The organism is Paenibacillus sp. FW126-R14, from assembly GCF_058789495.1.
Window position 1 is genome coordinate 1 of sequence record NZ_JBYTBS010000026.1, and the last position, 57,671, is coordinate 57,671.

At 47.4% G+C, this 57,671-nt stretch carries 60 protein-coding genes and 1 other annotated feature (1 of these 61 running past the window's edge); of the genes, 14 read left to right on the forward strand and 46 right to left on the reverse strand.

Annotated elements, in window-relative coordinates:
- Positions 1–128 precede the first annotated feature (128 nt).
- Both dprA and AC3WRW_RS17335 read left to right on the forward strand, forming a co-directional pair.
- Entirely contained in the window at positions 129–1,313 is a 1,185-nt protein-coding gene (gene dprA / locus AC3WRW_RS17330; RefSeq protein ID WP_492547557.1) for a DNA-processing protein DprA, read from the forward strand.
- Between the two features lie 2 nt (positions 1,314–1,315).
- Positions 1,316–1,834 carry an HAD family hydrolase gene (locus AC3WRW_RS17335; protein WP_492547558.1) on the forward strand — a complete coding sequence of 173 codons (519 nt, stop codon included), beginning with the start codon at positions 1,316–1,318 and terminating at the stop codon, positions 1,832–1,834.
- 392 nt (positions 1,835–2,226) lie between these two features.
- On the opposite strand, the gene AC3WRW_RS17340 is transcribed toward AC3WRW_RS17335, so the two are convergent.
- The 3 genes from AC3WRW_RS17340 to AC3WRW_RS17350 all read right to left on the reverse strand — a co-directional run bounded on the left by AC3WRW_RS17340 (position 2,227) and on the right by AC3WRW_RS17350 (position 4,384).
- Complete coding sequence (locus AC3WRW_RS17340) at positions 2,227–2,802, reverse strand: phosphoribosyltransferase (protein WP_492547559.1); 576 nt, start codon at positions 2,800–2,802, stop codon at positions 2,227–2,229.
- Positions 2,803–3,434: 632 nt separating this feature from the next.
- Positions 3,435–3,992 (reverse strand): ImmA/IrrE family metallo-endopeptidase, encoded by a 558-nt coding sequence (locus tag AC3WRW_RS17345; protein ID WP_492547560.1) that lies wholly within the window; start codon positions 3,990–3,992, stop codon positions 3,435–3,437.
- Complete coding sequence (locus tag AC3WRW_RS17350; RefSeq protein ID WP_492547561.1) at positions 3,989–4,384, reverse strand: helix-turn-helix domain-containing protein; 396 nt, start codon at positions 4,382–4,384, stop codon at positions 3,989–3,991. Before AC3WRW_RS17350 ends, AC3WRW_RS17345 begins: the two co-directional genes overlap by 4 nt.
- 146 nt (positions 4,385–4,530) lie before the next feature.
- Here AC3WRW_RS17350 and AC3WRW_RS17355 point away from each other — a divergent pair, with 146 nt between their 5' ends.
- The 3 genes from AC3WRW_RS17355 (at position 4,531) to AC3WRW_RS17365 (ending at position 5,996) form a co-directional block, all read left to right on the forward strand.
- Entirely contained in the window at positions 4,531–4,701 is a 171-nt protein-coding gene (locus AC3WRW_RS17355) for a hypothetical protein (RefSeq protein ID WP_492547562.1), read from the forward strand.
- A gap of 22 nt (positions 4,702–4,723) precedes the next feature.
- Positions 4,724–5,383: a hypothetical protein gene (locus tag AC3WRW_RS17360; RefSeq protein ID WP_492547563.1), complete on the forward strand. Its 660-nt coding sequence runs from the start codon at positions 4,724–4,726 to the stop codon at positions 5,381–5,383.
- A gap of 169 nt (positions 5,384–5,552) precedes the next feature.
- Positions 5,553–5,996, forward strand: coding sequence for a hypothetical protein (locus AC3WRW_RS17365; RefSeq protein WP_492547564.1), 444 nt, complete (start codon positions 5,553–5,555; stop codon positions 5,994–5,996).
- 50 nt (positions 5,997–6,046) lie between these two features.
- Here the strand turns inward: AC3WRW_RS17365 and AC3WRW_RS17370 are convergent, their stop codons facing one another.
- Entirely contained in the window at positions 6,047–6,670 is a 624-nt protein-coding gene (locus tag AC3WRW_RS17370) for a hypothetical protein (protein ID WP_492547565.1), read from the reverse strand.
- A gap of 395 nt (positions 6,671–7,065) precedes the next feature.
- Positions 7,066–7,860 carry a DUF3800 domain-containing protein gene (locus AC3WRW_RS17375; RefSeq protein WP_492547566.1) on the reverse strand — a complete coding sequence of 265 codons (795 nt, stop codon included), beginning with the start codon at positions 7,858–7,860 and terminating at the stop codon, positions 7,066–7,068.
- Between the two features lie 141 nt (positions 7,861–8,001).
- On the opposite strand from AC3WRW_RS17375, the gene AC3WRW_RS17380 reads away from it, so the two are divergent.
- A complete protein-coding gene (locus AC3WRW_RS17380) occupies positions 8,002–8,202 on the forward strand; it encodes a hypothetical protein (protein ID WP_492547567.1) in 201 nt (66 codons plus the stop codon).
- A 246-nt stretch (positions 8,203–8,448) separates the two neighbouring features.
- On the opposite strand, the gene AC3WRW_RS17385 is transcribed toward AC3WRW_RS17380, so the two are convergent.
- Together AC3WRW_RS17385 and AC3WRW_RS17390 are read right to left on the reverse strand one after the other, a co-directional pair.
- A complete protein-coding gene (locus AC3WRW_RS17385) occupies positions 8,449–8,643 on the reverse strand; it encodes a hypothetical protein (protein WP_492547568.1) in 195 nt (64 codons plus the stop codon).
- A gap of 92 nt (positions 8,644–8,735) precedes the next feature.
- Entirely contained in the window at positions 8,736–9,692 is a 957-nt protein-coding gene (locus tag AC3WRW_RS17390; protein ID WP_492547569.1) for a DUF4365 domain-containing protein, read from the reverse strand.
- A gap of 568 nt (positions 9,693–10,260) precedes the next feature.
- On the opposite strand from AC3WRW_RS17390, the gene AC3WRW_RS17395 reads away from it, so the two are divergent.
- Both AC3WRW_RS17395 and AC3WRW_RS17400 read left to right on the forward strand, forming a co-directional pair.
- A complete protein-coding gene (locus AC3WRW_RS17395; protein ID WP_492547570.1) occupies positions 10,261–11,517 on the forward strand; it encodes a hypothetical protein in 1,257 nt (418 codons plus the stop codon).
- A gap of 115 nt (positions 11,518–11,632) precedes the next feature.
- The gene (locus tag AC3WRW_RS17400) at positions 11,633–11,980 is read left to right on the forward strand and encodes a hypothetical protein (protein WP_492547571.1); all 348 of its coding nucleotides are present in this window, start codon (positions 11,633–11,635) and stop codon (positions 11,978–11,980) included.
- Positions 11,981–12,418: 438 nt separating this feature from the next.
- On the opposite strand, the gene AC3WRW_RS17405 is transcribed toward AC3WRW_RS17400, so the two are convergent.
- The 3 genes from AC3WRW_RS17405 to AC3WRW_RS17415 all read right to left on the reverse strand — a co-directional run bounded on the left by AC3WRW_RS17405 (position 12,419) and on the right by AC3WRW_RS17415 (position 14,625).
- A complete protein-coding gene (locus AC3WRW_RS17405) occupies positions 12,419–13,348 on the reverse strand; it encodes a ComEC/Rec2 family competence protein (protein WP_492547572.1) in 930 nt (309 codons plus the stop codon).
- A 99-nt stretch (positions 13,349–13,447) separates the two neighbouring features.
- Entirely contained in the window at positions 13,448–13,960 is a 513-nt protein-coding gene (locus tag AC3WRW_RS17410) for a deoxycytidylate deaminase (protein WP_492547573.1), read from the reverse strand.
- Between the two features lie 83 nt (positions 13,961–14,043).
- The gene (locus tag AC3WRW_RS17415; protein ID WP_492547574.1) at positions 14,044–14,625 is read right to left on the reverse strand and encodes a helix-hairpin-helix domain-containing protein; all 582 of its coding nucleotides are present in this window, start codon (positions 14,623–14,625) and stop codon (positions 14,044–14,046) included.
- A 651-nt stretch (positions 14,626–15,276) separates the two neighbouring features.
- Here AC3WRW_RS17415 and comER point away from each other — a divergent pair.
- A complete protein-coding gene (gene comER, locus AC3WRW_RS17420; protein ID WP_492547575.1) occupies positions 15,277–16,098 on the forward strand; it encodes a late competence protein ComER in 822 nt (273 codons plus the stop codon).
- Between the two features lie 31 nt (positions 16,099–16,129).
- Here the strand turns inward: comER and leuS are convergent, their stop codons facing one another.
- The 18 genes from leuS to AC3WRW_RS17510 form a co-directional block, all read right to left on the reverse strand.
- Entirely contained in the window at positions 16,130–18,589 is a 2,460-nt protein-coding gene (leuS, locus tag AC3WRW_RS17425; RefSeq protein ID WP_492547576.1) for a leucine--tRNA ligase, read from the reverse strand.
- A gap of 63 nt (positions 18,590–18,652) precedes the next feature.
- Positions 18,653–18,891, reverse strand: a binding site (T-box leader).
- 69 nt (positions 18,892–18,960) lie between these two features.
- Positions 18,961–19,722, reverse strand: a complete 762-nt coding sequence (locus AC3WRW_RS17430; protein ID WP_492547577.1) for a class I SAM-dependent DNA methyltransferase — start codon at positions 19,720–19,722, stop codon at positions 18,961–18,963.
- A gap of 1 nt (position 19,723) precedes the next feature.
- Positions 19,724–20,617 (reverse strand): CvfB family protein, encoded by an 894-nt coding sequence (locus AC3WRW_RS17435; protein WP_492547578.1) that lies wholly within the window; start codon positions 20,615–20,617, stop codon positions 19,724–19,726.
- The gene (gene rsfS, locus AC3WRW_RS17440) at positions 20,614–20,961 is read right to left on the reverse strand and encodes a ribosome silencing factor (RefSeq protein WP_167063435.1); all 348 of its coding nucleotides are present in this window, start codon (positions 20,959–20,961) and stop codon (positions 20,614–20,616) included. The genes AC3WRW_RS17435 and rsfS overlap by 4 nt, the downstream gene beginning before the upstream one ends.
- On the reverse strand, positions 20,962–21,546 hold the full coding sequence (gene yqeK, locus AC3WRW_RS17445) for a bis(5'-nucleosyl)-tetraphosphatase (symmetrical) YqeK (RefSeq protein ID WP_492547579.1): 585 nt from the start codon (positions 21,544–21,546) through the stop codon (positions 20,962–20,964).
- Positions 21,536–22,123 carry a nicotinate-nucleotide adenylyltransferase gene (locus tag AC3WRW_RS17450; RefSeq protein ID WP_492547580.1) on the reverse strand — a complete coding sequence of 196 codons (588 nt, stop codon included), beginning with the start codon at positions 22,121–22,123 and terminating at the stop codon, positions 21,536–21,538. The genes yqeK and AC3WRW_RS17450 overlap by 11 nt, the downstream gene beginning before the upstream one ends.
- A 12-nt stretch (positions 22,124–22,135) precedes the next feature.
- Complete coding sequence (yhbY, locus tag AC3WRW_RS17455) at positions 22,136–22,429, reverse strand: ribosome assembly RNA-binding protein YhbY (protein ID WP_492547581.1); 294 nt, start codon at positions 22,427–22,429, stop codon at positions 22,136–22,138.
- A gap of 20 nt (positions 22,430–22,449) precedes the next feature.
- The gene (gene aroE / locus AC3WRW_RS17460; protein ID WP_492547582.1) at positions 22,450–23,310 is read right to left on the reverse strand and encodes a shikimate dehydrogenase; all 861 of its coding nucleotides are present in this window, start codon (positions 23,308–23,310) and stop codon (positions 22,450–22,452) included.
- 17 nt (positions 23,311–23,327) lie between these two features.
- A complete protein-coding gene (gene yqeH, locus AC3WRW_RS17465; RefSeq protein WP_492547583.1) occupies positions 23,328–24,443 on the reverse strand; it encodes a ribosome biogenesis GTPase YqeH in 1,116 nt (371 codons plus the stop codon).
- An 8-nt stretch (positions 24,444–24,451) separates the two neighbouring features.
- Complete coding sequence (locus tag AC3WRW_RS17470; RefSeq protein WP_492547584.1) at positions 24,452–24,946, reverse strand: YqeG family HAD IIIA-type phosphatase; 495 nt, start codon at positions 24,944–24,946, stop codon at positions 24,452–24,454.
- A gap of 91 nt (positions 24,947–25,037) precedes the next feature.
- Complete coding sequence (locus AC3WRW_RS17475) at positions 25,038–25,814, reverse strand: alpha/beta hydrolase (RefSeq protein WP_492547585.1); 777 nt, start codon at positions 25,812–25,814, stop codon at positions 25,038–25,040.
- A 61-nt stretch (positions 25,815–25,875) separates the two neighbouring features.
- A complete protein-coding gene (locus tag AC3WRW_RS17480; RefSeq protein WP_492547586.1) occupies positions 25,876–28,107 on the reverse strand; it encodes a transglutaminase domain-containing protein in 2,232 nt (743 codons plus the stop codon).
- Entirely contained in the window at positions 28,100–29,386 is a 1,287-nt protein-coding gene (locus AC3WRW_RS17485) for a DUF58 domain-containing protein (protein WP_492547587.1), read from the reverse strand. The genes AC3WRW_RS17480 and AC3WRW_RS17485 overlap by 8 nt, the downstream gene beginning before the upstream one ends.
- A 4-nt stretch (positions 29,387–29,390) precedes the next feature.
- A complete protein-coding gene (locus tag AC3WRW_RS17490) occupies positions 29,391–30,350 on the reverse strand; it encodes an AAA family ATPase (protein WP_492547588.1) in 960 nt (319 codons plus the stop codon).
- A gap of 244 nt (positions 30,351–30,594) precedes the next feature.
- Positions 30,595–30,945 (reverse strand): stage V sporulation protein AE, encoded by a 351-nt coding sequence (gene spoVAE / locus AC3WRW_RS17495; protein WP_127449933.1) that lies wholly within the window; start codon positions 30,943–30,945, stop codon positions 30,595–30,597.
- Positions 30,942–31,961: a stage V sporulation protein AD gene (gene spoVAD, locus AC3WRW_RS17500; RefSeq protein ID WP_492547589.1), complete on the reverse strand. Its 1,020-nt coding sequence runs from the start codon at positions 31,959–31,961 to the stop codon at positions 30,942–30,944. Before spoVAD ends, spoVAE begins: the two co-directional genes overlap by 4 nt.
- 4 nt (positions 31,962–31,965) lie before the next feature.
- Complete coding sequence (spoVAC, locus tag AC3WRW_RS17505) at positions 31,966–32,439, reverse strand: stage V sporulation protein AC (RefSeq protein WP_171686335.1); 474 nt, start codon at positions 32,437–32,439, stop codon at positions 31,966–31,968.
- 18 nt (positions 32,440–32,457) lie between these two features.
- Complete coding sequence (locus tag AC3WRW_RS17510) at positions 32,458–33,297, reverse strand: DUF421 domain-containing protein (RefSeq protein ID WP_492547641.1); 840 nt, start codon at positions 33,295–33,297, stop codon at positions 32,458–32,460.
- Between the two features lie 211 nt (positions 33,298–33,508).
- Between AC3WRW_RS17510 and AC3WRW_RS17515 the strand changes: the two genes are divergently transcribed.
- Positions 33,509–33,715 carry a DUF1657 domain-containing protein gene (locus AC3WRW_RS17515; RefSeq protein ID WP_492547590.1) on the forward strand — a complete coding sequence of 69 codons (207 nt, stop codon included), beginning with the start codon at positions 33,509–33,511 and terminating at the stop codon, positions 33,713–33,715.
- Between the two features lie 172 nt (positions 33,716–33,887).
- Here the strand turns inward: AC3WRW_RS17515 and AC3WRW_RS17520 are convergent, their stop codons facing one another.
- From AC3WRW_RS17520 to AC3WRW_RS17585, 14 genes are all read right to left on the reverse strand, one after another.
- Positions 33,888–34,028, reverse strand: a complete 141-nt coding sequence (locus tag AC3WRW_RS17520; protein WP_492547591.1) for an N-acetylmuramoyl-L-alanine amidase — start codon at positions 34,026–34,028, stop codon at positions 33,888–33,890.
- Between the two features lie 26 nt (positions 34,029–34,054).
- A complete protein-coding gene (locus tag AC3WRW_RS17525) occupies positions 34,055–34,816 on the reverse strand; it encodes a C1 family peptidase (RefSeq protein WP_492547592.1) in 762 nt (253 codons plus the stop codon).
- A gap of 1,313 nt (positions 34,817–36,129) precedes the next feature.
- Positions 36,130–37,242 (reverse strand): rhamnogalacturonan acetylesterase, encoded by a 1,113-nt coding sequence (locus AC3WRW_RS17530; RefSeq protein ID WP_492547593.1) that lies wholly within the window; start codon positions 37,240–37,242, stop codon positions 36,130–36,132.
- Between the two features lie 11 nt (positions 37,243–37,253).
- The gene (locus AC3WRW_RS17535) at positions 37,254–38,279 is read right to left on the reverse strand and encodes a glycoside hydrolase family 88/105 protein (protein WP_492547642.1); all 1,026 of its coding nucleotides are present in this window, start codon (positions 38,277–38,279) and stop codon (positions 37,254–37,256) included.
- Positions 38,280–38,332: 53 nt separating this feature from the next.
- Positions 38,333–39,157: a carbohydrate ABC transporter permease gene (locus AC3WRW_RS17540; protein WP_492547643.1), complete on the reverse strand. Its 825-nt coding sequence runs from the start codon at positions 39,155–39,157 to the stop codon at positions 38,333–38,335.
- Between the two features lie 33 nt (positions 39,158–39,190).
- On the reverse strand, positions 39,191–40,078 hold the full coding sequence (locus AC3WRW_RS17545; protein ID WP_492547594.1) for a carbohydrate ABC transporter permease: 888 nt from the start codon (positions 40,076–40,078) through the stop codon (positions 39,191–39,193).
- 100 nt (positions 40,079–40,178) lie between these two features.
- Positions 40,179–41,498, reverse strand: coding sequence for an ABC transporter substrate-binding protein (locus AC3WRW_RS17550; protein WP_492547595.1), 1,320 nt, complete (start codon positions 41,496–41,498; stop codon positions 40,179–40,181).
- A gap of 114 nt (positions 41,499–41,612) precedes the next feature.
- On the reverse strand, positions 41,613–43,166 hold the full coding sequence (locus AC3WRW_RS17555) for a response regulator (RefSeq protein WP_492547596.1): 1,554 nt from the start codon (positions 43,164–43,166) through the stop codon (positions 41,613–41,615).
- Between the two features lie 6 nt (positions 43,167–43,172).
- The gene (locus AC3WRW_RS17560; protein ID WP_492547597.1) at positions 43,173–44,942 is read right to left on the reverse strand and encodes a sensor histidine kinase; all 1,770 of its coding nucleotides are present in this window, start codon (positions 44,940–44,942) and stop codon (positions 43,173–43,175) included.
- Between the two features lie 138 nt (positions 44,943–45,080).
- The gene (locus AC3WRW_RS17565) at positions 45,081–45,407 is read right to left on the reverse strand and encodes an L-rhamnose mutarotase (protein WP_492547598.1); all 327 of its coding nucleotides are present in this window, start codon (positions 45,405–45,407) and stop codon (positions 45,081–45,083) included.
- Between the two features lie 138 nt (positions 45,408–45,545).
- Positions 45,546–46,736: an MFS transporter gene (locus AC3WRW_RS17570; RefSeq protein ID WP_492547599.1), complete on the reverse strand. Its 1,191-nt coding sequence runs from the start codon at positions 46,734–46,736 to the stop codon at positions 45,546–45,548.
- Positions 46,737–46,889: 153 nt separating this feature from the next.
- Positions 46,890–47,363, reverse strand: a complete 474-nt coding sequence (locus AC3WRW_RS17575) for a DinB family protein (protein WP_492547600.1) — start codon at positions 47,361–47,363, stop codon at positions 46,890–46,892.
- Between the two features lie 23 nt (positions 47,364–47,386).
- On the reverse strand, positions 47,387–48,094 hold the full coding sequence (rpiA, locus tag AC3WRW_RS17580; protein ID WP_492547601.1) for a ribose-5-phosphate isomerase RpiA: 708 nt from the start codon (positions 48,092–48,094) through the stop codon (positions 47,387–47,389).
- A 21-nt stretch (positions 48,095–48,115) separates the two neighbouring features.
- On the reverse strand, positions 48,116–49,561 hold the full coding sequence (locus AC3WRW_RS17585; protein ID WP_492547602.1) for an aminotransferase-like domain-containing protein: 1,446 nt from the start codon (positions 49,559–49,561) through the stop codon (positions 48,116–48,118).
- Positions 49,562–49,691: 130 nt separating this feature from the next.
- Here AC3WRW_RS17585 and AC3WRW_RS17590 point away from each other — a divergent pair, with 130 nt between their 5' ends.
- From AC3WRW_RS17590 to AC3WRW_RS17605, 4 genes are all read left to right on the forward strand, one after another.
- On the forward strand, positions 49,692–50,300 hold the full coding sequence (locus AC3WRW_RS17590; RefSeq protein ID WP_492547603.1) for a LysE/ArgO family amino acid transporter: 609 nt from the start codon (positions 49,692–49,694) through the stop codon (positions 50,298–50,300).
- A gap of 149 nt (positions 50,301–50,449) precedes the next feature.
- Positions 50,450–50,953, forward strand: a complete 504-nt coding sequence (locus tag AC3WRW_RS17595) for a TRAP transporter small permease (protein ID WP_492547604.1) — start codon at positions 50,450–50,452, stop codon at positions 50,951–50,953.
- The gene (locus AC3WRW_RS17600) at positions 50,953–52,245 is read left to right on the forward strand and encodes a TRAP transporter large permease (RefSeq protein ID WP_492547605.1); all 1,293 of its coding nucleotides are present in this window, start codon (positions 50,953–50,955) and stop codon (positions 52,243–52,245) included. Before AC3WRW_RS17595 ends, AC3WRW_RS17600 begins: the two co-directional genes overlap by 1 nt.
- Before the next feature lie 33 nt (positions 52,246–52,278).
- On the forward strand, positions 52,279–53,340 hold the full coding sequence (locus AC3WRW_RS17605; RefSeq protein WP_492547606.1) for a TRAP transporter substrate-binding protein: 1,062 nt from the start codon (positions 52,279–52,281) through the stop codon (positions 53,338–53,340).
- Positions 53,341–53,386: 46 nt separating this feature from the next.
- Here the strand turns inward: AC3WRW_RS17605 and AC3WRW_RS17610 are convergent, their stop codons facing one another.
- From AC3WRW_RS17610 to AC3WRW_RS17625, 4 genes are all read right to left on the reverse strand, one after another.
- Entirely contained in the window at positions 53,387–54,127 is a 741-nt protein-coding gene (locus tag AC3WRW_RS17610) for a response regulator transcription factor (RefSeq protein ID WP_492547607.1), read from the reverse strand.
- A 5-nt stretch (positions 54,128–54,132) separates the two neighbouring features.
- Complete coding sequence (locus tag AC3WRW_RS17615) at positions 54,133–55,977, reverse strand: sensor histidine kinase (RefSeq protein ID WP_492547608.1); 1,845 nt, start codon at positions 55,975–55,977, stop codon at positions 54,133–54,135.
- An 85-nt stretch (positions 55,978–56,062) separates the two neighbouring features.
- A complete protein-coding gene (locus AC3WRW_RS17620) occupies positions 56,063–56,380 on the reverse strand; it encodes a cupin domain-containing protein (RefSeq protein WP_145657127.1) in 318 nt (105 codons plus the stop codon).
- 138 nt (positions 56,381–56,518) lie between these two features.
- Positions 56,519–57,671 carry the 3' portion of an alpha-glucosidase/alpha-galactosidase gene (locus AC3WRW_RS17625; protein ID WP_492547609.1) on the reverse strand. It continues 353 nt past the right edge of the window, so the window shows 1,153 of its 1,506 coding nt (coding positions 354–1,506); the start codon falls outside the window, past its right edge; its stop codon occupies positions 56,519–56,521.

Sequence of the window (57,671 nt, forward strand, 5' to 3'; positions counted from 1 at the left end):
ACATACTTTCTTTTCCATACAATAAAATTAATTTGAAATAAGAACAAACGTTTGATAGTATTGAACTAGATTTATTTTTAGTAAAAATGGTGTATACTGGATATCAATTAATAAAAGAGGTGTTAATAATGAACGATGCGTTATGGTTAGCGTTATCTAAAATTAGCGGTCTAGGAATAAAAAGACTTATAAGTTTGTACGAATATAACCACCAGCTCTCACTTTTCGACCTAGCTTCAAAATCGTTTTACAGTGAATTAAAGAATATCGTTAAAAGCAGTGAAATAGTTGATACTCTTCAAGACATTTCCTATATGCAGGGTCTTGTCCAGTCTGCAGAACAATTAATTGAATCACATAAGAAAAAAGGAATCCAAGTCATTCCTTATATTAATGAGCAATATCCGACACTTCTCAGACTTATACCCGACCCTCCTATAGCCCTATATTGTAAAGGAAACGTCAAGGCTTTAAGTACCACAGAAAACATTGCCATAATAGGAACACGTAATCCGACTGATGTTGGTCTAAAAGTTGCAAAAAAAGTATCCTATATGTTTGCCAAACGAGGTTTTACTATAGTCAGCGGTCTTGCTCTTGGTATCGATGCAGCTGGTCATCAAGGAGCTTTAGATGCAAATGGAATTACTATTGCGGTTATGGCTGGGGGATTAGATAAGATTTACCCCAAAGAAAATAAAAACTTAGCAGATGACATTGTTTCAAAAAATGGTTTACTGATATCTGAGTATGCTCTGGGCACTCCTATGCAAAGAAGTTCCTTTGTGAAGCGAGATCGTATCCAAAGTGGTCTTTCTCTTGGAGTTTGTCCCGTGCAAACCGATATTGATGGCGGCTCTATGCATACTGTTCGTTATGCAGATGATCAAAACAGGATTCTTTTCTGCCCTAAAATACTTGAAGATGAGAATTTACCTGTCTATAGAGGCATTACTAAAGTAATAAAAGATTACAGTGCACCGATAATTGAAAATGAGCACGATTATGTAAAAATAATAGATATACTAAAAAATAACATTAATAATAAATTTCCCGACCTCATTAACAAAAAAAATCTACAAAAATCTACAAAGAGTACAAAGAAAATTCCGAACCATTTAGAAGCTCCAGAACAAGTGAGTTTTGATGTTCTTACGGTTAACTCCAATCAAAACCAACCTAATTTACACAGTAAAGAAAATGACAAATACAATTTTTTCATTATTGAAGTAAAAAAGTTAGCAGAAAGAAATGGCTTGAACAAAGAAGAATTTATAAGAAAAATTGAAGAGTTGTGGAATGAGGCGAAATAAAAGTGCAGATAAAAGGTGTCATTTTTGATTTAGACGAAACTGTAATGAACACGAGATTTTTAAAACCATTTCGTGACGAACGTAACTGGCAAGCTTGTTATGATAGGTTTACGCAATGTACCTTTTACGACGGAATAAAAAATATTTTAGAAGAACTACATGCAAAAGACATTCCGATAGGTTTTGTTACAAATTCACAGGATACGTATGCAAAACGACTATTGGATACTCATAAAATTAAATACAATTCATTAGTTGGATACTTTGGAGCTGATAGAAGGAAAAAACCAGATCCACATGGTATGTTAAAATGTTCCTCTGCACTTGGCATTGCTCCTTCAAATATCGCATCAATAGGAGATGATGCTAATGATATCATTGCAGCTAACAAAGCTGGCATGATTTCTGTCGCGGTTACATGGGGAGTTTCTAACATAAATGAACTGAGGTCCGCAAATCCAGCCATCACATGTTCTACTTCAAACGAACTAATTAATTTCTTATTTAATAATAATGCGTAACACAAAAGAGTACATCCATTCGGATGTACTCTTTTGTGTTACTAGCAATTTATTTATTGCCTATTCAATATTTCCCGAAAGAGCTTTCAAAACCTTAAATACCATAAAGATAATCAGAGCAGAACTCATTACATTCTAAATGGTATCCCACTAAATTTTAAAAAATAGAACAAACTTGATTTCTTAATTATCAGGATAAGCGTTTCTTGTGTCTTCAAAAACACCTTTTGATTTAAACTCATAGACTAACTTTAAGATCTACTCAGAGTTAGTCTCATAAATGTCAATTCCATACCACACTTATTCAATACCGATATGTATTCCTGAAGGAACTAGTTTAATATTTATTTTACAATAAAATTACCAATGAAAGGTAGATCCAAAATTTTATATCAATTTAAATTTAGCTCTTCTTTTGATAAATCCCACTGATTAAAATCACGCTCTGTTTTACCGATACATAGCACCTTTATTTCATCCAAGCTTAATTCGTAGCCCCCAAGCAAACAATTAATTGCGTTTTCAATCGCTTCTCCACTCGTTGTTACATCATCAACCAGTAAAATATTACCTTCAGGAAGATGTACACCTTCCTTTAGTTTGTAGGTAGATTCACCGATGCGCTCTAAACAATCTATTACTCGACACCCAACGTGCTCCTTCATCCGCTCTGCGAACTTGTAGACTAACTCTTTAGAGGAAGCAATTGGCACAACACATGAGACGTCAATATATCGAGCGTACTCCTTTAAAGCGCCGTTTAAATCCCGTAACAGATAATACCATGCTCCAGTTCCCCTGTATTTCGTACTATATATCGATTTACCATTCTCAATGTACTTTAAATGATCCCGGTCGTCTTCATCCCAATCACGATCACCTTCGGCTGGCATGTAAGGAATAACATAATGTACCGTTACTCTTTTAAATCTAGATTGAATCGATAATACCCAGTCATGTGTATACATACTTTAGTCTCACTCTCCGTGTATTCAATAGGTTAGTAGATGTCATTATACAAGAACTAAATGAACATTACTGTCGAAATATGTCACAAGAAAATATAAAATTTCTTAACAAAAAAACATGACCGAATCACTAAAGATTACGGTCATGTTTTTTTGTTAAGAAATCTTTTTGTATTGTCCCATTATCTCGTTACAACGTTATATTACTAGGCATCGTTGTAATTTAATATTGACTCGAGATTGAGATTGTTTGACTATGTTTTCTACATTCTTGCCCTTTTTAAAAGTGCGCACAAGTGCAATCCTCAATAAAGTAATCTAGTAGAGGCGGAGTCAATGAGGTATATGTTGAATCGATGACATTTAATATCGATAAAAAGCAAATTACTAGTGAGCAGGTCAATCTCTTTAATTGGCTCGCCTGTGTGGCGCTCGGCACTTATCCTACGGTGACTATAGATCCGCTTATCAGAACTGCGTTAACAAATACGCCAAATTCAACCTCGCTCCAGTAATGATAGAAAAACTCTAATATAAGTAACGTCGTTACTGACAAGCCTGGCAAATGTAATAGGTGTTCCAACCTATATGACCAGTAAGTAACCATTGTAACTAATCATAAGGCTTTCTTATTACCATCTTTTCGCGGCATAAACTTGTTTTAAAACACCAGTCATATTGATTCGGTACTGCAGTAGCTCTGTGCTAACCTGGAACTGGTCTGCGATATTTTCTTTTTTCATTCCTCTTTTAAGCAAATGAAATAAAGCAGCTCGTGGCAATAACAAGCTCCCCGCTAACCAATCCGCTTCATCTTCATGATCAGAGTCGTAAGTTCGAACAGGGAAAGCAAGGTTCACGATTCGTGATGGAACGTGATTACAAATCAAGTGAGCAAGTTCGTGCATAATGGTATTCGTATTCCGTCTAACAGGTTGATTCGAATTATAAAAAACCATATGTTTCCCTTCCCCTACAGGTAGGGTAAAGGCGTCCCAGCAGCTCGGATCGTTTCTATATAGCTGCTGTCGGTCTTCGTCTGAAATGTTAAGAATTGAAGCATCAACGACTGGTACTTCTAAATGATTGGATAGCGCCTCCCAGGTAAGAGCCTCATATTCTTTTAATCCAAGAATTTTACGAAACCGACTAGCTTCTTCTTCACACCACGTTTTAAATCCTTTTCTCATTGTACCTCGTCTTTGCCAGGTTTTTTCGCAAATGTGTCGTACGCCACTTGAATCATCCGCGATAAGGCTTCTGCGCTTTCTGGGCTGAGCGCTTTATCCGCGCGCAAATGCGCAGATATAATTGCTGGCGTATCCATTCCCTGCAAATTCAGTCCTGCAATGACATTTGAATCATCTTGTTCTGTTTCATTCATGAAACGACTTAGCGGCACCTGCAACCACTCGCATAACTTTTGCAGCGTTTCTAAATCCGGTATCTTTCCCTGCTCGACACGCGAGAGCGTGGAGGGGCTTACTCCGGCTTGTTTCGCCGTTTCTCGGAGTCCTGTCTTTCCGCGCTTCGCTTTAACTAAAGCACTTAGTTCCTCCATTTTCATGTTTTGCTTAGACATAAAAACCTCACCTTCGTTTCTTTTGTGAGACACCGTTTGACAACTGAAACGATGTATGTTTATAATACTCGTATCAGGTGTGTTTCAGATATAAGACAGTGTATCACACATGATGATATGCCACAAGTGGAGAGGAGGAAGTAACAATGGCTACTAACGGAAAACCAGGTAATGGGCGTCATGGAGCAGTCACTGGAAGAAGCCAGTTTCAAGCACCTAACGGTAATTGGGTAAAACGTGATACGGCAACTGGTCGTTTTATGGACCAAAAAACGAGCAGCGCCTCCCCATTTAAAGGCGTAAGAAAAGAAAAATAAACGAGAAGGATTGGTGACGAAGATGAAACAAATCATACTGCAAGACCTCACAGCCGTTGTTCATGGTACTTCCCGTTATAATGGCGGGAAATGGGATACAGTCAGCGTACAGACGCTGCTAGTGCTGGACGAGCCTCTTCCAGCTGACGTGAGCTGGTACGTTCCATCAGGCGTATCTGTGCCGCCGGAAGTTCTCGCCATCTTCAATGCAACAGGGCTTAAAATGTTCCCAACGCTGGAGTCGAATATCCTTGCCGGCACAGAGGACATTGGAAATCAAGCTCAGGAAGGAAATCTTGCAGAGGTAGAAATTGACGCCGCGCGGTTTATGCTTCGTGCCATTATGAAGAAAACGCCCCTGATTCCGATTCCAGATGCGCCGAACACGTACCTTCTGAGCTATGATTATAAGTTATATCCGGTACACGATGTTCCGAACGCATTTGAATTTGCAGTACGCCTCCCATTCGACGGATTAACATTTTTTCCGCAAGGCGGACGTGTACAAGTATCGTTCCTTGCACCAGTGGGTGCCCAAATCGATGATGCCGCAACGTACGGGCGCGATGAGAATGGTGTAGAAATCGCCGAGCAAAAAGTTCACTTGGCAAATGCAAATCGGTTTGCAGTTAACTTCGGCTATCAAATCGACCCTGATTTCATCATCCGTTATGTGTACTAAAAAGAAAAACCCTTAACGATTACGTTAAGAGGTTTCCGCAGGAATTTGGGGCTATACATAGATTGTTTTATCAACGACTTTGGCGAGGGTTAATAAAACAGAACAGTTAACAGTCAATTCTCTGTGTAAGTCCAAATTCCTGCTCACTTTTTATAAAGGAGTAAAATTTATGGGCGGGATCTTAGAAATGATTGACGAACACCGCAATAAATGGCTTTTTCTATCGGTGTTTGTTGTAACATGCTTGCTTTCATACTACGCAATTGAATTGATAGGAACACTTCCGAAACCAGAAACGTTTATGGAATTAATCAAATTCTATTTCAAATCACCATTTGATTACTTAGAAGTCACGTTTATATCCATGTTTGCTTTTTTGCTTTGCGCCCTTACATCAGCAGTATCTATTCGTTCTGCTTACATAGATGAGCATCTTTCTATCTGGGGCAAACTTATGCTTACAGCTATTGGCATTGCCGTCCTGGGGCTTGGGGTTTATTTTTTGATTTATTTCTCTTGGCTGTTGATTGTTCTCTCGGTGATAGCGTTAATGTTGTGGTCATCAACATCTAATGAGAAACGTAGCAATCGAAGACGTCGACGTTATTATTAAATTTTATCCATCATAAACTTCCGACTACACTCAGCGGGAGTTTTTCGTATTTACATTCTTCTGAAAACCTCTTCTTGTAATGCGGTCTTTCCTGAGGCTAACATTTTTTTCCGCATAGGATGGTGAGGGAATTTCTCCATCAATTTATTAAATGTCCCTATGGCATTTTCTTTACTATCAGGACAACCGATATAAATAATTTCTTCTGGAACCTTTCCCCATATACAATCTCTGCTAGTTCTGGGTCTTCGCGATTGCGTTTCGATATAAAGGTCAGCTACCTCTGCATGAGTCATTGATTGTATAGATTTCAATCTTCTCATTAAGTTAAAGTACGAATGGGACTGACTTACGTCAATAATGTCACCTTCAAATACATTCCATGCGTGATGTATTGCTTCATCGGCTATTATCATCCAGCCGGAATAAAATTCAATTTCAAGACCGCGTTCTCGTCCGTTTTCAACAACCTTTTGAGTATTCGAATAGCATCTGCCCATTTCAAAACGGTCTTTATCTAATGCATTCACAAGTTCAACATTTATCAAGGTAGGTTCGTCGGTGTTTGAATTTCGGAAAATCTTTGCCCCTCGTATATCTCTGACTGGATATTTTCTTGTTCCAATTATGATTTTTTTCCTTTCAACATCAAATGCGAATTCATTCATGTTCATAAAGAAAGTCCCCTTTTACATGCCTCTATTTAACATGCCTTGCTTGCATTTTTACCATAAAAAGCAATCTGTATAAGTACAAAAAGAAAATTTATAAATATCTCGAGGAAACGCGAGATTTGTATACTTTCTCTACCATTTTCGTAGTTCCATCACGTTTCTAAAAATTGAGGTGCTTATATTTCAAAGTAAAAAAAGACCCCTTTGTAGGGGTCTTGATAAGTATATTTTGTATTTGGGCTAGTTAGATAAATCTTAGCTTCAAAAACGTTTTATACGTAATAGAACCGCATAATCAGTTTTTCATGAAATTAATCATGTGCACGCATGCATCGCCCTCAATTCCCAAATACAATATTATTTTAACACAAAGTATATTGCATTTCAATACGAGACTATGTTTTCGGAATTATTTTCACTCCAAATTTGTCATGCTTATTCATTCCACCGTGGTAACGTGAAATTCTAATTGGGGTTTCTATGTTGTATTGGTGTTGTGCTTTCCCAGCAGCTTTTCTCACAATACTATTTGGAATAAAATCAGCTAACTGCAGCCCGGCTACATTATCAGTTTTTAATGGGAAATGTATGTTTACAATTAAATTTTGTACCGTTTGGGGACTAACATACATTGTCCCCATCACTTCAACTTGGTTAAATCTTCTACGAACAATATTATCTTGTTTATCGCCAACAGATTCGTAATATACATATCCAATACCATTATTTCTTTTTAAAAAATGGCAAAAATTTTCAATAAGCACTTGCATAATAATCAAAGATTTATCAGGTAAAAATGTTCTATCATAGTGACGGTGTAATTCATCTTCGATTACACATCCACCTAAAACTGTTATTTCAGGACGATTTACAATCGCAGCTAAGCCACTATAGAGAATATTGTTAGGTCTAGAATTTTGAAAAATTCTATATTGGGGGTCAATTGAACTTAATTTGCGTGAATTCCTTGAATTGTTAGCAAACCTAATATCCATTTCGTGTAGTATGTAATCTGTTCTCCCCCATAATTGGTTCTTTATTCTGTTGACTTCTGTGGTTACAAATGTATCGTGAAAATCTTTTTTCACCACAATACCTGCAATACAAAAATGCTTATTTGTCCAAACCCCAGTTGTGGTTTGATCATGAGTATCGCTTTCATCGAGATATAAATGATAAATATCAGGCATCTGGTCATCCTCCATTCAAGGAGACATTCGACAAAAATTATGTTTTTCCTTCATTTTATTCACATAAGTTTCGTTTAATTAAATGGATAATTTGAGAATGCATTGGATAAATTATATTAAAAATCAAGTGAGGTGAGAAACGTGCCAAAAAAAACAAATGAAGAATTTAAAGAAATGACAATAAATCAAATTTCGCTTTATGCAACCGCCCACCCTTCAGAAGGTGCTAGAATATCAAAAATTCACGCTACAGCTGCGACTGATTCATTACAAAAATATTTTGATTATCAGTTGAAAAAAGTTATGAAAATAGCAACTTTGCAAGTCCCCTCAGAGAATTGAAGCAACTTCGTTTGAGATAATCGACATTACGAGTCTATTTGATTAAAGCACAAGCACCCTGAGGGTGCTTGTGCTTTAAAGTATTTAAATTTTATCTAATGCCGAAACAATACCGGTAATTTTTCCGACCGACCTCATAACCCAAACGACTCATTATCGTTTTTTTTAGATCGTCAATATCTTTATTGATAAAATCTCTCACGTCTGATTCGGCTAACTCCGGTCGATTTCCTTCCACTCTGCGATTCAACGAGAAAATGAAGATGACAGTTCAATAATGTTTTGAGCACCTGTAACTTCCAACAATTCGCTAATAATGCCGTTTATATTTCGAACATGCTCTCCAATTAATTCTTTTTCATCCCCTGTCACCATAAGCGGGAGCAGTACTTCTGATATTTTTCTGATCTCATCTATCTGTTTAAATACAGCAAGTGACACCGCCAACACCGCCTTATGTTAAGCTTAATCGTGTTCATTGGTTACGAATATTTTGGGCTAAATTTGATTCCTCCAACAATGAAGTTAACTTATCATGTTTCTAAGTAATCATTTACAAGCAAAAAACTTTTGCCAAGATCGTTTAATTCCATAGTCAAACGATAGCGAGCCACCTCTCCATCTTCCGTGTAAGGACGTATGTTGTTCGTATTCTTCCTTTTGCGCCAATCGCGATAACACTTTGGATCATAGTAATATTTATCATCTTCTTTATCATAATACGCTTCTTCCAGCTGAAACTGCTCCAAATCGTAGTCCTCATAAAAGTCACTATCAACATTTACGTTTGCCCAAGGAAAAGTTCGTTTAAATCCTTCTTCATACGACATGTTCCCCCATAAAACAGTCCACCTAAATGTCTGCTTTTCAGCAAGCGTATCGCTATCTTGAATGCTTACATTTAAATGACCAAAACCGCTGGATTTATTTACCCACTCTTCCGCTTCTAGAATAACGATATTTCCTTCACATATTTCGTCCATAAGCGGCTTCGCGGCAACTAACGTTTGCAACTTTCTTTCGTAATCAGTTATGTTTTCCGCAATTTCAAGAAGTAATCCCTTAGAATCAGCACCTAAGACTTGATTTTTCGGCACTTCAATCTTCCAAGTCTGTCCTTCTTTAACGATTTCAGCAGTTTCTTTTGTTACATGTACCCAGTAGCAAATATTAGTTTTTATATCGCAGAGAACAAGAAGCACCGGTACAGCATACTCAGTCCAATAATTGTACTGGGCTAGTCCCCCGCGAAAAATAAAACAGTCTTTTGTTTCTTCTTTAAAAAAACTTTTTCCCGATTTTATTTGAATGGCTAAAAGCTGCCCCATTGCTTCTTCATTGGCAACTATCTCGGCTATGGCATCAATACCAGTGTCATTTTTAACTTGTTCTCTGAAAAGCCATCCAAGATCGTCTTCAATAGCCTCAGCGACGAGTCGTACACCCTTATTACAAGTTTGCTGGCTTTTTGGAACTTTCGGTCTGTTCATTCGGTGCCACTCCTTTGAAATAAAGTATAACTTATAAAATCGTTTAAATGAAACAGAAACAGCAATGCCTATGTAATTTTTGCATTCAATTATGGATAGGAGCAAGTGAAACCGAGACGTTGCCCGAAACCATGACATTTTATATCGATACTCGGTTCACGACTAATCAGGTGAATCGATTTAAGCGAATTGCAGGCGCAGTTCTTGCAAATTGCTACTCCATTACCAGGATTTCTTCTGAAGGCGATGATACATCCACCTATCCAGAACTGCGTCAGCGAGTACACCAATTTTTGACCTCGGACCGATTTGGTTTAAAGAAATGCAACGTAACGGCGCCGCTACCGCAGCGTTCGGATTGAAGAATTTAAAACCCAGAGACGAATTCGCAAACTGTTCACAATCAATGCAATACCTGATTATCAGAAACTATATATTTCAATTCCCCCTCTGATCAACTTAAACAGCAGAAATTAAGACAAAGAATAACTGCTTGTTCTCAAATTGGTGGTATATAATATAACTATGTCCACCTTATCTATAAAATGGATTGGAGTTGTACTAATTCGTGTACGAGAAATATACAAAAAAAACGAGAATAACGAAGCTATACTCTCTTGATATTAAAGATGAAAATTACGATGCGAATGTCGACACCAGTATGAGGCAATACAATACCATAATTAAGGAATTAGGCTTAGTGAATGAATCGAATGAAGCTGATCTTTTGATTACATGGTTAAATGATAAGAATGTATCATCATTAAAAACTCTAACGGCAAAGGTCAGAAATAAAGAAATATTTGAGGCGGATTTACGTGATATTTTACAATTGCAACAATCGTTTTATGATATGCTCGAGCCCGCAATTTTTAAGGATACATTAGTGACTTGTCGTAGCTCATCAGATCTGGATATAGTCATGAACGAATTGAAATGGCGTTATAGCGCTCATGTACCTCCTTCTCACACTACAACGACCTGGAAGGATTCGTTGCTTCATAAGGTAATTGAGCAGTCAAAGAACATAAACAATGAAATCGATAGCACTTTAAAACTTATAAACGAGTACTATGATAACCCCGTCAAATTACTAAGGATTAAGGAATTCAACGCAACGGTGACAGAAGCCCTTATAAGATATGACCAAATAAAATCCAATCTAAAACCATCTAATGTAACGCAAAATAAAAATCCGTTTTTAGCTTTATATCATTACATGAGAAATTCCTACATTAGAATTTATCACCCCATACGGTTACCAGACATGCGTTATTTTGATAAATGCAAAACGTTCGACGTTTCTTATGAGAAGAAGGAATGCTACAGCTTGCACGACACAGCATTGATTCTTACAATTTTAATATCCGGTGGCTCTTTTACAAGTGAGTCATCCGTAAAAAAAAGCTATGATAATTTAAAAAAATGTTTTCAGAAAAATGAAATTTTAAAAGACTACAAAGTAGACGGGCAATTTCATTTTCCCAATGTCGCTATCCCCCTGTCTCATTATTTTTATCTACGTAGGAAAAACAAGCATGATGAACTGGATACTGATAAGTTTTTTGGTATTAACCGCACAGTCCAATACAGAATTCAACCAATGCTGCAGGTTTTACTTAACGGCGATCGTGATGTTATGTATGGCATTTTACGATATATAAATTTTGTGAATAACGAATTTGAACATATCATTACTTCAAAAAACCACAGTTATCAATCAAATTTGCTAGATTTTTGGTTTGAAACCATCACACATATTCGCGCTATTACAATGGGACTTGACCGACAGAAATTAAGGCGCTTCTTTCCAACCTATTCATAGCCTGGGGAATATTCAAGAAAAAATCTTTCCGCGCACGAAAAGCTGGCGTTTATTACAATAAAGATATCAAAACGCCGAGGTGATAATCATGACAAAGCGAATTATGGGAAGAATTGTGGCAGTAGAAAAAAAAGTACACAGAGTAACTCATTTGACAACGTCAGTCAAAAAGAAAAATCAAAAAAAGTACAAGAAATATCTGGGAGGTTTTGGCACCTATGTCACAGGCTCCGATTACAATGGAGTAAGCATTAACGTTAAGATCTATATTTTTGACTCCGAAACTTGCCTTGACCCTATAGATATTCGGGATTATATCCTGAAGAAAAACGATGCAAAAATCGTTTCATCCAAGCTGCTCAAATATGTGATCCAGCACAATAAAGGGAAAAAAGTTGTAATTGAAGAAACGGACAAGGGGCTTCGCTTCGACCGCTCACAGCTGGATGTTGTGATGAAATAGTGTTATGCAATGTCTCAGAAAATGGCAAGACGGCAAATGTTCATAAGTGCCGTTCTGCCATTTTTTATTTTAGTCCCCCTAAGGGGAGCAAAAGTCCTCCGCGAATCGATGTCCACTGAAAACAAGCCGTCCTACTGGGCAGCTTGTTTATCTATGTTTTGCGCGATACACCTTACAACATTACAATGTTGGGCATAATTTAATAATAATCAGCAATCTGTTGGGGATAGTTTTGTAATTTGGTTATTTATCACGTCTTTTGGCTTGTAAAGCTATGCCCGATGCGACAAATTATGAATAGAAGCAAGTGATACTCAACTCGTTCAATTCGTCTATCCAAAATGCTATTTAAAAATCGTCATTCAGATTTAAATGCAAAAAAAGTTGAATTTCCCTTGGTATATCAACATTCCCCATTCAGAGTTAAATGCAAAGCATTCAGAAATCAAAGCAAAACCACATTTCCTTCGTCAGCTTCAGCCGGCGCATGATCCAGAAACAAACGCCAAGAAAAACAGCAACATTAAGTCCCGATATGGCTAAAATATGCGTCAATCCCAGCTCCGAAAATTGCTGGAACCGCTCTGGATCGAGATCGTCCGTCAAACCGATCAGCATGCTTTTCATAAACCCCGCCTGCGGCGCGGGGAAGATCAGGTCCATGCGCCTGCTGAGGCGCTCCCGCAGCTCGTCGTTCCAGCGCAGCAGCTGGACGACGCTTACGCGCGCAGCCGCAGGCTCCACCTGCGCCTGATCCGCCCCTTTGGCTGACAACAGCCAATGGGTGCGGTGAAGGCGCAAATACCGGCGGTAGTCGAAGCCGCCGAAGTTGCGTGCCGGGGACGGGCTGCGCAGCGTCCCCGTGAGCGTTAAGGCGTCGCCGCGGCGCCAGCTGGGCGCCACCTCCTGCTGCGCCTGCGCAAGCAAGCGCAGCGAGACCTGCACGCTTTCCCCGCCAAGCGGGAAAGCGCGGTCCTGGAAGCGGACGGACGCCGCTTCCACGGTAAAGCTGGCCCTGTCGCCGTCGACGGTGACAGGGGAACTGAACCGGCCGGACAGCGTGACCTCGCTGCCGTCCGGGTTTTCCTGCTGCTGCAGCGGCAGCAGGGCTGTGACGTTGCGCTGGTCGGTCCACTCGAAGTAGCCGCAGGCTGCGCCGACCAGCAAAAGAGCGCACAGCGGCTGTCTGCCGGGCAGCCGCAGCAGGTAGACAACAACGATCGCTGCAAGCAGCAGCCCGCTCGTCGTTATCGTGAGCCACGGCAGGTCAATGTAGAGCGCGAGTACATAGCCGGTTATCCACAGACAGCAACCTGTAACAACCGGACGTTTCAAATGAATTTGAATAGTAATCCCCCTTTGCAGCAAAAAAACCTCTTCCCGGTACAGCCTTGAATAGGCTGCTGCTGGAAAGAGGTTCCTCCTCTTTGCTATTTCTTCTATTGTTTTTACCCTGGCGTTCCATGTTCAATTCACAACATCGGATACGGTGCCTGGCGGAGGCTCATACCCTTCCATCCGGCGAAAAACGATGCCTCTGTCCGCCATAAGCTGGCTTACTTTCTCATGATCCTTCGGATAGCCGCGATGAAAAACAATCTCGGTCACACCGCTGTTCGCCAGCATATTGGCGCAAGTCCAGCAGGGCTGGTCAGTGACATAAACCGTCGATCCCTCGCGATCTTCGCGATCTGTAAACAGCAGCAGATTTTGCTCGGCATGAATCGTGCGGATGCAGCGCTGCTTGCGGACTACTTCTTCAACGTCCTCCACCACTTTCAGCTCGATTTCCTCGACAAGCATGCAGCCTGCTTCCGTGCAGTCAGGTACGCCCATCGGCGCGCCGTTGTAAGCAGTGCCCAGCAGCTTTTTCCCTTGGACCAGAACGGCGCCTACATGCCGTCTGTTGCATCTGGAGCGCGTGGATGCCATATATGCGATATCTAAGAAATACGTATCCCAGTCTTTGCGGCCTCTCATCGTATGCTTCTCTCCTCCTGTATGCTACTTCTATCTTTTTTTCTAGTATTCTCTCATACTTCCTCTCAAATTTAAAGAAAGGACTACGAAGAAGCCACATACAGGAAAGGCTTAAGCTTCTCCAACATTTTGTCCCCGATGCCTTTCACCTCGGTGAGCTCTTCAACCCGGCTAAATCTGCCTTTTTTCATGCGGTAATCCAAAATCGCTCTTGCTTTGCTCTCGCCAATCCCAGGCAAATCGTTGAGCTGCTGAAGTGTTGCCGTATTCAGATCCAGCTGGCCTGATGATGGTACCGCCAGAGGGCTTGTTTCCCGTTCCACAGGAGGGGATACTTCAATATTGCTTGTAGTGCCTTCTGCCGCCGAAAGATCAGCGGGTGCCGGGGAAGGCATTGATTTCGAGGCTGCAGGCGCAGACGAGGAGGACTTTTGATCTGATATTGAAACTCTCTTGGAAGTCGGCTTTGGAGTTAACTTGGATTCCACGTTCATCTCTTCAACAGAACTTTGTGCAATTAAAGCGTCAATCTGCTCATTCACGGGCTTGAATTCCGTTTGAATTAAGGATGACCGCCCCCCTGTCAAAAAAGGCCAAACGACAAAAGCAGCAAAACAGCCCCCTACAGCAATATACAGAAACAATCGCAATCGAAATACAGCCACGAATTCCCTCCAAACTGTTTTTTACATATGATTTATGTTCACCCTCTGATCTAAAAGACTTGCGTATAAGAAGCCGGATTGAGCTGGATGGCGCTCACGGCTATTAGATTCACCAATTCCAATCGCTCCTGCTTGCTCCGCGACCCGTATTGGGCAACACATGCTGCCGTACAGTCAGGACATGAGCATCCCCACAACTCGCGGGTTTCTTGGCTGCGCCGCCTTACTATGTTGTAGTTTATACAACATTATGACTGAAATTAGGCACCATCACTCCCCTAAATTGTACGCTGTGCAACATAGGAAGCGGAAAAACGATAATTTCGGACCATTCTGTAAAAATGATTGCATTTTGTACAACATAGCTCCGAAATTCAACGCGCATCCCCGTTTTTCGTTGCACAAAGTGCAACATAAAGCGCGGATAGACGCTGCATCTCTCTTAATAAGGAAGAGTTAGCTCAGCTTACTCCGTACTTACAACTACCCCGTGTGCGTGGAACTGTCCGCAAAGCATTAAACGAACTCTCCCTAGCATATCGGCCGAGAAATGAGCATATACATGAAAAAGCGTCCGAATGGCATCCAAAGCTGACTCCGTTCTATAAATATTAACGCAAATGACTGATTTTTTTCGGGAGGGATTACTAGATGAAAGCAGGATTCATCGGTACTGGGAGTATGGGAAGTATTCTGATTGAAGCATTCATTCATTCTGGGGCTTTCAATCCGGAACAAATTATTGCGGGAAATCGAACGTTGCGTAAAGTTGAGCTTCTTGCGGAGACATATCCTGGGCTTGTAGTAGCCCAATCGAATAGAGAAGTCGTACTGGGGAGCGATATCGTTTTCCTATGCGTGAAGCCATCGGAGTTCAAGAAGGTTATTGATGAAATTAAAGAGGACGTGCTTCCCTCCCAGTTCATCATTTCCATCACAAGCCCTGTCCTGATTACGCATCTGGAGGCGCTTTTGCCTGCGAAAATAAGTAAAATTATTCCAAGTATTACGAACTATGTATTAAGCGGAGCTGCGTTATGTATTCATGGCAACCGGATGCAGCCTGAGGATAAGGAATGGCTGGATAACCTGTTTGCCTATATCTCTTCCCCGATTCGGGTTTCTGAAAACTATACGCGCATCTCTTCGGACCTGTCCAGCTGCGGTCCTGCTTTTCTTGCCAATTTCATTCAATCCTTTATCGATGCAGCCGTAGAAGTAACAGGCATCTCTCTTGAGGAAGCTACTCTGCTTGCCAGTGAGATGACGCTTGGTACGGGTAAATTACTGACTACAGGCGGCCTCAATCCTTTGACCTTGCAAAAACGCGTCTCCGTGCCCGGCGGGATTACTGCCGAAGGATTGCGTATTTTGGACGAAGAGCTTTCCGGCGTGTTCTTGCGGGTCATCCGCGCTACCCATGCCAAATATGAAGAAGACTTGGAGAAGACTGCGCAGCAATTCACGATCTAGCAGCAGTCTTCCCGGCAGTCTTAATGCTTTGTTAACCTACAACGATGTTAACAAGCTTTCCTTTTACAACAATCAATTTGCGAACGGCCTTTCCGGCGGTCGCTTCTTTGACTTTGTCGAGATCAAAAGCAATTTTCTCCATCGCGGCTTCATCGGTATCTTTTGAAATCAACACACGGTCTACAATTTTGCCGTTAACCTGTACCACGATCTCAATTTCATTGTCGACGGTCCATGATTCGTCATATGTCGGCCATGGCGCATACGTGATCGACTCGGTTCCGCCCAGCTTCTCCCACAGCTCTTCCGCCAAATGCGGCGCGATCGGAGACAGCAATTGAACGAAGTTTTTCATCGCTTCAAGCGGTAAACGCTCTGTTTTGTACGCTTCGTTAACGAAAATCATCATCTGGCTAATCGCCGTATTGAAGCGCAGCGCTTCGAAATCCTCGGTAATTTTTTTGATGGAACGGTGCCATGTCCGTTTGAACGAATCGCTGCCAAGCGTTTCCTCCGCACTGATTTTGGATTGCACCTGACCGTTCTCATCCACAAAAAGTCTCCACACACGGTTCAAATAACGGTAAATCCCGTCTACACCCGTTGTGTTCCAAGGTTTTGTAGCTTCAAGCGGCCCCATGAACATTTCGTACATACGCAGCGTATCCGCGCCTTGATCATTAACGATATCATCCGGATTTACAACGTTGCCGCGCGATTTGCTCATTTTCTCCATATTCTCGCCAAGGATCATGCCTTGATTTACAAGTTTATGGAACGGTTCTTTCGTATGAACAAAACCGAGATCATAAAGCACTTTATGCCAGAAGCGCGCATACAGCAAGTGAAGCACCGCATGCTCCGCACCGCCGATATAAAGATCGACTGGCAGCCATTGCTGCTGAAGCTCTTGCGAGCAGAACTCTTTATCGTTGCGAGGATCGATGAAGCGCAGGTAGTACCAGCAGCTGCCTGCCCACTGCGGCATCGTATTCGTCTCGCGGCGGGCTTTCATGCCCGTTTCCGGATCGACGGTATTCACCCATTCCGACACGTTCGCCAGCGGTGATTCTCCCGTACCCGACGGTTTAATTTCGTCGACTTGCGGAAGCAGAAGCGGTAGCTGATCAACCGGTACAGGCTTCATTGTGCCGTCTTCCAGATGAAGAATCGGAATCGGCTCGCCCCAATATCTTTGACGGCTGAACAGCCAGTCTCTCAAACGGTATGTGACTTTGCCGCGGCCCTTCGCGTTCTCTTCCAGCCACGCGATCATGTGTTTGATGCCTTGCTCAATGTTCATGCCGTTAATCGGGCCGGAATTCACATGCGCGCCATCGCCGGCATACGCTTCTTTCTCGACATTGCCGCCTTGCACGACTTCAATAATCGGAAGATCGAACTGTTTAGCGAACTCCCAGTCGCGTTGATCGTGCCCAGGCACCGCCATAATCGCTCCAGTCCCGTAACCGCCAAGCACATAGTCGGCGATCCAGATCGGCACTTTCCCGCCATTTACAGGGTTAACCGCATATGCACCCGTGAAAACGCCTGTTTTGTCCTTCGCCAAATCCGTACGTTCCAGGTCGCTTTTGCGCGACGCCTTCTCTTGGTATTCCTTCACAGCGGACGCTTGCCCATCTGTTGTAATTTGCTGAACAAGCTCATGCTCAGGCGCAAGAACGCAATACGTCGCACCGAACAAAGTATCCGGTCTAGTCGTAAAGACGGTCAGACTTTTCTCTTCATGACCTTCGATTGCAAATTGCACTTCTGCTCCGGTTGATTTACCGATCCAGTTGCGCTGCATATCCTTGATGCTCTCCGACCAGTCAAGCTCCTCAAGATCCTCCAGCAAACGCTCCGCATATTCCGTAATTTTCAGAATCCACTGACGCATCGGCTTACGGATAACCGGGTGGTTCCCGCGCTCGCTCAGACCGTCGATGACTTCTTCATTGGCAAGAACAGTGCCCAGAGCCGGACACCAGTTAACAGGCACTTCATCTACATAAGCAAGCCCTTTGTTGTACAGCTGGATGAAAATCCATTGCGTCCATTTGTAGTACTCCGGATCCGTCGTGGAGACCTCGCGATCCCAATCGTAGGAAAACCCTAGCGATTTAATTTGACGACGGAACGTATCGATATTTTTCTTCGTAAATTCGCGGGGATCATTCCCCGTATCCAGCGCATATTGCTCAGCCGGAAGTCCGAATGCGTCCCAGCCCATCGGGTGAAGCACGTTATAGCCTCTCATCCGTTTAAAACGGGAGACGATATCCGTAGCCGTATAGCCCTCTGGATGTCCTACGTGCAGACCTGCTCCAGACGGATATGGAAACATATCCAGCGCATAAAATTTCGGTTTATCCGAATTTTCCAGCACTTTAAATGTTTTCTTGGCATCCCAATAAGCTTGCCATTTGGGCTCAATCGCTTGCGGATTGTAGCCTTGCAGTTCCTTTGTTTCTTTTGTTTCCTGTGTCATGTGAAATTTCCTCCCTGTTTGCGGCTATAAGCGCCAAAAAACCCCTCATCGCTAGCGGATATCGCTAGGGACGAGAGGTTAGAATTCCCGTGGTACCACCCTAGTTAACACTAGGCATACTTTGCCTGTGTTCACTCTGCCCCTTAACGCGGGTGAAACGATCCGGCTAGCGCCACCATGTGCGGCGATTCACCTTCTAGCTCCAAGGCGAGTTCACTAGACGGACATCTACCGGCTTCCACCCTTAATCCGGCTCTCTGCGAGATGCTGTACGAGTTACTAATCCTCTTCCAAGCTTTAAGATCATCTGATTAGCTTTGATTATATGTAAAATAATGCCGCACTGTCAAGCGGCGGGACTCTTCGCGTCTTTATTTCCTTGCAACGAAGAAAGCCCGCTCCGTCTCCTTCGTTGGCTGTTCCCAAGTAAAGTCAGCAGCTTGATGCACTTCGCGAAAGCCTGCAGCCCGCAGCATCTGTTCAAGCCATTCCAACTCATACGCCCGCTGCTCATGCGTTTCATCGATGCGCCGGAAAAGCTCCTTGCTGCCGCTCTCTTTGACAAAAATCGTTAAATCGTGCTGAATTTGAACTCTGTCCTCATCCAACTCGCTTGTCCAGATGTACGCCACATCGTCTTCGTTCAAGAAAAAAGGCTGAGCCTCCGCGTACGCGAACAGCTGCTGGGGCGTATGCACATCGAACAGAAATAAGCCGCCAGGCTTAAGCCCTGCATAGGTTTGGCGAAAAGCGTCTACGATGTCTTCTTCCTCCAGCAAATAATTGAGACTGTCACAGAAAGATATCGCCGCATCTACGGGCTCGCCTAACTCCCATTCCCGCAAATCCTGCTGCAGCCAGCGGACCGCTCCGCCGCGAAGCGGTGCAAGCCCTTCTCCCGCTTTCTGATCAGCGACAGCCAGCATGTCTTCCGACAAATCGATCCCCGTCAGATGATAGCCTTCCAAAGCGAGCGGAATCGTCAAATTGCCGGTACCGCAGCCTAAGTCCACGATGGTCTCAGGCTTCACGCCAAAGCGATCGAAGCTTTCTTTGACAAAACGAAGCCAGTCCTTATAGGGCATGGTGTTCATTAAGCGGTCATAGGTGTAGGCAAATTCTTCATAGCTCATATCAGCTGGGATTCTCCTCTTTTTTCAAATAGGTCCAATCGTCTTCCTGATAGATGAGCCCGTCTTTCATCAACTTGCCCAAAGCTCGCTTGAAGGCCGCTTTGCTGAGGCCAAACCGGTCCTTAATGATATCGGCCGACGTTTTATCTGAAAATGGCATCGCATTCCCGGGGCGCGACTCAAGGACACTGAGAATTCGTTCTGCGTCTTCATCCCGGCCTTTTTCCTTCGGCTGCCGCATCGACAGATTCACGCGTCCATCCTCTTCGCGAACGTAGGCGACCCGCACCTCAACCAGCTCGCCTACACGAAGCAATCGTGTACGCTCTGTAGGGGCAATAAGTCCGATTACGCCATAACCGAGAACGCCGGCTTCACAAATGACGAAAGTTCCCATTTGCAGCGGCCGGTACACACGCGCTTTCACCCAGCGGTTGCTCCAACTGGAAGGAGCACGCACACAAAGCGGAGCCAGGTCCTCTTCGAGAGCCAGCTTGGCAATTAAGCGCCCTTGGCGGTCGTGAGCTAACGTCGCGAACACCTTGTCCCCCACCTGAGGCCGCAATTCCTCTAATTCCGGCACATGACGGTATGGAAGCAGCAGGTTGCGCCCCAGCCCCATTTCAAGGAAATAGCCAAATCTCGGATGAATATCGACAACTTCCAGCAGCCCCACTTCACCGAATCGGATCAGCGGAGTCTTCATCGTTGCCATTAGCCTGTCCTGCGTATCATGGAATAAAAAAGCTTCCACATGCTCGCCGGCTTTGATCTTGCCCACAATTTCCGCGTAAGGCAGCAGGACATCCTGATAGCCGTCGCTCAAGAAAAAACCGTTAGGCGGAACTTCCCTCGCTACCTCAAGGGTAACGAGGGATCCTGCTTCAAGTCTCATACGCGCTCCACAACTTTGGCATCGGACCAAAGTCTTTCGATGTTATAGTATTCGCGGTCATCGCGGTGGAAGACGTGCAGAACTACATCTCCTAAATCAAGCAGAACCCATCTCGCAGTATCGATACCTTCGTAACCTCTGATCGTGACTCCGTACTCATGCGCTTTCTTTCTAGCTTCGCTGGCAATCGCCTGCACTTGTGTTTCCGAATTACCGTGGCAAATGACGAAATAATCGGCAATCAGGGATACGCCTTGCAAATTAAGAGTTACAACGTCTGCCGCCTTTTTGTCCTCAGCAGCTTCTACGACAAATGCCAAAATTTCCTCTGGGCTTTTACTCATTCAATCAACCTCCGTAGGTTCGTTGTTTATTTGTTCAATCAAATCATTGCGTGTCAAAATCGTAAGCGGATAAATTCGTTTTCCTTTTTCAATCAAAAATCGAATCGTCGAATCAAAGCCGGCAACCAGCGCCTTCTCTAAACTTTGCTCTGCCGTTTCACGAATGAACGCAACACCGGGAAAGTCACGGCCGGGCTCCATATAATCCGCTAAGCAGACGATTTTGTCCAGCAGCGTCATTCGTTCACGCCCTGAGGTATGATACCGGATAGCGTCCAATATTTCCTCATCCTGAATACCGAACTGCGATTGGGCAATGAATGCGCCTGCATGAGAATGCCAAAGCTCCTTGTCATAATCCAATAAATCCTGCGGCAGCCCATTCTCCCGAATAATCTTAGCTTGCTCCTGCACGGGCCAATACTTGCAGTAATCATGTAAAATCGCTGCAAGATCGGCTTTGACAGGATCTCCGCCATACCGTTTGGCGAGCATTACGCTCGTTTCCATGACACCAAGTGTATGGAGCCAGCGTCTCTCGGGCATCTGTTCCTTTACCGCGGCGATAAGCTCCTCACGCTTCATACAATCGGTTCACCTCCATGTAACCGTTCACGGCTTCCGGTACGAGATACCGGACCGATCGCTTCTGCCCGCGTTCCGCACGTATCGCCGTCGATGAAATTTCAACAAGCGGCATGGGAACGATCGTGACTCGCTTACGAATATTTTCCGGCATATGCGTCATATCCAATCCATAACCGGGCCGGGCTAAGCCGATAAAACGAATATGCCGCACGATGTCATCGATGCGATGCCACTGCGGCAAATACTGAACCATATCTGCTCCGATAATATAAGCAAATTCGGTCGTGGGATACTCTTTGCACAGCAGCTCGATCGTATCGATACTATAGGATACGCCGCCTTTGCCAATTTCGATATCAATCGGACGAAAAAAAGGATTCCCTTCCGCAGCAAGGCAAACCATTTCCCAGCGCTGCTGCGTCGAAGCCTTCGGCGCATTGGACTTATGCGGCGGTACATTCGCCGGCATCAGCCATACTTCGTCCAGTCCTGCTTCCACCCTCGCCCGCTCCGCAGCAATCAAATGACCGGTATGAATCGGGTCGAAGGTGCCTCCCATAATTCCGACAAGCATGCTTCCACCTCTTTAGCGCGGCAGTTCGATCTTCTTCTTGTCACGCGATTCTTTGTAAAGCACGACGATTTTACCGATCACCTGTACAAGCTCTGCACCGGACTTCTCTGACAATTCAGCGCCAACCTCGGCACGGTCTTCTCCGCTGTTGTTGAGCACGGTGATTTTAATCAATTCACGAACTTCAAGCGCTTCTTCAATGTGACGAATCAGGTGATCGTTCACGCCGCCTTTTCCTACTTGAAAAATCGGATCTACATGGTGCGCTAATGAGCGCAAATAACGTTTCTGTTTGCCTGTTAACATGGATGTCCCTCTATTCATTCTTATTCAGCTAACGACTGTTCTACCACCTGTCTCATCGCCGCAACGGGCGCAGGCGTACCAGTCCAATATTCAAAAGCAAATGCCCCTTGATAAATAAACATACCGAGTCCGCCATGAATGCGGGCTCCTTTGGCCTCCGCTTCGCGAAGAAACCTGGTGATCCGCGGGTTATAGATCAAATCGCTGACGAGATGATGCTCTCGCAGCAGTTCAACCGGCATCGGCAGCTCCTCCGTATTAGGATGCATGCCCGCCGATGTCGTATTGAGGACGAACTGGACCTCATCCACGACACCCGAGAGCTCATCAAGCCCAAGACCGACCGTCTTGGTATATGCTCCGATCGTGTCAGCCAGTTCCAAAGCGCGCTCTTTCGTCCGATTCGCAATATAAATACAGCCTGCTCCTTCTTTGGCAAGCGCATAGGCCACGCCTCTGGCTGCGCCGCCGGCTCCAAGGAGAAGAACGCTTTTGCCCTTCAAATCGATGCCGGTTTCCTCTTTGAGCGAACGCACGTAACCAATGCCGTCCGTGTTGTAGCCGGTAAGCTTGCCGGCTTCATTCACGATGGTATTGACCGCGCCAACGATCCGGGCACCCTCGTCAATTTCGTCGAGATACTGCATGACCTCAACTTTATGTGGAATCGTTACATTGATTCCCCGGTAACCCAATACCCGTATCCCGCGAACCGCATCGCCAAGCGCGTCAGGAAGAACGTGAAAAGCAGCATAAACCGCGTTAATCCCTGCTTCCTGGAAAGCGCGATTCAGCATGATGGGAGATCGGGAATGCCGAATCGGATCTCCGAAAACCCCATATAAAATCGTATGACTGTCAATCGCCCGGCTCTTCTCCATGGTTTCCTCTGGTCCCCCTATATCAATGACTCACGTACGATAACCTTAATCCCCTTCGGTGCGTGAACGGCAATCTGTGCTCCGGCAATACTATTCACTTTGATCCAACCTAAGCCGGAGATGAGCACATCCATTTGTTTCCCCTTTGGAATGTTGAACCCATGCTTCACAAATTTAGGCAGCTCGTCCAAATCCGCTTCGTTCGGAGGCGCAAGCATGACGCCCTTATGTCCTTCATACAGCTCATCGGCCCGCTCCAGCTTCGTGCGATGAATTTGGATCGCATTGGAGATGTAGCATGTGAACGACTGATGGTCGCCTTTGATAAAATCAAACCGTGCTAAAGCGCCAAAGAACAGCGTCTGAGCTTCATTCAGTTGAAAGACGATCGGTTTGAGCGGCTTATCCGGCATAATACGGGCCAGATCGCGCTTCTTCACTACCTCAGTTAACCGGTGCAAGTGCACAATCCCCGGCGTATCTACGATAAACCGGCCATCGTCGAGCGGGATTTTGACCAAATCCAGCGTCGTGCCCGGGTACTGGGACGTTGTCAGCTCCGCTTCCAAATCGCTGTAATCGCTGATTAATCGGTTGATCAGCGTCGATTTGCCGACATTGGTAGCGCCGACAACATACACATCCATATTGCCGCGGTATTCCTGCACAGCCGTAATCACGCGGTCGAAGCCGATGTTTTTCTTGGCGCTGCATAGGACAATGTCAACAACTTTGAGGTTCGCCTCTTTGGCTCTGCGCTGCACCCAATTAATAATCTTGTTGGCATTGGTCACTTTCGGCAGCAAATCAATTTTGTTGACGACAAGCAGGACCGGATTCGAACCGACAAACCGGCTTAAACTGGAGATCATGCTGCCTTCAAAATCAAAAATATCTACAATCTTCACAACCAGCGCTTTGGTTTGACCGACATGTCCGAGCAACTTCAAGAAGTCGTCCTGCTGCAGCGTGATGCTTGAAGATTCGTTATAGTGCTTGATCCGGTAGCAGCGCTGACAAATCAGCGGCTCCTTCTGCAGCGCTTCTGCCGGAATAAATCCGAGCTTGGTCTTGTCTTCTGTTTGCAGCAATACGCCGCAACCCGCACAATGATTAATCGTTTCTGTACTCATGAAACCTCCTAATTCTTCATCCTGGCATTCGCCCATTTCTCAATCCGCCGGTTAATTCGCGTGAAGAAACCTTCGTCATTGATGGAAATCGGATTCACCAGAATCGTGTAAAGCCCCATTCGATTGCCGCCAAGCACATCCGTCAGCATTTGATCGCCTATGACAGCTGTTTGTCTCGCATTCGTACCAAGCAGCTTCATAGCCTTGTGAAATGAAACGTTCCATGGTTTCTTGGCCCGGTGGATGAATGGAATGCCTAACGGTTCTGCAAAAGCAGATACGCGGCCATGATTATTGTTGGATACAATAACGACCTTAAAGCCCATTTTCTGCAAATGATTCAACCACTCTATTAACTCAGGGGTCGCATGCGGATCGCGTGCGCCGACGAGCGTGTTATCGAGATCAGTAATGATACCGCGAACGCCAAAATCCCACAAATGATTGGCATCAATATCATAGATCGTATGTACGGACTGTCTGGGTACGAGCTTCTTCAGCAAACCATTTCCCTCCAACTGCTTCCTCGACATATACGAGAAACTATACCATAGTGACCCGTTTGTTGCAAAAAGAAAAGAACATATTTTCCCACTAGGTACGGGCTGGAAGCGGCAGCCAGTTCAGGACATTTTGGATTTTGCGGTCCCAATAGCCCCAATCGTGTTCGCCCGGCTCCTCTTCGTAGGTTAAGTCCAGTCCCAATTCCCGGCAATACTGAAGGAAGCGAATGTTATCTTCATATAAAAAATCTTCCGTACCGCAGCACTGATACAGCTGGGGTCTCACACCCTCGTTAGCTGTCAGCTGCTCCGCCAAGTAAAACAAATCGTTCCCGCTGCCTTTGATTTTCGTCACGTCGTCATAAATCAGCTTAAAATCGTCTGGAAAATGTAAAGCCCGATGCGAAATGTCAAGGGCACCCGATAAGCTGGCGGCGGCTGCATACCGGTCCGGATGCGTAAGCGCCAACTTCATAGCCCCATATCCGCCCATTGATAGGCCTGCCACATAGTTCAATTCTCTTTCCTCCGCCAGCGGAAAAAAGGATCTCGCAATAGCGGGCAGTTCTTCACTAATAAATGACCAATATTTCGGACCTGACGCCATATCCGCATAAAAGCTCCGATTCACCGCAGGCATGACGACGGCAATCCCTAATTGGGCGGCATAACGCTCAATGGAGGTTCTCCGCATCCAGATCGTGTGATCGTCCGACAAACCGTGCAATAAATACAGCGTCGGATGCTTTTTCCCATAGCTCGCAGAAGACATCCCGATCAAATTTTGAGCCGCTTGCGGCAAAATGACATACATGGAAGCTGAAACGCCAAGTGTATCCGAATAAAAGTTGCAATCAATAAATGCCATAGGGAAATGCTCCTCTCATTATGAAAGCCACCCTCCCTTGAGGGTGAGTGGCTTGAAGTATCTATTTCATTTGTTCTTTTAATTTGGAAATAGATTGGCTCACGGTTTGATAGTCGGCTTCGGACGAAACCGTCTGGCTGTATTTCGCTCGTTCGAACAACTCCAGCACCGTCTCCAGGTCGTTTTTCATCCATTTGCTCTGGCTTGACCAGCGGGCTGTCGCTTCACGCATCGTTTCATGCTCGAGTCTGGTGTACCCTTTGCGCCGGCTCATGCGCAGCAGTTTTTCGAATTCGACGATAATTTTTTGATTGAAATTAACGGCTTTCAGCTGCTTTCTGCGTTTACGCCATTCCCGGAGGTACGGGCTGCGGAAGAAGAATACTGCGCCTACAGCTGCCACAGCAGCGATACCGATACCGCTCAGCGTCAACCAAAGCCATGTAAAGCTTGGGGACTGCACCGGCTCTTCAGGCACTGCAACAGGATCGCTCTCCGTGGAAAGATCAACGGGCGGCGGCGTTTTCTCAGGAAACACATTCGGCAGCGTGAAGCCGGAAGTCGGCTCAAAAGCAATCCAGCCAAAGCCTTCGAAATAAACTTCAACCCAGGAATGCGCATCCGAGTTACGGACTGTGTAGGTGCCCGCAGCGTTTTTATCGACGTCTTCGCCCAATTGACTCAAAATACCGAATTCCCTTATCTGATCAGGGACAGGCGAAGCTCCGGAGGAGTAGCCCTTCACCCAGCGGGTCGGCAGTCCGATCGAACGGGCAAGCACGGCCATTGACGTAGAATAGTAATCGCAGTACCCCTGTTTGATCTCAAACAAGAACCGGTCTACAAAATCTTTGCTCTTGCCTTTGCTTTCGTCCGGCGTGTTCGTATACGGGTAATGCTCTGCCAAATAAGTCTCGATCAGCTTCGCCTTATCATACGAATTCGTAGCTGATTTGGTAATGTCGAGGGCAAGCTGTTTGACACGGTCCGGAAGATCCGCAGGCACCTGCAAATACTCCGCCCATTCCGGCTTGTTCGTATAATCAACATTCACCTCACGCAATTGATCTACTTCCAGAATAGGCTCCTCTGAAATAATCGCATATTCTTTGGGATAATTCGTTTTGCTCGCAAAACGGAGCTCGGATTGCCGTGGCGACCATAGAATGCGTTGAAACGGATTCTCGCCTTGATTCACTTCCACCAAACGCTGGATGGCGTAACCGCCGAAGAGAACCGGAAAAACGTCTTCCCTTTGCATCACAACGGTTTGCTTTACTTCTTGCGTTTTCAAGAGCGACAGATCAAACCTTGGATCAAGCGGCAGCGTATTCAGATTGACCCGATTGACCGGCAGCTTCTTCTCCGTCGCACTGAGCTCCCATCCTTTTCCATTATACTGCGCTCTCGTCTCGCCGCGGAAATAAGTGCGTTTGCTCGTTTCAACCGTCATGACGGGCGTGTAATCGAATTGAAAACCGCCGCCAAGATGGCTGTCATCCCTGCTGTAGCCGGACGAAGAATCGCCAGCAGAGGCCGCCACACTGACCCCTTTTCCCAATAGAGGAACGGGTTCTCCCCGACTGACCTTGTATGCCGTATAAGGATCGGTTAAGACCGGATCTATCGTAGGTGCGAAAAACCCGACAAGGGAAATAATGCCTACAATCAGTCCGATTGGAAGCAGGATCGAAGACGGATAATCGGTAATCGTCTCCCAAATGACAGGAGCCCGCTTCTTCAGCTTGGCGAAGTGACGAACCATCAAGAGCGAAAAGCCGCAGAAGATCACCATCGCTACTTGAGGCCACAGAAAGATCGTACTGAAAGAGTCCCGTATGGCAAAAAATAAAATACTGGCGGCAATGAGCACAAACACGCGCAGCCTGGATGTCACCGACCACATGGCAAACAAATAAGCAAGCCATGCGACCAGGCTGAACCAAATGTACGGTTCCAACTGACCTGCGTTCAAGGCGATCCATTTGAGCGCACTTTTCCATGTCGTCACCTTCACAGCGGCATAATGATAACCCATCCCTACGAGGTGAAGCCCGATGATCAATACAAATTGGATCAAGACGCGCCATGCGCGGCGAAGATGCGGAATCAAGTATGTGGCAGCCGTCAGGCTGAGTGTCCATGTGACAAAGGCGACCGTTTCCGGAAGCCATAAGCCATCTTCCTTCATGATCCAAATCACAAACTGATACAGGAAAACTCCTGTAAGAATCGCATTAGCGCGTTGTTCCCAATCTTTAAAAAGAAATCCTTTCCAGAATGAGTTAAGCATACCGTTTCGCCCCTCCCAGCAGGTTAGGCAAGTCCGATAACTGACTGACCTCATACCCCATATAACCTTGTGAGCGAATCGCTTTGATCCAGTCGTTCTTCGCGCTCTCCTGCTCCATGCCTTGCAGTTTGAACACATGGGACGGTTCGGCATGAACCCACATATGGCAAGGGTTCATTTGAAGATGCGAGAGCTGCGTCAGCACCTGCATCATCACGGAGCCCTTCTGCGGCGAAATAAGGACAAAGAAGCAGCCGGCAGGCAGTTCCCGCGAATGTTCTTTTAAAATTTGCTGCAGCGGACGAAAGCCGTCGGCCTCCACGCCGACCAAATGTTTTAAAATATGTTTATGATGGTTTTGGCTTTGCTTCGGTTCAAAATATGTGGCTTCATTGCCGATGGAAAGCAGTCCCAACGCCAAATCGCGGCCCGCTCCATAGCGGAACAAAGATGCGGCCACAGACACGGCCAGTTCGAATTCGGCAGCGTCGCCATAAGCCCGGGCCGTCCGGTCTAGTAAAATAATCGTTTTGGGCAGCGACTCCCGCTCGAACTCTTTCGACTTCCATGTCCCCGTCTTGGCGGTTGCATTCCAGTGAATGCGGGATAGCCGGTCACCGTATATATACTCGCGTACACCGTTAATTTGCGTCGTTTCCCGGTGAGCCCTTGTCGTCGTCGAATGATGCTGCATGCCTTTGAGCATTTGGTGGAACTGCGCCCATTCCCGGATTGCTACGGTTTGCGGATAAACCGTTATCGACTGCTGGAGCTCCAAGCGTCCTTTGTGCTGGAAGAAGCCAAATATATCCTCGGTCACACATTCCGTCTCGCCGAACCGGTAATATCCCCTCCGCAGCGGAGGCGTGCTGTACAACAGTTCCCCTCTCCGCTTCCAATCCGGGATCAGCGAGCCTTCGAAGATGGTTTCTTCTCCGCTCTGACGAATAAATTGATCCTTGATGATCATGTAAGGAATCGGCCAGAAGCCTGGAATTTGCACGCTGATCCCGATTTGCAGCGATTGCCCCGCTTCAAGCTGGGCATCCTGCCCGGCAACGGACAGCTTGCGCGTTCCTTGAGCGCGCCTAATGCCGCTCCAGTTGCCGGAGAGCAAATAAACCGACAATAAAGCGACGATGATAAAAAGCATGGAGGCCAGCTTCCCCCCTTGAAACAGCAGGAAGAATAAGCTAGCCGTGAAGCATGAAATCAGTAGCCATAGAGGAGCCGGAAACCGGGGACGTTCCCCGAATCGCTTGAATACCGGTCGAGTCATAGGCTCACTTCTCCAATCGAACCGGCACGCGAACCTGCTCGAAAATCGCGCCGAGAACAGAAGACACCGTGGCCCCGTCCATGCGCGCTTCGGAATGAAGAATCATCCGGTGACCGAGCACGTATGGCGCAAGGTACTTGATGTCATCAGGGATGACATAATCTCTGCCCTTCAAAAAGGCAAAGGCTTTGGAAGCAAGCACCAGCGACAGCGTAGCCCGCGGGCTTGCGCCAAGAAATACAGCCGGATGCTCGCGCGTTTTTCGGGTGATATTCACTAAATAATCCGCCACTGCATCATCCATATGTACGCTTCTAGCCTGCTCCTGCGCGGCCAAAACTTCGGATGTATCCATCACGGGATGCAAAGCTTCCATCGGATGAGCTTTGCTTTGGGAAGCAATCATTTGCTTCTCGGCCGCTTCGCTAGGGTAGCCTAGGCTAAGCTTAACCATAAAGCGGTCGAGCTGTGCTTCCGGCAGTATGTAAGTGCCTTCGAAGTCAATCGGATTTTGGGTAGCCAGCATCAGAAAAGGGGAAGGCAGCTCATGAATATCGCCGTCTACCGTAATATGCTGCTCTTCCATAGCTTCCAGCAGCGCCGACTGCGTTTTGGTCGTTGCGCGGTTGATTTCATCTACGAGCAAAATATTCGTCATAATAGGCCCGGAACGGAACAGGAACTTTTCTTCTTTGGGATGATATATGGAAACACCGGTAATATCGGATGGTAAAAGATCGGGATTACACTGAATACGGCGGAACTGGCCGTCGATCGAACGGGCGAGAGCCTTGATCAGCACCGTTTTGCCTGTACCAGGCACATCTTCAAGTAAAACATGCCCACCGGCCAGCATCGCAGTAAGCAGCAATTCAATTTCAGCACTCTTCCCTAGAATGCATGATTCTAAATTCGTTTTCAGCCTAGCTAAAACTTCTACATGATGATGGGTGGCAGTTTCCATGTCTTAATCCTCCTTAGCGTTTTCGTAAGAAAGCTTACGTCGTAAGAGCTGCAGAGTTCTGCGAAAAAACGCCCAATATGACAGTAATCCTTAAAAAAAAGAGAAAAAGTGCGTAAATCCAGTTTACAGTAAAGTATTTCGTCCGTATACTTGTATTTCCTCTAAATTTATTTGTTAAAATTAACCATGTGAATAAAAAGGCAAAGGAGCTAAGCACACAAGCGCTTAGCTCCTTTATTGTGTTTCATCCTTTTGGCTTAACAAAAACGGCGGCAATAAACGAGAAAATAATCGCGGCCGATATCCCCGCGCTGGTCACTTTGAATATCCCTGTGATGATGCCGATATACCCGTCCTTATGCAGCTCCTCAAGCGCGCCGTGCACTAAGGCATTGCCGAAGCTGGTAATCGGAACGGTCGCTCCCGCACCGGCAAATTCAATGAATGGATCGTACAGATTGCAGCCGTCTGCGATAGCGCCAAGGACGACGAGCGTGCTCATGGTATGTGCCGGCGTCAGCTTGCCAACATCCATTAAAAGCTGCCCAAAGACGCAAATCGCGCCGCCAATGACAAAAGCCCAAAAAAAGTTCATGCGTACAACCCTCCAGACTCTATAGAAACTGCATGCGCAATACAAGGGATGCTTTCCCCTTGCTGGAAGGAAAGCGGAGACAGTAAAGCGCCTGTAGCCACAACCAGAATACGTTTCAGCTCCCCCTTCTTCATACGTTTGAGCAGATGACCGTAAGTAACGGTTGCCGAGCAGCCGCAGCCGCTCCCTCCCGCTTGCACATTCTGCCTGTCCCGCTCATAGATCATTAAACCGCAGTCGTCATACGTCGTTTGGTCAATCGGTACCTTGTGCTTGTGAAACAGCTCGCGCGCAATTTCCGAGCCAACCGCGGCGAGATCGCCGGTCACAATCAGGTCGTAATACCCTGGCTCACGGCCCAGATCGCGAAAGTGCGCCTGAATCGTATCGACCGCTGCCGGCGCCATCGCAGCGCCCATATTAAACGGGTCGGTGATGCCCATATCCACGACACGCCCAATGGTTGCCGCGGTGATGACGGGGCCGTCCCCCGTCTTGGCGAGCACCGCGACCCCGGCGCCCGTCACCGTATACTGCGCTGTCGGCGGCTTCTGCGATCCGTACTCCGTCGGATAGCGGAACTGCTTCTCCACCGTGCAGTTATGGCTGCAGGTGCCCGCCATGGCATAATTGGCCGCCCCTGAATCCAGCAGCTGCGCGGCCAGCGCCAACCCTTCCATCGACGTCGAGCAAGCGCCGAAGATGCCAAGATACGGCATGCCCAGCGTGCGCGCCGCGAACGTATTGGAGATGATCTGATTCATCAGATCGCCTCCAATATAGAACTGAATCTGACCGCCGGTAAGTCCGGCATTGTCTAAAGCGTGCTGCGCGGCTTCCTCGAGCAGCGCTTTCTCCGCTTTTTCCCATGTTTTCTGTCCAACGGTCAAGTCGCCATGAACGATATCGAAGTCTTCGGCGAGAGGCCCTTCGCCTTCATCGGGCCCAACGACCGTTCCCGTGGACAGGATGACGGGGCGGTTCTCGAACACCCAGCTTTGATGCCCTTTCAGCATACGATCAGCCCCCACCCATAATAATTAGATGCAAAAGCCCCACAACAAACGCAGCCACCGTGCCAAACACAATAACGGAGCCGGCTAATTTGAACATGTTCCCGCCCACGCCCAGGACCAGTCCTTCGCTCTTATGCTCAATCGCCGCAGAACAGAGGGAGTTCGCAAAGCCTGTAACCGGGACTGCGCTGCCGGCTCCGGCCCATTGCGCAATTTTGTCGTAGATGCCAAAGCTCGTCAAAATGACGGAAATAATAATTAAGACGGCAACTGTGGGATTGCCGGCTGTTTTTTCCGTAAAACCAAACCAATTAATGAACATTTGCATAAAGCATTCACCGATCAAACAAATGACCCCGCCAACTAAAAAAGCCCTAATGCAATTTTTCAACACGGGCCTTTTCGGCTCGACCCGCTTTGCCAATTCCTGATATTCCTGCTGGGTCATCGTGAGATTCTTTTTCTTATTGTCGGCCATACGTTCCCTCCTGCATGGTTAGGATTTTAACAGGGTGTGAAGATCTTGAATGACTTTCGTCAGTTTCTCCGAGCAATCCTCATACATTTTCTTGGCTTCGGGATGCTCCGTAGATAAGGAATACAGCTCAAGGTCCGCTTCACTTTTCTTCAGAGTGGCGAGCAGCGCAGGTCTTTCGCTCGGCTGAGGAACTTTCAGCTTGTCGTCGTAGAGATCGACGGTCAATTCCCCATTGGTGTCCACTTGGCCAAAAAATACATTTTCCTTCGTTACTCCTAGCTTATCCAGTTCCGTTTGCAGCCATCCTACGCCTTTGCCTGCGGCAGCAAGCGGTTCCCCTTGAATCTCGCCGTCCATAATGACCGTGTGATTCGGTTTTTCCGTCATCATTTTCATCCCAAGATGCTTAGGAGTCAGAGGCTGCACGTCGCTTTTGAGCAAAACGCTTAAATCGCCGCTCGATTCGAGCATGGCAAATTCCACATCCGCCAGCCGGAAAACACTTTTCGTCCGCAGCTGCTCTAGAAGCTCGTCCCCGGTATATCTTTCCTTTTTCAAATTTTCTTCAAGCACTTTTCCGTCTTTAATAAGCACCGTGCCTTTTCCCTCGAACCAAACGCGCAACGTTTTGCTCTTAAGCGCCAAAATTTCCAATAAAAAGGGCACAAGACACCAGACTAATATTGCAATGACCCCGTGAAAGAAGTTGCTTTCCACATCCGTTGAAATGACACCGGCTAAATCGCCCAGCGTAATCCCAATGACATATTCAAAAAAAGTCAATTGAGATATTTGCTTCTTCCCCAGAATTCTTGTCAGTACGAACAAAATACTTAGCGCGCTGAACGCCCTAATCATGATATGTACCCAATCGGCCACAATCCGTTCCCTCTCTTTCCTAAAGCTTCAAACAAAGTCATTATGCGCAAAATGAGACCCTGTTATCATTGAAACCATTTGTATTTATTTGTCAATTATGAGGAGGGAAAGTCGGGGTATATTAATGAGCGCAAACAAATGAAATCGCTCTGTCCATTTGCTTGCTAATCCATGATGAAGAGGTGTCTACATGACTGTAGCTGCTCAAGTAAAAACAACCTTAGCTTCCCTCAAAAGCGCACAAGCAAGCCTAGAGACCTTTGCGTTAAGCACGCAAAATCAAGAAGCGAAACAGCTCTTTGAAACTGCCGCAATGGCCACCCAAGACATTGTTAATCAAGTCTCCTCCCGCGTACAGCAATTGGAAAACGAAGAACCTCAATACAAAGGGTTTTAGTCCACAAACAAAAACAGCCGGCAGTAACGAGAACATTCTCGTTGCACGGCTGTTTTGCTTTTACTGCATAAGAAGGAGGATAAGCGAAAGCAGAACAAAAAGCACCAAAATAAACAGTTTGAACGCATCATCTTTTGCCATAAAGCCGCTCCTCGTTTCTATGAAATTTCAGTTATTGCAACGGCTGTCCGGATGCTTTCCTCAGCTCATTGGCTAATCGGTGAAACTCTTCTCTTGCCTGCGGATCGTCCGTCGCCATATAGGCCGCAGATAAAAAGGCAATGATTTTATTCGCATCGTCAACACTCATCATAGCTTCATCCCCTCCCGGATAAGGCCTTATTTTCCAGTCCAATAATCGAATGTCAGCCCCTTGTTTTTGAAAAAGGAATAGGGCAAGTAGCAATATCCTTGATCCCCCCAGGCTTTTCCCCATGAATTGCGGGCGATGACTACCCCCTGGCCTTTCTGTTTGCCTTCCTTGTAACCGACAGCCAGCATCGCATGACCGCCTAACAGCATTTCTTTTTTCCGGTTGGGATACGGAATTCGTCCCGTTTGGGAAGCGGATGGGCTTTCAAATGAAGCATAGACCCATATCCCGAACACGACAGGCTGACCGTCGGCCAATGCGGCTTTGATGCCTGCCAGATCTTGAATGCGATGATAGGCGCCGATTCGGTAAGTTCCTGCGGTTTGCTCAGCCTCAGCATCAGGCGTATCTTTAAACTTGGCAATTTGATACGGCCATTCGCTTTCAGGACAAACGCCGATTTTGTGCAGCACCTTCATCCCGTCGCGAACCGTTGCGCCAGAGTCCCGATTGACGGTGCCTTCCAACTTCCGCTCATGCCAATAGTGAAAAAGCCGCGATAGCCGCGGCGCTGAATCGCTTTCTTGACGCAGCCAATATTCTCGCAGTCCGCTTACGATGGCGTTCGACGTGCAGGAACCTAAATTCCCTTGATTCACAATCGGAGAAAGCTTGCTGCGCAAGTCAACTTTACGCGGCAGCTGGGATTCCCTGACATAATTGACGCTTCGGTAAAAATGATCGCGAAAATCACGCGGGTCCCGCTTTACCGTTAACTTCCTTCTCACCTGTTTTCCTCCCCCATCGCCCGTTTGCGTAAATGTACTTCAGTATATTCACCCATAGGCTGGAGCGTGCGGAAAGGTCGAATATAGGCTGCTGAATATGGGCTGGGCTGCCACGTGGATTCGCCAGTGGAATAGGTAGATGGTAGGGAGGGATTGCTGCTCTTGTGGGGTCGGGTAGATAGATGGAGTCGATTGCTGCTCTTGTGGGGTCGGGTAGCTGGATGGAGTAAATTTGATGCGCTTGTGTGGCAGGCAAATTGTGCGGCAGGTAGATGGATGAAGTCGATTGTTGCTCTTGTGTGGTTAGGTAGATGGATGGAGTAGTTTGCTGCACTTGTGGGGGCGGGTAGATGGATAACGTAGATTGCTGCTCTTGTGGGGGCGGGTAGATGGATGAAGTCGATTGTTGCTATTGTGTGGTTAGATAGATGGATGGAATAGATTGTTGCTCATGTGAGGCGGGTAGATGGTTAAAGTAGATTGTTGCTCTTGTAAGGTCAGGTAGATGGTTAAAGTAGATTGGTGCTCTTGTACGGTTAGGTAAATGGATGGAGTAGTTTACTGCACTTATGTGGTCAGGTAGATGGATAGAGTAGTTTGCTGCTCTTTTGCGGTCAGGTAGATGGTTGAAGTCGATTGCTGCTCTTGTGGGGTCGGGTAGATGGGATTGAGTAAATTTGATGCGCTTGTGCGGCAGGAAGATGGATGGAGTAGTTTGCTGCACTTGTACGGTTAGGTAGATGGATAGAGTAGTTTGCTGCACTTGTACGGTTAGGTAGATGGATAGAGTAGTTTGCTGCAGTTGTGTGGTCAGGTAGATGGATGAAGTAGTTTGCTGCAGTTGTGTGGTCAGGTAGATGGTTAAAGTAGATTGTTGCTCTTGTGCGGCAGGTAGATGGATAAAGTCGATTGTTGCTCTTGTACGGTCACGTCATTACTCGGCCCTATGTTGCACATTGTACAACCATTTCTGCCGAATCTCCCTGCTTCAGCAAGCTACGTTGTACTTTGTGCAACGATTTTCCCATGAAACGAGGGATTGAGGGCATGTTGAGCACATATCATTGTATTTCATACAATGAAGGGCTGCTAAACCTCCATTCCCCCCCATTTCATTGCACATAATGCAATATAGGCAAGAGAAATGCCTGAATAGACAGCTCCCAGCAGTAAACCCCAGCCCCAAATCGGACAATCCCCCTCATTTCAATGCGAGCCCCCCCAATCCGCCAATAAAAGCGGCAGCATCACCAAAGAACCAGGCTGTTCCAAGTCTATCCTAGACTGGTCCGCCCGGTTCCATTAGATAACGCTTATCGCAGATAGCGATGAAGTGGCTGTATTTGCTGCTTGCGAATGCAGGCTGCGACTAATTCGGCGATAGCGATACCGCCTTTTTCTTGGAAATGCGTATTATCCTCCGCGCCTTTCGGAAAGTTCGGAAACTCGCCCGGCCATGCCCACATGAACAAGGATTTGGTTTCCTCAGGGCCTAGCGATTCGAACAATTGCTTGCTCTCCCCGGCCAAATCGATCAGGAGAACGTCCTCTTCCTCCGCCAGCTGTTTCATAGCCGTAGTATAGTCGCCGTGCGTGTCGATGATGCTGCCGTCGCTATCAAAAAATCTCCGCTGCACAGGCGTGACTAGAACGGGAACGGCTCCCCGCGTCCTCGCTTCATGAACATAAATCGCCAAATGCTCTTTATAGGTTGTATAAGGAGATGTCGCCCGCTCCTCATCCAACTTCTGATCGTTATGCCCAAACTGGATGAACAAATAATCGTTGGCATTAATTTTTTCAAGAATGGGGGCGAACCGTCCTTCATTCAGGAAGCTTTTGGAGCTGCGGCCTGAGAACGCATAGTTCGCTACCGCGGCGTCCGCTTTGACGAACAGCGGGAGCATTTGCCCCCACCCCGTATAAGGATAACCGTCCTGAGGCTGATCCGTTACTGTGGAATCACCGACCAAATACAAGGTAGACGCTTGCGGAGCCGAAACGACCTCCAGCGCATTAATGCGCGGCGCTGCGCCTGAGAACGCCAGTCGCAACTGCCCATCCTCCACGTGAACGCTAAAGCTGTTGGACACAAACTCTCCGGCAGCTGTGCGGCATTCTGAAAGCAGCAGTCTTCCCTGCCCCGCTTTCAAGCCTGTCGAAGTTGCCGTTATGAGGTCGCCCATTAACGTATGAATCGTATAATTGCCATTCGGCACATCTACGGCGAACACAGCACCGACGGGAATGCAGAAGTCTCGCTTGAGAACTTCGGGCCGCCCGCGATCCCGGCCATATACCTCAGCGCCACCTAGAAAGCCAAAGCCGCTCTTCTCATGATAAACGGTGTTAGGGCTGACTTTCGTGAATCCTTCCTTCGCTGCGCTTTGTTCCGGCCCAAAATCAAATCGGAAATGGATGCTCATCCCGCGAACGCCTACCAGTCTCTACGATTCAGCAGCGAGGATAAGAAGGTGAGTCCCAACCCTTGCCCCCAGCCTTGAATCCGCTTGTAAGGCACACCTTTGTACCCGTCAATATCCCGCATAACCGCTGTGCCGGCCGAAACGCCGGTGATCGTCCCGTCTTCGGTGATGCGCGACAAGATGCCTTGGATCGATTTATTCGTATATTTGTTATACAGCGGTCCGGCACCGACCAAGGCAGCCGCAATCCCCGCCGAGCCCGATGTTTCCAAATAGGCATCCTTGTCCGTCAGGACGGTATGCCATAACCCGCTCTCGTCTTGCAAGCGAACCAGAGCGCTCAATTGATCGCGCAGCGAGCCTTCAATAATCATGAAGGACGGATGCGTCACATGCACGAGCCTCAAAGCGCGCGCCATGGTAATAGCCGCCCATGCATTGCCGCGGGCCCAATAAATGCCTGACATATGATTTTGCGCCAAATTGTCCCAGCCGTGATAATACAGGTTCGTCGCAGCGTCCTGCAGCACATTCTCATGACCGTGATACTGCTTCAGGCCATCTTCGAAATAATCCTCACGGTTCAGCATGGATCCGATGCGTACCAGGAAATAGCCTGCCATGAACATCGTGTCCACCCATGCCTGCTCAGGAAAATTGTATGTTTCCGAGTTCACCGTATGTTGGAAAATGCCTTCCCCGAACCGCTCTGCTTCATGTTTCAGGAAGTCAGCCATTTGCGTAGCGATTTCCATATACCGGTCTTCGCCGGTTTCCTTGTACAAGGTCAGCAAGGAGTGGCCGATCGAAATGCCGTTGACGGACAACTTAGGCAGACCATCCTCCAGCTTCTCATCTACCCAAGCTTTTAACAGGTGGAGATATTCTTCTTTGCCCGTAGCCTCATAAGCTTCTGTAACGCCATAGAAAGCTACGCCGCCAGGCCAGTCCCAATTAAAGTCCATACGGAACGTTCTATGAACAACACGGTCAATTACTTTGCGGATTTCATCTGGATCGAATTGTAAGGCTGGCATCTCTTCATTTCCTCCCTGTTGGTCGTTATTGATGATATAAGCATTCATACCCGTTACCCCTTCAAACCGCTCGTCGATATGCCTTCAACGATATATTTCTGGAAAATCATAAATACCACAAAAATCGGAACCAGCGATAACGTCGACATGGCGAACATCCCGCCCCAGTTGTTTAAGGACTCGGAGTCAAGGAATAGCTTGAGCGCCAAGGAAACCGGATACAGCTTCGCATTATTTAAATATAACAGCGGTGTGTAGAAATCGTCCCATCTCCAGTAGAAGGAAAAGATCGCAGACGTCACAAGAGCTGGAACGATAAGCGGGATAATAATTTTGTAAAAAATGCTGTACTTGCTGCAGCCATCCATTTTGGCAGCTTCATCGAGTTCAGGCGGAATCGTGCGGATAAATTGCATAATCAGAAAGATGAAGAACGGAATCCCGAAAAATTGCGGCACAATAATCGGCTTGAAGCTCGATAACCAGCCAATTTTGGCGAACAAAATATATTGCGAAATGATCGTCACGTCTTGAGGCAAGAGCAAGGTCAGCATGACCATGGAAAACCAGAACTTGCTTCCCGCAAACCGGATGCGCGCAAAGCCATACCCGACTAAAGCGGAGGAAGCTACCGCGCCGATCGTCGAAAGAATAACGATAATGAAACTATTTTTCATAAAGGTCGCAAACGTGATGCCTGCAAACCCCTTCCAACCTGTCACATAGTTGTTCCACTCTATTTTGCTGGGAATCAGAGAAGTTGCCGTCGTATAAATCTCGTCGTTTGGCTTTAAGGAGCTGGCGACCAGCCATAGAATCGGGTATATCGCTGTTATTGCGATGAGGCAGACGATCAAGTGATACAGCAATGTTTTCATATTTTTTGCGCGAAAAACCATGTCAGATCCCTCCTAGCTCTCGTAATGAACCCAATATTTAGATGTTTTGAAAATAACCAACGTAATGAGCCCGATTAAGATGAGCATGAACCACGCCATAGCGGAGGCATAACCCATTTCAAAAAAGACGAAAGCCCGATGGAATAAATAAAGCGAATACAGCAGTGTATTGTTCAGCGGACCGCCTTCGCCGTTGGAAATGATATAAGCCGGCGTGAAGGTCAGGAAGCCCGAAATCGTTTGCAGAATTAAATTAAACAGAATGATGGGACTTAACAAAGGCAGGGTGATATGAAAAAACTTGCGCACAGGTCCTGCGCCGTCCACGCTGGCCGCTTCGTAATACGTGCCTGGAATGTTTTTGAGTCCGGCAAGGAAAATGAGCATCGAAGAACCGAACTGCCAAACCGACAAGAGCACCAGTGTGCCAAGCGCAGTAGCCGGCAGACCGATCCAAGAGGTGGTGGTGTGGATACCGATACTGCCCAGGAAAGCGTTGATAAGGCCTTTGTCCCCGAAAATTTGACGCCACATGATCGATACCGCTACGCTTCCGCCGATCAAAGACGGCAAGTAATACGTGGCCCGGTACAGCCCGATCCCTCTGACGGCGCGATTCAGCAGCATAGCTACCAGCAAGGCGATGATGAGCCGCATCGGGACGGACGTGAGCACGTAAGTAAGCGTGACCCGAATCGAATCGATGATTTTGTCGTCATCGGTGAACATTTTCTGGTAGTTTGCAAACCCGACCCATCGCGGAGCTGACAATAAATCGTATTCCGTAAATGAAAAATACAGCGAAGAAAACATCGGAAACAGCGTGAAGATCAAAAAACCAAGAATGAAAGGCGAGACAAACACATAGCCGACTATGTGATCATTTTCACGTAGTTTCATAATTCCACTCCTTTAAGCTCGTCTATTTCTATCTATTTGGCGGGCGGCCGGTTCGCAGCCACCCGTTTGTACCCTTACAACGTGTTAGAACGGACGACGATCACTTCTTATTTTTAGCCAAAATGGCGTTGGCTTCGTTCATGAATTTCGTTGCCGCGCCTTCGACCGAGATTTTGCGAAATAAGATTTGCTCCTGCATATCACGGAGCAGCTTGCTGACCTCCGCTGACCCGATGGGATCAGGGGGATCCATGGGACTGCTGTTTTTCTCCGCCCAGGCAACGTAGTCGTACACCTTCTTCTCTTCTGCGGAGAGCGTAGGCTCCAAGCCTGCTTTGACCTTCGATGAGATCGGAATGCCCCGGTCGCCTTTGATCAGTTTATTGGCCTCTATATCGTTCAAAAACCAGGAGATGAATTTCGCCGCTTCCTTCTTCTGCTTCGAGCTTTTGGGGATGGAGAACAGCATCGTCGGCTTTAAATACAGCCCTTGCTTGCCATTCGGCCCCGGCAGTCCGGTTAAGCTCAGCGGCTTTTTGGCGGCTTCCTGCAGGGTCGAGAATTGATTGGACCACGCCATGGTCATGAAGCCATCCCCTAGGGCAATCGGGTTCTCCTCCGGCGTCAGCTTGGACAACGATTCTTTCCCCCAGTCCCGCATATAGCCGGCTTCGTACCATTTGAGATACATGGTGAAGTAATCTATAAAATAGCGGGGATCGCTAAACCCAAGACTCGTGCCATCCTGGCTGAAATAGTGCTGATTTTGGGTACGCAGGTAGTACGGAAAAAATTGATCGAAGCGCATGTGATCGAGCACTTTCCCTTTTTCCTTCATCCGCTTGGCGATCTGCTCCAAATCGAACCAGGTCCAGTTCTGCGGGATGGACGATATCCCCGCCTCCTTCAGCATAGCGGCATCGTAGGTGGTCCCCATCGCATTAACGCCTAACGGTATGCCGTACAGCTTTCCGCCGACTCGTCCGGAATCGATCGTTTCCGGCGAAGCTGAGCGCACATCGATCGTCCCGCTGTTCGTCAGTTGGGACAAATCCTCCAATTGATCCTTCGTGGCATATTGGGTCAAGTACGAGATGTCCATCTGAATAATGTCCGGCAGCTGATTGGCCGCCGCTTGCGGCGCCAGCTTCTTCCAGAAGTCATCGAAGCCGGCATATTCCGTATCAATCTTCACATTCGGGTTGAGCTCTTGGTACATGGCAATGAGTTTCAGCGTATAATCATGCCTCGCTTGACCGCCCCACCATGCAATTCGCAGCTTAACATCTTGTTCGCGATCGCTTTGTCCGGTCTCAATCGTCCTCGGCTTGCCGCCCGCTGAAGGTTCTTTCGCGCTGCATCCGATGACCGTGAATAATAGTGGAATTAGGAGCATGGCCGGTAATAGTCTGCGTTTCATCGTAAGCGTCCCCCTAGGTACCCTGCGCTCCACATTTCTTATTATGGGCTGGCAGGAGCGAAAGTTGAATCTAATTTACCGCGTTAAATGTTCAAAAAACAGTGAATACCTGTTCTACAACGTCAGCTTTTTGTACTCGGAAGGAGCGCAGCCCGCAACCTTTTTGAACACCTGAGAAAAGTACTGCGGATTATCGCCAAAACCCAACTGCTCCGCTAATTCGAACATTTTGACATCATCGTTTAACTTAATAAGCTCCATTGCTTTTTTGATTCTCACGGTAACCACATAGTTCGAGAACCTCTCGCCGGTCTCTTTTTTGAACAATTTCCCCAGATAATCCGGATTCATATACAGCATTTTGTGAGCGACCCAGTTGAGCGACAGCTCGGGGTTGGCGAGCTCCGCATTGACGATTTCGATCACCTTCTGGATGACTTGCGAGTGCTTGTTTCTGTTTTGTTCGAAAATGACGTGGGTAATTTCAGAAGCGGTTTGCTTCAGCAATTGAATGCTGGCCTGCAGCGTTTCCATCTGTGAAATTTGGCCGATGAGCCCCATATACTGGTGCATTTGCGGTTCGGCGCACAATCTTGTCATGGAAATAAAGCTTTGGATGACATACGATTTGGTCGTCTGAATGTCCAGCCGGGAATTCGCCAAGACGGTGTGAAACGCTTCAATACTGCTCTCGGCTTCTTCCCAGTTGCCTGCCCGGATCGGAAAGAGGATGCGATCGTCATCGTAGACGAAGTCCGCTTTGCTGGGCTGCGTCGAATTCAAAATATCGCGCATCGTGATAAGCCCGCCCTCACTGAGGTAGAACCGGTGGCTCAAGCAATCAATGGCTTGCAAGTAGAGCCGCCTCGCCTCCCCGATTTCCCCGGCCTCGCTTAAGGCGGCTGTTGTGTCTATTTTGTAATACAGTATAAAAATACGCCTGATTTCTTCAATATGCTCCTGCAGACGCTTCATATCATCCTGATCCTCGATCAGCACCAAGATGTGCTCGGCAATAGTGGAGCTTAACAGCGGCTCATCGAGAATGTCTTCGGCAATATTTTTCAAAGCAAATAAATGCTCGTATTCGAATTTGTCTTCGAGACGGAACAGCAATAAGCGCACTTTCCTGGCACCGACATGCAGACCGAATAGATCCTGGTAATAGTCCCAATCCCGGCTGCCATACGATTTATTGGTTACGAATTCTTTCAAAAATTGCTCTTTGACATGGGGCAGCACCTTCTGCAAATTCGCTTTCATCGACTGGATAAAATCTTCCTTGCTCTCCTCCTGCTTGTATTCGGCCGTAATTTCACTAAGCGCCTTTAGAATGCTGTTTTCGTTGCACGGCTTTAACAAGTAATGCTTGACGCCATGCTGCATCGCGATTTGCGCATATTCGAATTCATCGAAGCCCGAGAGCATGATAAAGCGCGTATGCGGATGCGTTTCTTTGACTTTGGCCACAAGCTGCAAACCGTCCATGCCCGGCATCCGAATGTCGCTGATGACAATGTCCGGCTCGTGCTCACAAACGAAAGCGTAGGCTTCAATCCCGTTGCGGGCGGTCCCCGTTAACTCGGTGTCCACAGACTTCCAATCTACAATCGAAGAGATTCCTTCAAGAATCATCCGTTCGTCATCCACCAACAATACTTTATACATAAGTCGTTACCCTCTTTTCGTCATCGGAATACGGATGGTAATGCATGCGCCGCCATCCGGCCGATTTTCTACTTGAATCCCGTAATCCTCGCCAAACGCCAGCTTGATCCGCTCGTCAATATTTTTAAGCCCAATGCCTGTCCCTTTGGATTGGCGTTCGCCCGTCAACAGTTGTTCCAAATACGTTTCGTCGATGCCGGGACCGTTATCCTCAACGATCAGAAGGACATTTTCTCCCTCTTCCCGGCCTAAAATTTGTATGACGCACGGTTCAAGCATGACCTCTACCGCATACTTCACGGCATTTTCCAACAGCGGCTGCAGCGTCAGCTTCGGAATGCAATAAACTCCCAATGCTTCAGGCACATCTAACCGGAAATCGAGCCGCTCTTCAAACCGGACCTTCTGAATCGTAATATAATGCTGCACAAGCTTCAGCTCGTCTTCGATCGGGATCATATCCTGTTTCAAGCTAATCGACGAACGAAGCAAATAGCCAAGCGATTCCACCATTTGAGAAACTTGCTTCTGCCCGTTCATCTTGGAAATCCAGTTGATCGACTCCAGCGTGTTATACAGAAAATGCGGATTGATTTGCGCCTGCAGCGAGCGAAACTCGGTCTCTTTGATGATCAACTGTTTCGTGTAGTTTTCCTTGATCAATTCTTGAATGCGCACAATCATCATGCGGTATGTGCGCTGGAGCAGTCCGACTTCATCCATCTGCTGCGAGACAGGCGGTATGGCCGGCAGCTCCGAATTTTCCAGATCGCCGATTTGCAGTCCCCGCATATTGCTGATCAGTCCCTCGATGGGGCGGGTGACGCTGCGGGCTACGGCCATTCCAAAACCGACCAGCAGAAAAAAAGAAATAAGAAACGCGGCAATCATCCAATTTTTCATCAAAGTGAGGTTATAGAAAATCTTCTGGAAAGGCAGGGTGTTATAGTACGTCCAACCCAAATAATCCGAATGAATATGCGATACGAAATATTTCTCGCCATCCTGTTCCATAATGCGAAACCCCTTAGGGGAAAGCCCTGAAGGGCTGTTATCACTGATTAACGACTTCATGCTTACCGAGCGCGGATACACTAAAGTTCCATTCGAGACAATGCTAAGCTCGCCTTCCCGGGTAACGGCTTCCCTCGCAAATTGATTGACCATCTTGTCCAAATTGACATGCAGCACTAAGCTGCCCAGCTTCTTCAATTCCAAATTATCGTAGGAACGGATTTGCCTTGTTGCAATGAGACTGTAATCCTGGGCATCCGGATTGACCCATCCCAAACTGCCGGCTCCACGGTCGGACGTTTCTTGGATGAGCATTTTCCGTTCGGGTGAAAGCGTTGTCAAATTGCCGCTGGAATAGCTGTTTCCTTTCACATCGGTAATATCCGCCGCCGAAATATAGGTCTCGGAGTTAATGTATTGAACAAGCCGGTCCACGAGCTTAGCGCGGGATTGAATGCGAATATAATCCGATTCATTCGAGTTCATAACAATCAGGTGCTGCTGAATTTGCTCGTCCGACATAATGCTGAATGTCAACCGCTCCACTTTATTCAATTCATTCTCAATCAACGTGGAGGAAAGATTCAGGACTTGCGACGATTTCTCATAAATCTGCTGATCATACATCGAGAAAGCGATCTGCAAGCCCACCAGCGAAATGCTGGAGCTAACCGCCATCGTAATGGAAATGAGCAGAAACAGCTTCGCTTTAATCCTCATGTTGCGGATATCATCAAACCACAGGCGGAAGCCCGATTTCATTGTAAGCTCACCACTTTTCTTCCTGAATAGAGTCTTGTAGCAGTGTTTCTTCGCGGTTGCTGGCGTGTTTTCCTTTCCTTTAGAAAAAAGAAGTTAAGCGCGGTCAAAGCGCCTAACTCCTTCTCAATACGAATTGACCTATTTTAAATAAAACACTTCACGCATCGGTTGAATCGGCACGGCTTCGCGGAAATCGAAGGAACCTACGACCATTTTGGACGTAATGGCGTTCCACCGGTTGCAAGCCTCGCTCTCTGCCAAATAGGCAAAGGCCGCTTCCAAATCATCGCATAAGAAGCAATAGAAAAATTGATTGCCATTCTGGAAGATGGAATAATCCCTAATCCCCGCTTTACTGTGCTCTTCCATAATTTCCGGCCAAGGCGCCAAATGCATCCGGACGTACTCCTCCAGGTCTTCCTCCCGAATCGTCCATGTCCATGCGAACTTCCCGCTATTGGTCATGCGCTTCACCCTCTCCCTAAAGTTGGATAACCAGTCACTGTTACTTTACCGCGCTAACATCGTCCCGTCAATGCTCTTCCCCGCCAAAATAAAAATAAACAAAAAAAAGAAGTCGCGAGGACTTCCGTTTTTATGTCTTTATATTTGTTTAACTTTGTAAGAAGCAGAAATAAACCAAATAAGAAAAACAAAACAAAGCAGCGCTATAAACCCGTAACCGCCGAAAATGTCATAGCGGGCAGCAAAATAGCCAAAGCCAAGACCCGCAACCGTGTTCAGCACATTCTCGCCTAACGATTGGAAGGAATCGGTCGTTGCTCTCATGGCAGAGTCAATGCGGTGGTGCAGATAGCCGGCGGCAAGCGGCTCCATCACGCCGGAGAACAGGCAAACGATTAGCATCGCTGCCAGTCCGACGCCATTTTTGCTAACGGAAACGAAAATAAAACCCACGGTGATGCCCACCATTATGAAGGTGATCAGTTTCCTGTAGCTGAAGCGCCGCAAAAGCGCATAAGCAAGGAGATTGCCAGGCAGCTGCAGCAGCATAGTTCCGGCAGACAGCACACCAAAGTAAAGAACCGGAGTCCCCAGTCTGTTCGCGTACAACTGCCAAAATTCTCCGATATAGCTCATCGACGCACCAGTCACCATACCCGCAAGCAGGACAAGGGTGACATTAGGATTTTTTCGAAAAAAACGCAGCGATGCCATGACATATGTTCGAAAAGGAGGCATTTTCTCCTTGCCTGTCGTATCCAGCGCGCCCTTCGGCGGCTCGACCAGCAGGAAAGCAAGGAAAAAAGCAAGTGCTGAACTGACCAGCGATAACCAGTAGTTCAGCTTAAGATCGAATTTTCCCGCGAGAAAACTTCCGCAAAGTGCCGCGATGATGGCTGATACGAAGCTGCAAGCATTCAAACGTCCCAGCAGCTTCTCGAACTGCGGCGCAGCGCCCTGCAGCGATAACGTATCGTACAGCAGCGCGTTATCCGAGCCGCTTCTTGCGGAACGGGAGATGCCGCCCAAGAAGACGACAAGCGCAAAATGCCAAAATTCGCTCGCAACCAAGAGCAGCAGAAACTCGCTGCATCCAAGCAGCGCGCTGAGCACGAGCATGTTTTTGCGGCCCCATTTGTCCGCTATAACACCGGATGGAACTTCCAGCAGCACAATTGTCAGCGCATAAATCATTTCCGTATACACGACCATCTGAACGGTCATGCCCCGCTGCTCCCAGTACAATCTTTCAATCACGTATGCCGGGATGAGGCTGGAAAAAAAGCGAAGTGTAAATAGAATTCGTATATTATTCTTAATGTTGTCCATGAGGAGCTCCTCTCCGGAATTCGATTGCATGTATGCACACAATCAACTCGGGGGTGCTCGTGAACAACGCGAGGTTATCTCTTAGCAGGGAGGTCTTGCGAACTTAGCGAACCTCTTCATAGGAAGACTCCTTCCATGGCTTCAAGCTGTCACTTATTGGGATAGCAGTACTTTATACAGTTTAATTACGCTAAAATGCATGCCTTCATGGTATAGATTAAAGCTGAGAAACTGCTCTAGAGATTCAAGTTTCATGCCTGCCGATGTCGTGTACGGTGTCACGCTGTCCTGAAGCCGGCCGCTCAGTTCGCTGCGAATGCGCTCCGGCTGCTCCCGCAGCAAAGCCGTCAACTCTTGCAGTGACGGAACGGCGATGTCAGCTGGCGTCGTTAGCGGAGAAGTTTTGAACTCAAACTGTTCTTTGAAGCCCTCCGGCATACGAAGCGGAAGCCCCATATATTGAAAAGCGTAACGTTCCATCACCACATAAATGTGCCCCAGCTGCCAACGGATGGAATTCCGGAACCCATCGGGAATCCGGTCGGCGGTTTCTTCCGTTATCCCTTCCGCCGCAAGCAACACTTGGGCTCTTACGAATGCCAACTGCTTAAACAAATAATGTTCCATAGCCTTCACTCCTTTAGGGATTCTTAGGGCTTATTGTAGCACTCTTTGACTGATCCGTCTTTATAACCAACGATAACTTTGGCCGCCATACCAATAAACAGCCCGTTATCGACGACACCCGGAATACTGTTGATGGCATTGTGGCATTCGCTTGGAGTAACGATCTGTTTAAAATCACAATCCAAAATAAAATTGCCATTATCGGTCGTATACGGCTTCTGATCCGCCAGCCTCAGCTTCGGCTCGCACCCGAGTGCGCTAAGCTTGCGTTGAGTAAGCTCATAACCGAATTTTACAACTTCAACAGGCAAATGGAATTTCCCCAACCGCTCGACAACTTTGCTTTCATCCACAACGACAATAAGTTCTTTGCTTGATGAAGCAATGATTTTCTCACGCAGCAGGGCGCCTCCTCCGCCTTTTATTAAGTTCCACATTCCGTCAACTTCATCGGCCCCATCGATGGTCACATCAATTTCGGTAATTTCCGAGAAAGGACTTAACGGAATCCCGAGATCGATCGCCAGCTTTTCCGATTGAACGGAGGTTGCTACCGCTTTTATTTGCAGACCGTTATGCACTTTCTTTCCAATTTCCTGAATCGCCCAGTATGCCGTGGAACCCGTTCCCAAGCCTACCGTCATGCCATCCTGAATATAGGCCGCGGCTTTTTCTGCGGCTATTCGCTTGGAATTGCTGTTCGGCATATTGTTTAATGATCTATTTGACATCTCACGTTCACCTTTCTAAGGTTATTTTCCAACTAAATCTCGAATCAAAATCGCTACCCGCTTCAATCCCCATTCAAGCTCGTGCAGCTTAGCATAGGCATAAGAGATCCGCAAATAGCTGCCTGTATGCCGATTATAAACCGAGCCGGGATTGAGCAAAACACCCTCTTTGATCGCCCGCTCAAACAGAATTTGCATCGGAACGTCGACAGTGAGCTGGACCCAAATATAAAATCCTCCCGATGGCACAGTCCATTTGGCTAGTCCAGCGAAATAAGTATGCAAGAACTGCACCGCTGCATCTCTTCTCATCTTCAACTGTTCCCTAATCCCGATCAGATGCTCCTGATACAAGCCCCTGCCAAGCCATTCGGACGCAGCCCATTGGGAGACGGAACTGGAACCGTAATCGTTCTGCATTTTGATATCCGCCAACCGTTCGATCACCGGCTCCGGCGCCACGACCCATCCGAGGCGAAGCCCCGGGCTTAATGTTTTGGACAAGGTCCCTAAGTAAAGGACCAACGCATGCGGGTCCCTCGCCTTTAACGGCAAAGGCGGCGGCTCATCAAACCACAGCTCTCTGTATGCGTCATCCTCGATGATCGGAAGCCCTTCGTCGGAACAAGCCTTCATCAGCGCTTGGCGTCTTTCCTCCGTCATTAACGTGCCTGTCGGATTATGAAAAGTCGGGATCGTATACAGGATCGAGGCATTATAGCCTTTTTTGTAACGTCCGATCTGGCTCGCTTGTATGCCTTCCTCATCCATTGGCAAACCTACCAGCTTCATGCTGTTTGACTGAAAAACATGGACAGAATACAGGTAGGACGGCTTTTCCAACAGGATGGAAGACCCTCTTTGCAGAAGCCCCACCGAAATGAGATGCAGCGCTTGGAGAGCGCCGGACACGATCAAAATGTTCGATGGCGAAGTTTGGATGCCGTTTCCTTGCAAATACTGAGCGACCTGCTTGCGCAAATAAAGATTCCCTTTCGGCTCTTCATAACCCAAGGTGAACGGATTCGCCGAGCTTTCTGCAAAAATCTGCTTCATCCGCTCCGTTGGCAGCAAATCAGGGGAAAGCTCTCCGGTTCCGAGCCGGATCATGCCTTCCTGAAATTCCGCCCGGTTAATGTGCTGAATGGCCGGCAAATTGGGATAGTGTATGCCGGCCTGTACATACGAGCTCCAATCCGGCGGCGGCGACGCGGCTAGCAGATTCCACGAGTTATTGATGACTCTTGTCCCGCCCTTGGTGTTGCCCGCCAATAAGCCTTCCGCAATTAAATCGCTGATTGCCGTTACAACCGTGCTGCGATTCACGCCAAAATGCTCAGCCAATGCCCGCTGCGAAGGAATTTTGGTCCCAACCGCCCATTCGCCGAGCGATATTTTATGAATAATAAATGTTTTAATCTGTTCATATAACGGAGTTTCAGACGTAAAGTCAGGTTTCCAGTCCATGTGCTCCTCCTTTTCTTGCTCCTCCACTATATCATTTGGTTGGGATCAATGCCAGCCATTTGGACGGAGACAAATATCAAAATCCCTCTATACTAAGAGAGACTTTGACAGCCAGATAGGAGAGATCGATTTGTTTCAAACAGTTCTACATGCGGTTATATTGGGTTTTGGCCTAATTTTACCCGTAGGGGTACAAAATGTTTTTGTGTTTAATCAAGGCGCCAGCCAGCGCACATACTTAGGAGCACTGCCTGTCATTTTGACGGCATCCCTCTGCGATACGTTTCTTATTCTAGCGGCGGTTTTGGGAGTTTCCCTTATTGTGCTAACTTTCTCATGGCTGCAAATGGCCCTTTATGGCGTTGGATTTATATTCTTGCTCTATATGGGCTGGGCGGTTTGGAAAAGCAAGCCAAGCGCCGCTTCTTCTTCACAGGAAGAAACCAGGCCCAAAAAGCAGATCCTGTTCGCAGCCTCTGTCTCTTTACTGAATCCTCATGCTATTTTAGATACGGTTGGTGTTATTGGCACCAATTCCTTAAACTATACCGGCAGCGAAAAGTGGGTCTTCATGCTCAGCGTTATATGCGTATCCTGGCTATGGTTCTTCGGGTTGGCATTCGCGGGACGGTTAGTCCGCAAGCATGATACAAGCGGTCTGTTTATGGCGAGATTAAACAAAGTTTCCGCTTGCTTAATATGGGGCGTGGCTGCGTATATGGGGATCAAGCTTTTGTGACCGCTCCCCATCCCCCCTCACCCAACAATCTAAAAAAACTACAAAAAAAACTAAAAACAATGGCGTTCCTGCCCTCGCGCAAGAAAGCTATACTAAAGTCAGCCGAAATGAAAGCACTTACACAAATAAAGAAGGGAGGTCACCCTGCCATGCGATTGCTTCGCAAAATAGCACTGGGCATCGATACGTTCATCGAATCGGCCGCACTCATCGGCTTGCTCAGCATGATTATTATCGTCACCATGCAGGTGATGACGCGCAAACTATTCAATTTCGTTTTTTTCTGGTCAGAAGAAGTGACCATGCTGCTGCTCATTTGGTTCTCTTTCATGGGGATCGCCATTGGCTTTCGGGAAAAACTCCATCTCGGCATTGATTCCTTCACGCACAAACTTCCGGCTTCCTTCAACAAAGCGCTGGACAAAGTGATCGAATTAGTCATTCTCGCCTTCGGAATCTATTTGGTGTTCTATGGCTGGGATTTCACCGTCATGATGCACGAATCCGAACTACCAGCCACGGGGCTGCCGAACAGCACGCTCTATGTCATTATGCCGATCACAGGCATCATGACCTGTGCCTATGCGCTATTGCAGTTGTTTGGGATCGAAACGAAACGGCACGTTACTCTCCAGGAAAGAGGCCACCATTAATGGATCCGACCATTGCCATTCTCATACTTTGCATCAGCTTCACCCTTCTGATCGTTCTGCGCTTCCCGATCTCGCTAGCTCTAGCCGGTTCATCGCTGCTTACGCTGCTCTACTTGAACGTCCCGCTGGCTACCGTGGGCCAGACCATGATTCAAGGGATGAATTCCTACTCGCTCCTGACCATCCCCTTCTTCATCCTGGCCGGTCAAATCATGAGCGAAGGCCAAATGGCGCTGCGCCTCATCAACCTCGCCCAAGTTCTCGTCGGCGGCATTCGTGGAGGCTTAGCCATGGTCAACTGCGTAGCCTGTATGTTCTTTGGCAACATTTCCGGCTCCGCAATCGCGGATGTATCTTCCATCGGTTCCGTCATGATTCCCATGATGAAGAAAAAAGGCTATGACACCGACTACGCCGTAGGTGTCACCGTATCCGCCGCCATTCAAGGCGTCGTCGTTCCGCCAAGCCACAATCTCGTCCTGTATTCCCTGGCAGCCGGAGGCGGAATCTCCATTGCCTCGCTGTTTCTCGCCGGCATCGTTCCCGGCTTGATTCTATGCGTATCGCTTATGATTACAAGCTATCTCATTGCGATCAAGCGCGGATATACCAAAAGCGAAGCCGTTCCAGTGAGGGACATTCCAAAAATTGTGCGCGACGGCCTGCTCTCCCTTTTAACCGCCGTCATCATCCTTGGCGGTATTTTCACCGGCTGGTTTACAGCTACGGAAAGCGGCGCATTGGCGTGTTTGTACGCTTTTATCCTCACCTTTCTCGTCTACCGGGATATTCCGCTCAGCCGCATGTGGGTCATCCTGAAACGGACGTTTCGAACCGTCGCGATGGTGCTTTTCCTGATTGCCGCTTCCGCAACCTTCAGCTACGTGCTCGCCTTCTTGAAAGTGCCCGGCATGCTGACGGATTGGATGCTTGGCATCACCGATAGCCCGATTGTGATTTTGCTGATCATCAACATCCTGCTGCTCTTGCTCGGCGCACCGATGGACATGGCTCCGCTCATCCTCATTATGACGCCGATTCTGCTGCCTGTCGTCACCGCGCTTGGCATGGACCCTGTTCACTTCGGCATTATCATGATGTTAAACTTAGGCATGGGATTGCTGACGCCTCCGGTTGGAACCGTTTTATTCGTCGGCTCGGCCATCGGCAATATCACGATTTCCGAAGGCACTAAAGCGATGATGCCGTTCTTCTATGTCATGTGCGTCGTTCTCATGATTTTGACGTATATACCAGGTCTGGTGATGTGGCTGCCTAACCTTATGAAATAATCAACTCAAACCATTACAGGGGTGATCATCGATATGAACATATCAAAATCATATATAACAGCACTTAGCACGATGCTTGGAGCAAGTCTGCTGCTTGTAGCTTGCGGCGGAGGCAGCACGCCGACCAACAGCGCTTCCACAACCGCGCCGGGAACCGCTAGTCCGGCAGCGGCCAAGAAAGCCGATGGGCCTAAGCTTAATTTCCGTCTGGCCGAAACGCATCCTGCTGATTATCCGACCACACTTGGCGATAAAAAATTCGCCGAGCTCGTCAATCAAGCCTCGGAAGGCCGCATCAAAATCGATGTGTTCCCTGCTTCCCAGCTCGGCGAAGAGAAGGCTGTCATTGAGCAGGTTCAATTGGGTGCGATTGAGTTTACCCGGGTCAGCACCGGAGCGCTTGGCTCCTTCAACAAGCAGTATGAAGTGTTCAGCTTGCCTTACATTTTCGACAATGACAATCACCAGTGGAAGTTCCTGGAGAGCGAACAAGGCACGAAGCTGCTGGATAGTCTGGAATCCTCGCGTATGAAAGGCCTTGCCTACTACAGCTCAGGAGCGCGTTCTTTCTATTCCAAAAAGCCCGTCAAGACCATCGCCGACTTGAAAGGGCTGAAAGTTCGCGTTATTCAAAACAAAGTCAATATCGATCTCATGAACGCACTCGGTGCGAATGCGACACCAATGCCATACGGGGACGTGTTCAACGCCCTGCAAACGGGCGTCATCGATGCCGCAGAGAACAACTATCCGAGCTACTTCTCGTCCAACCATTTTCAGCAGGCCAAAAATCTTATTCTTGACCAGCACCAACGTGTGCCGGAAGTGCTTCTGATCTCCAAAGTAGCCTGGGATAAGCTGAGCAATGACGATAAAGCTTTGATCAAAAAAGCAGCCCTGGAATCCGTCAAAACGCAGAAAGCCGAATGGGATAAATTCGAGAAAGATTCCGAGGCCAAAGTCAAAGCCGCAGGCGTCACCATCACCGAAGTTACGGACCTTAAGCCATGGCAGGATGCCGTAAAACCAGTCATCGAGAAGTACCGCAATGAGTACAAAGAGACGCTGGAAGCTATCGAGAAGGCAAGAAAATGAGAAAAGACAAAAGGAACCTAAGCCCATCTTAGGTTCCTTTTGTCTTTTACGGCTTCCCGCCACTTTTCCGGTATTCCAAAGGAGAGCTCCCCGTCAGCTTTTTAAACGTATTGCTGAAATAAGCAATATCGCCATACCCGAGCCTTTCCGCGACTTCGAAGACGCGCAAAGAGGTTTTGACAAGCAGCCTCTTGGCTTCTTCTATCCGCATTTCGATGACATAGTCCACGAACTTGCCCCCGGTTTGCTGCTTGAACAGTTGACTCAGGTAGCTGGGATTCAAATGAACAAATGCAGCCACATCCGTTAGCGCAATATCCTTGGCTAAATTAGCGGCAACAAACTGCTGCACTTGTTCGATCACGGACAATTCAGCCGTCTCTGCCGTAAGCCTATCGCTCCCCATCGCCTCTCTCAGCATCGCCCTGCCTTGTATCCAGCGTTCCAAGCAATCGGCCATCGCTTCCATTTCCACCGGCTTGAGCAAATAATCTTTGACCCCGTAACGGATCGCTTTCTGGGCGAAATGAAAATCGTCAAACCCGCTGACAAGCACCAGATTCGCCTTCATGCCAGCCATCTGTTCCGCCAGCCCGATGCCGTCCATAATCGGCATTTTCACATCGGAAATAACGAGATCCGCCTCATGCTTTCGCACCGCATCCAAAGCTTCCAGGCCGTTCGCGCATTCCTGCACAATCGTAACGGGAAGCTTCGTTTGCTCCACCGCCTTGCGCAGCACAACCCGGACCCATTTTTCATCATCGGCAAGAATGATTTTGTACATCGTGACTACGCTCCTTCCCGGATATAGAGCCCCAGCGGCAGTTTCAAGCTAACGGTAGTCCCGGCGCCGGCGCTGCTCTCAAGCTCCAAACCGTATGCTTCTCCAAATAAATACGAAATGCGCCGGTGTACATTCACAATTCCAATCTGAGATACAGCTGCCACCATATCCTTCTGCAGCAAATCGAGCTGCAAGGCACGAAGCCTTTCCGCCGGAATTCCCATCCCGGTATCCTGAATTTCGATCACGAATTGATGTTCATCCAACAGCTTGGCGGATATGATGATATGAACAGGCTGGTCGCTCGTCTCGATGCCATGAATCACGCAATTTTCCACCAAGGGCTGCAGCGCAAACTTGGCAAGCCATTGGCTTTCCGCCCATTGCGGAATTTGAAATTCGTAGCTGAGCTTCTCTTCAAAACGGTACTGCTGTATCCGCAAATACATTTCACAGATATGAATCTCCTGCTGGACCGTGCTCGTCGCACCCGCATGATTCAAATTGTAGCGCAGCAGCCTGGCCAGGGAAGCGACTAACACGGAAATATCGGTCATATCCTTTTCCAGCGCCATGCCTCTTACCGTCTCCAATGCATTCATGAGAAAATGGGGATTCACTTGGGATTGGAGCACTTTGAGCTCGGTTTCCTTTTGGCGGAGCTGCAGATCCTTCTCCCGAAGCTGGGAGTAGTAAATTTCACCCATCAAGACTTGCAGCTTTTCCACCATTTTATTAAAATCGTTCGTCAGTTGTCCGATCTCATCCTTCGATTCGATGTCCGCCCGAGCCTGAAAATCTCCTTCTTTTACCCGCTTCATAAAATATTGCAAAGCCCGCACCGGGCGAACGATGCTGGTCGCAAAGCCAATGCCGATTAAATAAGCGATAACGAGCGTAACCGCTACCGTCCACCAAATCGTTTGCCGAATATACTGCGAACCGCGCGTCAGCTCGCCTTCAGGAATGGCCGTGACGAGCCTCCAGTTCAAATACGACGACCGGCTGAACGTATAGAATGGCCGATCCCCTGTTTGCGCTTGATAAGAACCGCTCTCCCGCTGCATGATATAGTCCAGTTGATCCCACTCCGCCATATGCCCGATATCGGCGTACTCCGGGGAATAAATATACCTTCCGTCAGGGTCCAGAATTGATAAATAACCCGTTCTGCCGATCGTTACACGCTCAGCAATCTCTTGGATGCGCTTGAAATTCAGTTCCATGATGAGGGTCGCAACAGGTTCGAGCGTATTGGGACTGACCAATCGCTTCACAATCGAAAGAACCGGCATATCCTCCAGTTCATAACGCTCGGAAGGCGGACGAATGATCAGCATAATATCGCTGTTGGAAGGCACGCTGTCAAACCATGGCTCCCGGACGAGCTGCAGGGCAGGGGTCACATTTTTGTTCATGCTCGTGTCCAGCACGGTTTGATTCTCCATAATCAGCATGATCCGGGAAATGTCCGAGCGGGAGTAGGCGGTATCTTTCAACAACTGCATCATCGGCTCGCGGATGCCCGAGCTTCTCACTTCATCCTCGCTCGTCATGCGAAGAAACTGCTGCATTGAGGGGTGATTTTGCATCCGGATCGAGTCGATTTCAAAATCCCTGATATAGTATTCGATGTGCAGCTTTACCTGCTCAATAATCTGTTCGTTGCTTAATCGCGCTTCCTCGCGCAGCACTTCCGACGATTTCTGATACGAAATGAGACCGACAACAAGCAGCGGAATGACGACCAGCATGGCCGAGTAAACGAGCAGCTTAACGGTCAGCGGACGATCGCGCAAAAACAAACTACGGTAAAACCAAATCCATGTCTGGCGGCCTTTTCTCCGCATATCCAGTCCCCAAGCCCCCTTCTCCACCGCTATGTAAACGCATTCAAAATAAGAAGAAAGAAAACCAGCTGCGGAAAGCAACTGGTTAACGTTTCACAAGATCTTCACGAATCGGTGTGAAGACATCCAGCAAGGCAGATGCTTCTAGAGCCGTAACGCCATGCTGCGCTCCGCTCGGAATATAAACCGTTTGGCCTTGTTCGATAACCGTCACAACACCATCTATCGTAAACTCAATTTTGCCCTTTAAGCAATAGGACATTTGTTCATGCACGTGGCTGTGCTGATACCCTACCGCCCCTGGCTCAAAGTGAACTTCCATCATCATAAGCCCGACTTCAGCTTTCAAAATGCAGCGTTTAACGCCCGGCTCAGCCGGCTCCCACACGCCAATATTCGACATCTGACTTTCCCCTCTCCAATTAAACGATCCTATTCAAAGAAAAAGGACCGCAAGCGGTCCTTCACTTCCTGATTTGATTATAACCCAAAAGAACCCAAATGAACATACTTGAAAACAAACGAACGAAAGGAAATCTCCTTATGATGAGACGGCAGCGCGATCTTTCCCTTTGTCTGCCTCGCCTGCATTTTTGTTGGCGGCTTCACGGTCCTGCTGCATTTCTTCCACGGTTTTTACTTTCAGGCGCGCTGCGCCTTCGTAATCGCGGGTCGGAATGAGGCTGCCTGCGGCCAGCCGTTGTTTGGCCTCATCAATCGCAGAGCCGTACTGCGGAAGCCACTTCTCTTGAGCAACGAGCATCTCATCCACCATCTGCCAAATTTCTTTCGGATTGCAGACGGCGCCAACGAGCGGATCCATCATAAAAGCTTGACGCAGCAGCTTATCGTCCCCGCGCACCGCCGCTTCAACAGCAAGGCGCTGCACCGAAATGCTGACATTGCACACGGCGGCAGGTCCGAGCGGCAGGTCCCCGACAACCGGCATCGAAATGCCGTTGGCATCCACATAGCCCGGCGCTTCAATGACTGCATCATGCGGCAGATTCGAAATGACGCCGTTATTCACCACGTTGAAGTGCCCGCGATACACACGGCCCGTTTCAAGCCCCTCGATGATATAAGAGCCGTGCTCCTCGCTGCGTTTTTCAGCCGAGTAAACCATAGCCTTCTCCTTCATCCAATTCGGGAAATCCGTTTCGAACCAGTTCCGCCCTTCCGTGCAAACGCGCAGATAGCCGCCGGTCTCGCCGTTTATCCAGCTTCCCATGTCAATCCAGTCTTGAATTTCGCCGGCCCGCTTCCGGTACCAAGGCACATACTCGCTCAGATGCCCGTTCGATTCCGTGCTGTAATAGCCGAACCGGCGCAGCATATCGATGCGCACTTTTTCCGTGCGGGCAAATTCCGGATGGTTCTCGAACGCCTCCAGCAAACCTTGCGTCAGATCCCTGCCTTGATGGCGTGCTTGCACATACCAAGTTTGGTGATTGATCCCTGCACAAATAATGTCGACTTCTTCCTTCTTGAGGCCATACACTTCGGCAATTTGACGATGCCCGTGCTGCACGCCGTGACATAGCCCGATCGTCCGCACCCCGCCGTATTTGTTGCAAGCCCAAGTCAGCATCGCCATCGGATTCGCGTAATTTAAGAGCAGCACATCAGGCGAAGCCACATCGCGGATGTCGGCGCAAATGCGAAGCATTTCCGATATTCCGCGCTGACCGTAC

Bases quoted from the DNA above. Each gene is read 5' to 3' on its own strand.
- dprA (WP_492547557.1), top strand. From the start codon at position 129: ATGAACGATGCGTTATGGTTAGCGTTATCTAAAATTAGCGGTCTAGGA.
- AC3WRW_RS17340 (WP_492547559.1), bottom strand. From the start codon at position 2,802: ATGTATACACATGACTGGGTATTATCGATTCAATCTAGATTTAAAAGA.
- AC3WRW_RS17345 (WP_492547560.1), bottom strand. From the start codon at position 3,992: ATGAGAAAAGGATTTAAAACGTGGTGTGAAGAAGAAGCTAGTCGGTTT.
- AC3WRW_RS17350 (WP_492547561.1), bottom strand. From the start codon at position 4,384: ATGTCTAAGCAAAACATGAAAATGGAGGAACTAAGTGCTTTAGTTAAA.
- AC3WRW_RS17355 (WP_492547562.1), top strand. From the start codon at position 4,531: ATGGCTACTAACGGAAAACCAGGTAATGGGCGTCATGGAGCAGTCACT.
- AC3WRW_RS17360 (WP_492547563.1), top strand. From the start codon at position 4,724: ATGAAACAAATCATACTGCAAGACCTCACAGCCGTTGTTCATGGTACT.
- AC3WRW_RS17365 (WP_492547564.1), top strand. From the start codon at position 5,553: ATGGGCGGGATCTTAGAAATGATTGACGAACACCGCAATAAATGGCTT.
- AC3WRW_RS17370 (WP_492547565.1), bottom strand. From the start codon at position 6,670: ATGAACATGAATGAATTCGCATTTGATGTTGAAAGGAAAAAAATCATA.
- AC3WRW_RS17375 (WP_492547566.1), bottom strand. From the start codon at position 7,860: ATGCCTGATATTTATCATTTATATCTCGATGAAAGCGATACTCATGAT.
- AC3WRW_RS17390 (WP_492547569.1), bottom strand. From the start codon at position 9,692: ATGAACAGACCGAAAGTTCCAAAAAGCCAGCAAACTTGTAATAAGGGT.
- AC3WRW_RS17410 (WP_492547573.1), bottom strand. From the start codon at position 13,960: ATGAGAGGCCGCAAAGACTGGGATACGTATTTCTTAGATATCGCATAT.
- comER (WP_492547575.1), top strand. From the start codon at position 15,277: ATGAAAGCAGGATTCATCGGTACTGGGAGTATGGGAAGTATTCTGATT.
- leuS (WP_492547576.1), bottom strand. From the start codon at position 18,589: ATGACACAGGAAACAAAAGAAACAAAGGAACTGCAAGGCTACAATCCG.
- AC3WRW_RS17430 (WP_492547577.1), bottom strand. From the start codon at position 19,722: ATGAGCTATGAAGAATTTGCCTACACCTATGACCGCTTAATGAACACC.
- AC3WRW_RS17435 (WP_492547578.1), bottom strand. From the start codon at position 20,617: ATGAGACTTGAAGCAGGATCCCTCGTTACCCTTGAGGTAGCGAGGGAA.
- rsfS (WP_167063435.1), bottom strand. From the start codon at position 20,961: ATGAGTAAAAGCCCAGAGGAAATTTTGGCATTTGTCGTAGAAGCTGCT.
- yqeK (WP_492547579.1), bottom strand. From the start codon at position 21,546: ATGAAGCGTGAGGAGCTTATCGCCGCGGTAAAGGAACAGATGCCCGAG.
- AC3WRW_RS17450 (WP_492547580.1), bottom strand. From the start codon at position 22,123: ATGCTTGTCGGAATTATGGGAGGCACCTTCGACCCGATTCATACCGGT.
- yhbY (WP_492547581.1), bottom strand. From the start codon at position 22,429: ATGTTAACAGGCAAACAGAAACGTTATTTGCGCTCATTAGCGCACCAT.
- aroE (WP_492547582.1), bottom strand. From the start codon at position 23,310: ATGGAGAAGAGCCGGGCGATTGACAGTCATACGATTTTATATGGGGTT.
- yqeH (WP_492547583.1), bottom strand. From the start codon at position 24,443: ATGAGTACAGAAACGATTAATCATTGTGCGGGTTGCGGCGTATTGCTG.
- AC3WRW_RS17475 (WP_492547585.1), bottom strand. From the start codon at position 25,814: ATGGCATTTATTGATTGCAACTTTTATTCGGATACACTTGGCGTTTCA.
- AC3WRW_RS17480 (WP_492547586.1), bottom strand. From the start codon at position 28,107: ATGCTTAACTCATTCTGGAAAGGATTTCTTTTTAAAGATTGGGAACAA.
- AC3WRW_RS17485 (WP_492547587.1), bottom strand. From the start codon at position 29,386: ATGACTCGACCGGTATTCAAGCGATTCGGGGAACGTCCCCGGTTTCCG.
- AC3WRW_RS17490 (WP_492547588.1), bottom strand. From the start codon at position 30,350: ATGGAAACTGCCACCCATCATCATGTAGAAGTTTTAGCTAGGCTGAAA.
- spoVAE (WP_127449933.1), bottom strand. From the start codon at position 30,945: ATGAACTTTTTTTGGGCTTTTGTCATTGGCGGCGCGATTTGCGTCTTT.
- spoVAD (WP_492547589.1), bottom strand. From the start codon at position 31,961: ATGCTGAAAGGGCATCAAAGCTGGGTGTTCGAGAACCGCCCCGTCATC.
- spoVAC (WP_171686335.1), bottom strand. From the start codon at position 32,439: ATGGCCGACAATAAGAAAAAGAATCTCACGATGACCCAGCAGGAATAT.
- AC3WRW_RS17510 (WP_492547641.1), bottom strand. From the start codon at position 33,297: ATGATTAGGGCGTTCAGCGCGCTAAGTATTTTGTTCGTACTGACAAGA.
- AC3WRW_RS17515 (WP_492547590.1), top strand. From the start codon at position 33,509: ATGACTGTAGCTGCTCAAGTAAAAACAACCTTAGCTTCCCTCAAAAGC.
- AC3WRW_RS17520 (WP_492547591.1), bottom strand. From the start codon at position 34,028: ATGATGAGTGTTGACGATGCGAATAAAATCATTGCCTTTTTATCTGCG.
- AC3WRW_RS17530 (WP_492547593.1), bottom strand. From the start codon at position 37,242: ATGAGCATCCATTTCCGATTTGATTTTGGGCCGGAACAAAGCGCAGCG.
- AC3WRW_RS17535 (WP_492547642.1), bottom strand. From the start codon at position 38,279: ATGCCAGCCTTACAATTCGATCCAGATGAAATCCGCAAAGTAATTGAC.
- AC3WRW_RS17540 (WP_492547643.1), bottom strand. From the start codon at position 39,157: ATGAAAACATTGCTGTATCACTTGATCGTCTGCCTCATCGCAATAACA.
- AC3WRW_RS17545 (WP_492547594.1), bottom strand. From the start codon at position 40,078: ATGAAACTACGTGAAAATGATCACATAGTCGGCTATGTGTTTGTCTCG.
- AC3WRW_RS17550 (WP_492547595.1), bottom strand. From the start codon at position 41,498: ATGAAACGCAGACTATTACCGGCCATGCTCCTAATTCCACTATTATTC.
- AC3WRW_RS17555 (WP_492547596.1), bottom strand. From the start codon at position 43,166: ATGTATAAAGTATTGTTGGTGGATGACGAACGGATGATTCTTGAAGGA.
- AC3WRW_RS17560 (WP_492547597.1), bottom strand. From the start codon at position 44,942: ATGAAATCGGGCTTCCGCCTGTGGTTTGATGATATCCGCAACATGAGG.
- AC3WRW_RS17565 (WP_492547598.1), bottom strand. From the start codon at position 45,407: ATGACCAATAGCGGGAAGTTCGCATGGACATGGACGATTCGGGAGGAA.
- AC3WRW_RS17570 (WP_492547599.1), bottom strand. From the start codon at position 46,736: ATGGACAACATTAAGAATAATATACGAATTCTATTTACACTTCGCTTT.
- AC3WRW_RS17575 (WP_492547600.1), bottom strand. From the start codon at position 47,363: ATGGAACATTATTTGTTTAAGCAGTTGGCATTCGTAAGAGCCCAAGTG.
- rpiA (WP_492547601.1), bottom strand. From the start codon at position 48,094: ATGTCAAATAGATCATTAAACAATATGCCGAACAGCAATTCCAAGCGA.
- AC3WRW_RS17585 (WP_492547602.1), bottom strand. From the start codon at position 49,561: ATGGACTGGAAACCTGACTTTACGTCTGAAACTCCGTTATATGAACAG.
- AC3WRW_RS17595 (WP_492547604.1), top strand. From the start codon at position 50,450: ATGCGATTGCTTCGCAAAATAGCACTGGGCATCGATACGTTCATCGAA.
- AC3WRW_RS17600 (WP_492547605.1), top strand. From the start codon at position 50,953: ATGGATCCGACCATTGCCATTCTCATACTTTGCATCAGCTTCACCCTT.
- AC3WRW_RS17605 (WP_492547606.1), top strand. From the start codon at position 52,279: ATGAACATATCAAAATCATATATAACAGCACTTAGCACGATGCTTGGA.
- AC3WRW_RS17610 (WP_492547607.1), bottom strand. From the start codon at position 54,127: ATGTACAAAATCATTCTTGCCGATGATGAAAAATGGGTCCGGGTTGTG.
- AC3WRW_RS17615 (WP_492547608.1), bottom strand. From the start codon at position 55,977: ATGCGGAGAAAAGGCCGCCAGACATGGATTTGGTTTTACCGTAGTTTG.
- AC3WRW_RS17620 (WP_145657127.1), bottom strand. From the start codon at position 56,380: ATGTCGAATATTGGCGTGTGGGAGCCGGCTGAGCCGGGCGTTAAACGC.